This is a genomic window from Streptomyces sp. NPDC014870 (assembly GCF_043081505.1).
GTDB lineage: Bacteria > Actinomycetota > Actinomycetes > Streptomycetales > Streptomycetaceae > Streptomyces.
The window spans coordinates 56,098-111,842 of record NZ_JBIBWQ010000010.1 but is presented as its reverse complement, the minus strand read 5'-3'; the positions used below and the strand labels follow the sequence as shown (position 1 = coordinate 111,842).

The following is a 55,745-nucleotide window of genomic DNA, read 5'->3' as shown; positions in this document are numbered from 1 at the left end:
CCAGAACAGCAACTTCGCCGGCCGCCCGCCGGTGGAGTTCACCCTGCGCGGCACGTTCGACGGTGTCACCCGCGACCTCGTCTTCATCGTCCTGCACGCGAAGGCCGGGTCCACCCAGGACGCGTGGAACCTGCGCCACCCCGCGTCGCAGGCCCTCAAGTCCTACCTCGACACGACCTACCCCACACAGAACGTCTTCGTCATCGGTGACTGGAACGACGACGTCGACACCTCCATCACGCCCGAGAAGGCTTCGCCCTACGCCAACTTCGTGAACGACGCGGCGCGCTACACGTTCCCGACGCGGGCCCTGTCGCTGGCGGGCGTGGCGTCGACGACGAGCTACCCGGACTTCATCGACCACCAGCTCACCACCAACGAGGTGCAGGCGAAGTACGTCGCCGGTTCGGCGACCGCCTTCCAGCCCCAGCCCTACATCCCGAACTACGCGACGACGACCAGCGACCACTACCCGGTGCTGGCCCGCTACAACTTCGTCCCCGGCGGTGGCGGCGGCGCGAACCAGCCGCCCACGGCGTCGTACACGTCCTCCTGCACCGCTCTCACCTGCACCTTCACCGATGGCAGCACCGACTCCGACGGCAGCATCGTGAGCCGCGGCTGGGACTTCGGCAACGGCCAGACCTCGACCGCGACGAATCCGACCGTGACCTACGCATCGGCCGGTACCTACGCGGTCTCGCTGACCGTGACGGACAACGGCGGGGCCACCCACACCACGACCCGGAACGTCACCGTCACGGCCGGCGGTGGCGGCGGACCCGCCAACGTGGTCATCAACGAGGTGCTGGCCAACGAACCGGGGAGCAGCACCGCCGGCGAGGCCGTCGAGATCGTGAACACCGGCGGCACCGCGATCAGCATCGCCGGATGGACCCTCTCGGACGGGTCGGCAGTGCGGCACACCTTCGCGGCCGGTACGACGCTGCAGCCCGGCAAGGCGGTCACCGTGTTCGGCGCGGGCTCCGCGATCCCCGGCGGCGTCGTGGGGGTGGCTGCCGGCACCGGCGGCCTCAACCTGTCCAACAGCGGTGACCAGGTGATCCTGCGGGACGCGGCCGGAGCGACGGTCCAGTCGATGAGCTACACCTCGAGCCAGGCCAACTCCGACGGGGTGTCCATCAACCGAAGCCCCGACGGCTCGGCGACCGGCGGCTGGGTCAAGCACAACACCATCAGCTCGCTGACCGCCTCGCCCGGCCGGCGCGCCGACGGAACCGTGTACTGAGCCCCGATCCACCGGCTCAGCGAGCCCGGCCCGGGCCAGCGCAGATGAGGCGGCGTCGCCGTGCTCGACGATCACGTGACCGCGCACCCACCGTGCGGGCGGTGTTGGTGAAGCGGGCCCGGGTCCGCGCCGCGCTTCTGAAGAGTCCCGGCAACGCGTGTCCGTAAACGGCGCTTCACTCTTGCGGCACCTTCCACACCCTCAGAAACTCGGGCTGACATCCGTCGAGGGGGAGCCATGGAGATTTCCAACGCGCACTTACCCGCATCAGACCGGTTCGAGTTCTGGGCCGACCTGGTGTCGGACCAGCTGGGACGCATGCGGATGACCAGTCCGATCCCCTCGCGGGACTTCGTCGCCCACGCGTCCCTGACGGCGGCCGGTCCGGTGCGGGTGGCCTGGTTCCGCTCTCCCCCGGCACACCTGTCGCGGACCTGGGCGGACGTACGGGCGAACGATCCGGGCGTGTATCAGCTGATGCTGGTCACCGGCGCTCCGCTGTGGATCGAGCAACGCAGACAGGACTCGGGGCTCCTGCAGGGGGCCTTGGCCATGTTCGACCTGTCGGAGCCGTTCCGCGGGAATGTCCCGGACCGGGATCAGGACACCGAGGTGATCATCGCGCAGATACCGCACGATGTGCTGCCGCTCCGGGTGGACCGGGCACGCCGGGCCCTGGCCGTCCCCATGGAGGCGTCCGGTGTGGGCGGGGTCCTGGCGGACCTGTTGACGTCGATACGGGCGCACGGCGCGGACTGCGACCCCCGGGATCTGGAACGCACGGGGTGGATGGCGGCCGACCTGGCGGGGGCGGTCATCGCCCGGCAGCTGGACGCCTACGGGCATCTGCCGGTGCAGACCCGGCAGGACGTCATGAGGGCACGGATTCTCAGCTTCATCGACGTGAACCTTGCCGACCCACGGCTTGGGCCGGCCGCCGTCGCAGGGTTCCACAATCTGTCGCTGCGCGCTCTGCACGCACTGTTCCGCAAGCAGGACGGGGAGACGGTGGCGGCGGTGATCAGGCGCAGGCGGCTGGAACGCTGCCGGGAGGACCTCACCGACCCGCGTTGGGACGCGTTGCCGGTGGCGGCGATCGGCGCGCGCTGGGGCATGGGCCATCCACAGGGGTTCAGCCGGGCGTTCCGGACGATGTTCGGAACGCCCCCGGGTGAGTACCGGCGCGCGGCACGGACCGGTAAGCAAAGGCGCACGGGGAGGTAACCCGCGGTTGAGCCCCGCGCCTACTGTGCGGGACACAGACGCGGCGACCCGGGCCGATGACCAGCCCCGCACGCGCCTGTCGTCCGGGGACGATCCCTCGGTCGTCGTGCCATCCCAAGCGTGCAAGGAGAGCACATGGTCAAGCAGTTCCGTACGCTACTCGCGGTTGCCACCCTCGCAGTGGCAGCCCTGGCGGGGACCAGCCAGGCAGCAGCATCCTCCCTCCGGACCGTCACCGCCGGTACCGTCTCGGCCGCTGAAGCGTTCCGCCAGGTGTCGGCCGACGCCCGGGCAGGAGAGGGCCGACTGGCCTCGGACGGATCCCGGGTTCTCGACTCGGCCGCCTTCACCATGCGGTTGCGCGGCTACACCGCGAGGTACTGCCTCGACAACTTCGCGAGCGGTGGGGGGCGCAACAACTCCCCGGTCGGCTTCTGGGAATGCAACGGAGGCTCCACGCTGTACTGGCGGTGGCGGGTCGTGTCCTCCGGCGGCTACTACAACTACACGCTGGTCAACAACGCCTCCGGCCGTTGCCTCGACTACCCGTCCTCGTTCGGAGAGCGCCCGGGCGCCCAGTTCAACGTCTTCGACTGCAAGGACGGCGCCGCCCCCGGCCAGACCTTCCACGTCTACCAGCTCGGCAACAACGAGCTCGCCCTCACGTCCCCTCTCAGCAGCAACGTCCTCGCCCTGGACGGCTACTCGAGCAGCTGGCGGGGCAACGGCAGCCCGGTAGGCCTCTGGAACGCGAGCACCAGCGCCTTCAACCCCCACCAGCGCTGGTTCTGACCAAGGCGGCCGGCGACGTTTCTGCCCCGGGTTCCGTTCGTTAGAGCCGGTGAGAGACCCGGGCAGACGTAGTCGCCTGAGCAGTGAAGCCATGGACGGCCCCGCCAAGGCCGACAAGCGTGACCGTGAAAGGAACATGATGAAGTCCCTGAAGGCTGCCGCAGTCCTCGCTGGTTTCGTGGCGATCGCGGGTGCCGCCGCGCCCGCTCACGCCGAGGGCCCGATGCCCACCAGTGTGGACGGCGGCCTGAACACGCTGCTGAGCCAGCCGACCCTGGACGTGACGCCGGTGAGCACCAGCATGCTGGACATCGGGGACAACTCGGGTCGGCAACCCGCGTCTTGACCGAGGAGCGCTCTCCATTGACCGCGAGCGCGCCGCCTCTGGGGCCATCCCCGCGCCCACGGGGATGGCCCCGCGTCGTTCACCTCGCCATAGACGCCCCGGCGGCGAATTCCACCCTGTTCCCCCTGCTCAGCGCACCCTCCCTCGCGGCTTCAGCGGCGTCGCCGGGAGTTCCGGGGCCGGGAGTGGAGCGCCGTCGTAGCCCTTGACCTCGCCGAAGCGCGTGCCGTTCGTCCAGGCTTCGCGGGCCTCCTCGATGTCCTGCTGGGACCGCCCGATCCAGTTCCAGAACAAAGCGCGACACAGGAACGTATTCGCAGGTCAAGTGGGTCTCGGATCGCTGACGGTCAGCAAACCGTCAGCATCGGCATCCGAGGAGTCCCAGGCGCATGGCAGCCAAGACACTCGCCCGTGGAATGGGCACCTTCTTCAAGGACTGCGAGCACGCCGCATCCCGCTGGGCGAAGTGCCCACACCTCTACAAGGTCCGCTACAGGGGCCCCGGCGGCAAACAGGTCGAGGAGTCGGGCTTCCTGACGCCAGACGAGGCCATCGACCGACTGACCAGTGTCTACAAAGCGAAGAAGGCCGCCCCCGCGAACCAGGCGAAGAGCGAGCGCATCGCGAAGTACGGCCAGATGCGGTTCCGGGAGTACACGGCCGAGTGGAAGGCCGGCCAGCGGCACCTTGCAGCGGCGTCGCTCAGCCACCTCGACTCACTCCTCCAGCACCACATCTTCCCCGCCCTCGGGACCCGCCGGATGAGCACGTTCGACCACAAGGTGGTGGACGGCTTCATCCGGACCATGGAACGCAACGGCGTGGGTCTCGCAGCCCAGTCGAATGCCTACGACAAGCTGAAGTCGATCCTCCTCGACGCACACCGTCTGGGGCTGTTCGACGACAACCCCCTCTTGGGTGTCAAGCCACCTCAGTACGACCCCAAACGTGCCGTCATCCCCTCCCCTGCCCAGCTCCAGACCCTGCGGAGAGCCGGGGACGACACCTTCCGACTCGTGGTGGACCTGATGAGCGGCTGCGGCCTACGCAATGGCGAGGCGGCCGCGGTCAATGTCAACAACATCGTGGCTGACGACGTCTACCGCGTCACCGAGCAGGTCAACCAGTCGACCAAGACGTACGACCGCCTCAAGCACCGCAAGCGCGGCGAGTACCGCGACGTGCCGCTTCCCCAACGGACCAAGAACGCCATCGAGTGGTATGCCGACAAGCACGGCACCACCGACGGCTACCTACTGCGCCACCCGCAGGACCCCGGCCGGCGGCCCTTCCAGCCGTACCTCCTGCAGAACCAGTGGCAACGGCTCAAGAGGCAGGGCGAACTCGACATTCCCGAAGGCATGGTCATCTACAGCCTCCGCCACTTCTTCGCCTCAAACTGCCTCCGGCACAACATCCCCATCACGGACGTCGCCGAATGGATGGGACACAACAACATCGACATCACCTTCAAGATCTACCGACACCTCATGCCCGGATCGATCGGCACAGCCGCCAAGCTCCTCGATGCCGGTCTGGCCGTGTGACCCGCACCCCACCGTCAAGAGCTCTCGGCACAGTCTCCAGAACTGCCCCGGGGGCAACCAAGACTCCCGCCAACCGCCTGGACGCGCCGTCCAACCCACGCTGCGGCACCGGCGGCGGACGCTTCGTACATAGCCGATGATCGCCGGTTAGCCAAACCGGGGATTCTCCATACCATCGATCTCACGAAGCTTTAGCCACGAAAGGGGCACCATGCCAGCGCAGTTCATGACCGCGAAGGAACTTGCAGCGCACCTCAACATGTCGCTGGTCTGGGTCTACCGAGAGGCCGCGCGATCGGGCCTGACGCCCTACAAGTTCGGCACGGGCCGCAACGCGAAGATCCAATTCAAGGTGTCCGAGGTCCAGGCATGGATCGGACAACAGAAGTTGCCCAGAGCCGCGTAACCCAACCCGCCGCTGGAAACACACCCACGAAGGAGGAATCACAAGGTGGCAACGAGGAACCTGGCTCGCGGGATGGGAACGTTCTTCAAATCATGCGATCACCCACAGGCCAGGTGGTCGAAGTGTCCGCACGACTACAAGATTCGGTTCCGAGGCCCATCGGGACGCCAGATTCAGGAATCTGGATTCGAAACCCAAGAGAAGGCCATCGGAAGGCTCAGCGAAGTCTACGACACAAAAAGAAGAAAGCCCCACAGTCAGGCAAAATCCGAACGCATTGATAAATTCGGACGAATGCCATTCAGCGAGTACGTTGCCGAGTGGCGAGCAGGGCAGCGGCATCTGGCCGAGTCTTCAGCCAGGCACCTCGACTCCTTGCTGGAAAATCACCTGCTACCCGTCCTCAGAAGCCGGCGCATGAACAGCTTCGACCACAAGGTGGTCGAAGACTTCGTCCGCAGCATGGAGACTGCCGGAGTCGGCGCGGCCACACAATCGAACGTCTTCGACAAGCTCGCTTCCATCCTGCTGGATGCACATCATCTGGGCATCTTCGACGAGAACCCTCTACGAGGCGTGAAGCCTCCGCAGTACACACCGAGTCGTAGCGTCATCCCGACTGCGAACCAGCTCGCAGCGATACGTTCCGGCGGTGACGACTCGTTCGAGCTGCTCGTCGGTCTCATGAGTGGTTGCGGGCTGCGCAACGGCGAAGCCGCCGCAGCCAACATTCGCAACATCGTGGCCGATGATGTATACCGGGTCACTGAGCAGGTCAACCAGACCACTAAGACGTACGGCCCACTCAAGCACCGAAAGCCCGGTGAATACCGCGATGTCCCGCTTCCTCTGCGCATCAAGGACGCCATCGAGCGGTACGCCGACAAGCACGGCACTACCGATGGTTACCTCCTCCGGCACCCCAAGGACACCACCCGTCCGTTCCAGCCATATCTCCTGCAAAACCAATGGCAGAGACTCAAGAGGGAGCAGGAACTCTCCATCCCTGAAGGCGTAGTCATCTACAGCCTCCGCCACTTCTTCGCCTCGAACTGCCTCAGCCATGGCATCCCCATCACGGATGTCGCCGAATGGATGGGGCATAAGAGCATCGACATTACGTTCAAGATCTACCGGCACCTCATGCCGGGGACTCTCGGGCAGGCAGCCAGGGTCCTGGACCTCGGTCTGGCCGCCTGAAAAGCATCACGCGGCGGTACCGGAACCACGCGTCGCGATCCCGCGCAATCTCGGACATGCGTGGAGCGCGCTGACGGAGCGGGGTACGCGGGCCGCGACACCCGCGCCGGTGTCGTGCGAGGTCGACCCGTAACGGCGCCGGGGATGCGGATGCTGTCGAGGACCTACCGAAGGCGGTGGCGTCGTTGACGTGCCGGGCGTGAGCACGATGGACAGCGGCAGGCCCCGGCCGTCGACGGCGAGGTGCACCTTGGTGGTCAGCCCGCCCCGGGACCTGCCGAGGGCCTGACGCGCCTGCGAGCGGCCCGGATCTTCCAGTTCGTCCCCGTCTGCGGCCCCTTTTTCCGGGCGTCGGCCGCGTGCTGGCGGGACCCGTTGATCGTGGAGTCGACGCAGACGGTGCACTCCACCCGGCCCACCGCGTCGTCGCGGACCTAGACGTGTTCAAGCAGCTTCGCCCAGGTCCCGTCCGCTTCCCAGCGGGCGAACCGCTCGTAGGCGGTCTGCCAAGCCCCGAAACGCCCTGGCATATCGCGCCCACGGAGCTCCGGTCGGCAGCCACCACAGCACCCCGTTGACCACCTGCCGGTGATCACGCCACGGACGACCACGACCATCATCCCCCGGCAGCAGAGGCGTTATCCCCTCCCACGCCGCATCCGTCAGTTCACCACGCCCCACCACAAGATCAATTATCAGACAGCGTCTAGCGCACCCGGCCGTACAGGTTCGGGTTGTAGAAGCTGAAAGAGGAGATCCGGACGTTCTTGCCCGGGCGCGGGGCCTCCAGGTACTGGCCGTCGCCGAGGTAGATCGCCACGTGGTGGACGCCCGAGGTCCGGCCGTCGCTCGACCAGAACACCAGGTCGCCGCGGCGGAGTTCGGAGCGGGAGATGGGGGTGGTGGCCCGGTACTGGTCGTCGGCGACCCGGGGGAGGGAGATGCCGGCGCTCCGGTACGCGGCCTTGACCAGACCCGAACAGTCCCAGCCGTGCGGGCCGTTGCCGCCCCAGACGTACGGGTCGCCGAGGTGCTGCATGGCGTACGAGATGGCCGCCTCGGTGCCGTACCGCACCGGGCTGCCGGAGCCGGATCCGGTACCGGAACCGGTCGAGCCTGAGCTCGAGCCCGAGGTCGAGCCGTTGGTGGATGCCGAGGAGCCCGTGTAGCGCTCGTACTTGTCCTGGTGGCTCGTCCACCACCACTGGCCGTTCCGCTTGTACCAGTACACCCGGTCGATGGAGTCCCAGCCCTGCTTGCTCCGGAACACCGGCTCCGAGGTCCGCTGCCCCGACGAGCCGCCGGCCTGCTGCTGCCCGGTTTTGGCCAGGTACTTGCTCTGGTGGGAGGTCCAGCGCCACCAGCCGGTCTCGTCCTTGTACCAGTACCGGGAGCCGTCCCAGCCGGCCCGGCTGGGCGCCGGCTCGGCCGAGGCGACGCCGGCCCCGGTGCCCACCAGCACGGCGGCGCCGACCGCTGCGACCACGGCCCCGCGGACCGTGCAGCGGGCGGCACGGGTGGTGCCGGGTGCGTGGCTCGCGGCCGTGCTCCCGCAGCCGGCGCAGTCGCAGCGGTCGGGTATCTCCTCGGTGAACTCGGGCGCGCGCATGCGTGTTTCCTTTCTTCGGGAGGGGGGATTCGCGGGGGGATCTCAGCGGGCTTCGGCGGCGGTGCCGCGTGCCGTGTAGAAGGCCACGGTCAAGTCCTTGACGAGGGCCTTGCGTTCGTAGTCGTCGAGGCTGACCAGACCACGGTCGGACATCCGCTGCACGGTGTCGTCGACCGCGTCGATGACCGAGGTGAGCACGGAATCCCGGTGCCGGGCGTCGATGGCCGCGATCCGGCGGCGCTGCATGGCCCCGGCGACCTCCGGGGCGTACTCGACGCGCACCGGCCGGGCCGAGAACACCTCGATGCCCACGGCCCGGCACTCCGCGGCCAGCAGCCGGGTCAGCGCGTCGCCGACGGCCTCGGCATCGCGCAGGGTCTCCGGGCCGGCCTCCGCCCCGAAGGAGTCGGCCGGCATCCCGGAGAACACGCGGGCGGCCGTGGACTCCACCTGCTCGCGCAGATACGCGGCGTGGTCGTCCACCGAGAGCAGGGCCCGGGCGGTGTCCCGCACCCGCCACACGACCAGTACCACGGCGTGCAGCGCGGTGCCCTCGGCATCCACCACGGCCAGCGGCTCACTGCGCCAGTGCCGCAGCCGTACGTCGACCCGGGCGCGGCGGGGGAAGGGGGCGGACCACACCAGCCCGGTACGCCGGACAGTGCCCCGGTAGCGCCCGAACAGGGTCAGCACTATGGCGTGGCCGGTGCTGCCGCGCCGCAGTCCGGCGAGGGCGAGGGCGACGGCCAGCGCGCAGCCGGCCAGCGCCGCGGCGGGCCAGGCGTCCGGGGTGAGCGCGGGCCGCGGAATCCCGTACCGGGTTACCAGCCCGGCCGCTCCGGCCCCGGCGGTGCCGGCCACGAGCAGGGCCCACCAGCCGGAGCAGGACCGTGCGGGCCGCTCGGCGAACTGCCGGTCGAGTGCGGGCGGCAGGGTGCGGCGCGGTGCACGGGCGTCGGCCGGTGCACGGGGTGCGGCCGGTGCCTGGGCCGCGGGGGCGAGTGCCGGGGGAGGGGCGGGTGTCGCCGGGACCGTGATGGTCTGCGTCTGTTCGTCGCCCTCGTCACGGAACAGCGGGCTCAGGACCACCGGGTCCCGGTAGGGCCGGACCGGCACCACGGGGAAAGCCGTCGCTCCGGTTGGGATTCCGATTGTGATTCCGGTTCCGGTTCGGTCTCCGGTCCGCTTCGGCGTCTCCGCCACGGCCACCCCACAGCTCGCGAAAGATGATCAAGGATGAATCGATCTTCGCGGAACCGGACAAGTCGACCCTGCGGCAAAGGTCCCGAACGGGCGGGACTTGAGTCCTGAATCGGGAGGTCGGGAGGTCAGGACGTCGGGAGGTCAGGCGGTGCGGCGTTCCACCGAAGCCGCGACATCCGCCAGGTCCTTGGCAATGGCCTTCGCCACCGCCCTGGCCCCCAGCCCCCCCAGCAGCCGCGCCAGCAGCGGCGGCTTCTCGCCCTCCTGTGGCTGTGCCGAGAAGGTCATGCGCACCGCCGTCCGCCCCGGCCCCCGCTCCGTCAGCCGGAACTCGGACACGTAGTGCATTCCCGAGTTGTCCGCCTCGGCGACATAGCGTTTCTCGGTCGTCACACGCCGTCACCCACATCTCCTCGGTCGCAGAGAGCAGGAGGCTGCCATGGGCTGGTACGCCGACCAAGTGGTGCCACTCATCGTGAACCTCGCGTGCGGGGCGAAGTCGGCTCCCCCGCTGCGCCGCCGGGTCTGTACGAGCCTGGCCGGCGAGATCGTCGAGATCGGCTTCGGGACTGGCCACAACGTACCCTTCTACCCGCCCGAGGTCACTTCGGTCGACGCCGTCGAGCCCTCGGACACCTGCTGGCGGCTGGCCGCCGACCGCATCGCGACCTCCCCGGTGTCGATACGCAGGAGCGGCCACGACGCCCAGAAGCTCCCGTACGAGGACGCCAGCTTCGCAGCGGCCCTGTGCACCTGGACGCAGTGCACCGTCCCCGACGCCGCGGCCGCGCTGGCCGAGTTGCGGCGTGTGCTGCGGCCCGGGTCCGCCCTTCACTTCGTGGAACACGGCCTGGCCCCCAACGAGAACGTTCGCCGGTGGCAACGCCGTCTCGAACCGCTGAACAAGCGCGTCCTCGGCGGCTGCCACCTGACCCGCCCGGTCGTCCCCCTCCTCAGCGTGGCCGGCTTCACCATCCGGAACGTGGACGTCTTCTACGAGGAGGGCGCTCCGAAGCCCTGGGGCGCCGACACCCTGGGCGTGGCCTTCCCCTGAGAGCGGCGAAACCGGCGGTGGCGAGGACGGCGGCCGGCCGCGCCGAGGACGGGCCGGTCGGGGGAGTTCCCGCGTCGCGCTGCGCCGCCCGGCCCCGGTCCCCGCCGTGACGAGCTCGCGGTCCGCTACGAGGCGACGGTGCTCGTCGCAGTCCTCAACGAATGGCTGTGACTGTGGCCGGCACATCCACTCCGAACCCTGGTCTCAAGGCATGCGAAGAGCATCGACGGCTGCTGGCGACAGCATGGAGTCCTGCAGGTCCGCCATGGGGGTCCAGACCGCCGCGTCGGTGGACCCACCGATCTCGGCCACCGCCGGCGACCCGAGCTTGAGGCCGACGGTGTAAAACAGTGCGGTGAGGTGCCAGCTGACTCCATGGCGCTGAACTGCGTATGTTCGCGCGTCGAGCAATTGAGCAGAAGTGAGTTCGAGTCCTGTCTCCTCCCGAAGCTCACGACCCAGGGCCTCCACGGGCTGCTCGCCGGGGTCGATTCCTCCGCCCGGCAAGTGCCATAGCCCTGGTCTGAAGATCGGTGACGCGTCAGACAAGCGGGCCAAGAGCAGCCGATCTGCATCCATCGCGATGGCGTATGCCGAAACACGGGTCTGCACGCGAGCACCCACTGTTCCCGCCCCTCCCTCCCCACATCAAAGTCAGGAGTCGGGAACTGTAGCCCCACCGAGATCGACTTTCGCAACAGGCCCTAACGGGTTCAGCGGTGGCCCCTCGTCAAGCGGTCCGACGCCTGCGTCGATGAGCAGGGCCCGCGTCGCGTTCCACGAGCCTCGCTGGGCTCCGGCAGTAGCCTCCGGGCATTGAGCGTGGCCTGGCCAGACGCTCAGAACGCGACGAAGAACCGCCTGAGCCTGTCCAAGCCTGCCCGTGAGGGGACGCGTGGGAGCTAGTCAGCCAGCCCACGTATCCGGTGACCCGAGGCGACAGCATGCAGTTCCTCGGACACAGCCCCGATGCCATAGGTCATAAGAGGGTGTACGGCGCTGACGTCGCGCCCGCCCTCCCATATACCCTTCGTCGGCGTACGGAAGGGAATCACGGCTATCCCGTGGGCCTTGAACGGACCCACCTCGAGGTAGCGTGTGCCGCCGGTGCCGCAGAGGTAGCCCCGCGACCCGGTGACCGCCGTGAGATCGGCAAGTCGCTGTGACCGTTCCGAGCGGGCCGGTAGCTGGCTGCTGTACAGGATCCGACCTTCCCACCCCACCAGGTTGAGGAGCATCCGCGTGGACGCCTCGGCCACATCGGCGGTCTTGTCCGATTGCCGGAACTGGGCCAGCGCGGAGTCCAGCTCATGCCTGAGAACCGGCCAGTCAGGGCAGCTGCGGTAGTGCAGCGCGAGCATGTGCATCACTCGTCGACGTGACCGTTCCGGGTCAACCAGGACGGCGTCGCGGATGACGGTCGACCGGCCATGAGGGAGGTGAGTAGGGATCGAGAGCCATCGGCGCCGGGTTGGGTGGGACGTGCTGGCCAGCCGGGCTCGGTGCTGGTAGTCGCGGCGGGTGAACTGGACGTCGTCGAGCACGATCCAGTAGTCCGCCGCGAACAACTTGGCCAGCGTGCTGAGTCGAGGCAAGAAGTTCGGCTGGTGGATCGCGCACAGACCGCCGGGCAGGGGGCAGGTCACGAAGCGATGAGTCTGCTGGTGAAGCCGGCACGGATGAGGGACGCGTAGGCGGCATGTACGTCCTCCGGGACATGCTGCTCGATGGCGAACCCGAGCTTCGGGTACTCGATGACGCGCTGGAGGTCGCCGACGAGCATGTCGATGACGAGCCTCTCGTCGCCGATGCTCTTGAGATAGTCGTCGAACTCCATAGACTCCGAGGCGCAGGTCACCTCGGCCTCAGGCCAGAGTTTACGGGCGGTGGCGAAGGAGCGGCGCTCCATGTAGGGCTTGGAGACGAGGAGCACGGACTTCGGCGTGATGCCGGCAGACGCGAGGACCTCACGGGAGAGGGTGATGTTCTGGCCGGTGTTGCCGGCGTTCGGCTCCACGAGGATCGCGCTGTCCGGCACGCCGAGGGCGAGTGCGTGCTCGCGGAAGTGGACGGCTTCCCCCCGGGGGAACACCTTGGCGGTGGTCGGGCTGTTGCCGCCGGTGAACACGAGCGTTGGGAACAGGCCGGCACGGTACAACTCGGCACTGAAGGCGGCCACGCCGAGGTCGTGGCTGCCGAGTCCGATCGCGGCGTCGACGGGGCGCACGTCGTGATGCATCTGGTGGAAGTCCCAGACCAGCTTGGCGTTGCTGATCTGCTCCTCGGTGATCGCCGGCTGGTTGTCGGTCACTCGCTTGTCTCCCTGGTCACCGTCGTGTGGGGCGGGCTGCCCGGTCGGCCGTCCTCCGGATGTCCGTGATGCTGCGGAGCTGGTGGCTCAGCCCGTACTGGGCCGCCTCCTTGGCAGCGTCATCGAGGACGTGTAGCCCATCATCCAGGGTGGCGGGATCGGAGAGCAGGATGTGGCCATACGCGGTGTCCAGGCGCACCCGCTGCATCGGTGATTCCGTGACGCCCGTAATGCGAGCAAGATCGATCAGGCGCAGGGCGGCATCGAGGTTCCCGGTACCGCGGTGGGCGAGGGCGAGCTTCTGTTGCGCGACCGACCAGTCCTCCTGCTCGGAGAGGTCCTCGAAGGCGCGGACCGCCGCTTCCATCACGCTGACCGCATAGTCGTGATTGCCGTCCTTGCTCAGGGCGGTGCCCACCCACAGACGGGCACGGGCGCGGTCACGAGGGGACAGTCGGTCGTCGGCAGCCAGATCATCGTACTGGCGCGCCGCTGTCTCAAGTTCGCCAACCATCTCCGTGACGACGGCGAGGGAGAGATCGAGCTGAGCTACGCGCCGCGGAATTTCCAACTGCGTATAGAGCGAGCGAGCGTTGGCGTACGAGCGCTGTGCCGAGAGAGGGCCGATGACGGCCCCTTGGTCTCGCATCAAATCTCCCTGTAACGCCGTGGATCGCGCCAGCAGGGACAAGCCCCGTTCATCCAGTTCCGAGGCTTGGTAGCGAGAAGTCCAACGGTGCAGCAGAGATTCTGCGAAGGGGAAGTTCTGACGGGAGACGGCCACGACTGCGCGTTCGATGTCGTCGGCCCAGGTCTCGTAGTCCCAGGCTCGCGGGCGGGGAATGATCACACGCCCAGCCGCTTCCAAGGAGATACTCCCCTCGGCGAGTTTGACGACCTCTGTCTCGAAACGCAGGTGGGTCACCGCATTGGCCTGGGCGAGCGCTGTGTCCAGGATGGCCTGGCTCTCCGTGTTGGGCCGCCTCTTGGCCAGGAACTTCTCCCAGTTGCTGACCGTGTTTACCGAGACGCCCAGCCTTTCGGCGAAGGCGCGCACGCTCAGGCGGAGAGCCTTCCGGAGGGCGAGCGCCTCCAGGCCGGTCCATTCATGAACGGTCGCCACGTACCACTCCTTTCCGTCGCCATCGAAGCACGCTGTGTCGCGCCAGGTGGACGAAAGTGGGACAGAAGTAGGACGGCCGTGGCTTCCCCGTCGGCCAGGCCGCCATCAGGCTCGAAGTGCCCCTCCGACGACGGCCCGATGGACGGTCATAATCATGGAACCTCTCACGGAACAGCGGAACGTCACCGGTCCGCTCGTGTTCGGCTTCCTGCATCTGGTGCGTGTGTCGCACGCTCGGCAGTTGGCCCTGACGACAGCGATCACCGAGTATTGCCGTCGTCACGAGCTGACGCTGGCCGGCGTCTACACGGAGCGTTGTTCGGCCACGCCGTCCGCGTTCATCGGCATGCTCGATGCCCTCACGGCCACTCGGTCCTATGGGGTCGTACTTCCCACCCCGTCGCACCTCGGGCCCAAGGCCATAGCTGATGAACGGCGCAGCCAGCTGACCGAAGCCGGCGCTCACCTGCTGCTGATTCGCGGTAAGCAGACGGTTCCACCAGGTGGAGCCTCGCCGAACCTCGCAGCCGGAGGCACCGAGTGATGAGTGCCTGCCGCTGCGGAGGACGCCCCGACTCAGCGTTCGGCTGCGTCCCTCCAGTAGCCCTTCAGCATCTCGCTGGGCCACGACGGCTGCGTGACGGGGCCGCGCGGGAGCATCTCCTCGAACACGGCCACGACGTCGACCACCAGGGTGCCGTCGTCGGCATCGAGGTCTGTGACGTGCAGGTCCCGTCCGTCGACACGGAGCAGCCGAGGGAACGAGGTCGCGAGCCGAGCCGGGCGACGGTGGTTGTGGTGCACGAAGGTGCCCGTGGCCGGCCACTCCGGATTGTTGCGCGGGCTGCGCGCGTGGAGGGCGACGTCGTCGGGCGAGCCGAAGTTGAAGAACCAGGTGACCTGGAGGTGGGAGAACTCCTCGATCCCCTGGAGCGTTTCCTCCGGGTACTCCGGGCGCAGTCGGATGATCGACTCCACACCGCCCTTGAAGTCGTCGAGCTGCCCCTTGTGGCCTCCGACCACGTCGGCGATCACCGGCACCTGGATGAACTCGGTGGACACGGGTTCCCCCTTCTCCGCTCGCGGCTCGGCGAGGCGGCCGATCGCAGTGTGCCCGCCTTCGCCACCATGGATTCGTCAGGCTACTCGTTCAAGTACGGCCTTGGCTCGCTCGTCGATCTCCGCCGCCGCGCTGATTCCCCGATTTCGGAAGGGGGACAGCACCCTGCGCATGTTCACCGCGGCCTCGCGTGCCCTCCCCGACTGCACGCCTTCCATGGCGTCCAGTGCCTGGGTCCACGTCTGGCACGCGGCCTCTACGTTCCCCTTGCGCGCCTGCACCGTGCCCATGTACCCGAGGGTCACCGCGTGGGTCCGGCTGAAGGTCGCGGCCTTCCTGGTCAGCACGCTGTTGTTGAACTCTCGGAGCGCTCCGTCGAGATCGCCGAGCGTCCACAGGGTGCGGGCGGTCTCGTGGGCCAGGGACGCACGCTGGAAGAACCACACCCGACTCGGATCTGCGTCGCCGGTGTCCGCCGCAGCAAGGTCGTCCTCGGCCTGGAGAAGTGCTGCGATCGCGGCGCGCTTCTGCCCGTCGGCGGCAAGGCTGCGTGCCTGCACCACTCCGAGCAGTGCCCGCTCGCGGGGGGTGGCGAGGGTGTACCGCTTGCGCTCCACGGAGGCTGTGGCGAGTTCGACGGCAGCCCGTGGGTGGCCGAGATCCGTGGCCTGGTGGGCCATTGCCCGCAGGATATGGCCGGCGAGCGGGGCGTCGTTCGCTTCCGCCGCGAGTTTCAAGGCCAGGGTGAAGTAGCGTCGCGCAGCCTCGTGTTGGGAGGCGTCGAAGCTCATCCAGCCGGCGACGTACACCGCCTCGGAGGCGGCGGCAAGAAGAGCACGACGGGTGTCGTCGCTGACGAACACCCCGCCGATGTACCGGGCAACGTCGTCGACGAGGTACTGGTAGAGGGCCGTGCGGCCGTCCATGCCGCCGTGGCGCTGGTCTCGCTGAGAGAAGAACTCGGTCATCTCACGGACAGCGCTGACTTCCGTGGCCCCGACCCTGCGGCTCGTCGCGGCCGGGCGAGACTTCGCCCGCTGGGGAGCCTCTTCCCACCATTGCTGTCCAGGCAGGACCAGGCCACCCACCGAGTAGGCGGCACCAGCCAGCAGTCGGCGGCGTTCGACGTCCACGTCGCTTCTCCCAAGGTCTACCAGCGCATCCAGCGTATCGACGTTCCACTCCGATACCGCGGCTGCACCCGTGGCCGGCACGGAGAGCCCGATCTGAGCTGGAGTGATGGGGCGTTGGAGCCGCCGGGACAACGTCTCGCACAAGATAAGGGGCGCTCTGCCCGAGGGCTGTGTTCCCGCCACCCACATGGCGATGTGCGAGCGGCTTGTACCCAGCAGTTCCTTCGCTCCCACCTCGGCCGCGGCCCTCACGAAGGCAGCCGCCGCTTTCTCCTGCGACCAGCCTGTTTCCGCGATCGCGTCGGCCAGCTTCACGTTCCGCTCGCGCGCCATCGTCTACCTCGGTTCACCAAAACGATCTTTGACGGGTTTGACGGCCCCGGCAACCGCCCGGAGATACCGCCGCGGTGTGATCCACGGTTCGCTCGTGGTCAACGAAACCACCAACTGCCCTTGTCCGGGAGGAAACCGGTGAAGACCAGCCACACGACTGGGGCCGCCGCCCGACTGCTTCGGCCGACGGGCGCGGTCCCGCCGCGATGTCCGAAGCGAGCATCTCGACCACACCCCGCCGGTGGCCGTGCTCGTGCAAAACCTCCGCAGCTTCGACCGCACCGACCAAACCGCCGATCGAGTCCTCCGCGGGCTCAAGCACCAGTTGTGAGAAGGCGAGCATGGACCGAATCGAAAGCCTGGGCAGCGTGATCAACGCCCCCGAACACCAGAAGAGCCTGACGCTTGCCGCCAACGACAGGGCGCCGGGCCGGGCACGGTCCTTCACCCGGGATGTGCTGACGGCGTGGGAGGTGGAAGACCTCCTGGACCAAGCCGTGCTGATCGTCAGCGAGCTCACCACCAACGCCGAGCGGCACGGGCGAACTCCTGACGCCGGTCCGGGACTTCCGTCCAGGACCGACGGCGCACCCGCCGAGGAGATCACGCTGACCCTTGCCCTGCAGGCCGGTGTTGTGGGGATCGAGGTCGAAGACAACTCCCCGGAGGCCCCGTTGCCTCAGAATCCCTCGCTCTACGCCACGGGCGGACGTGGCCTGTACCTCGTGTCCGCAACGGCCGACGCCTGGGCTGCCTGCCCCAAGGAAGACGGACGCGGCAAGAGGGTGATCGCCCTCGTGAGGCGCCCCGAGGCGCCCATCACCTCCTGACCACCTCCCCTTGGAGAACTCTGATGTCATCCCGGCTTACGCCCTCGCCCACGCCGTTCTCTGGCGGAACGAGACTGGATCGCGACGCTGAAGCCGTACGTGTCCTGCTGCTCGACTTGGACGGCGTGCTCGTCGACACCCGCCCCGTCATGGAGAGCGCGTGGCACCAGGTCCGTGAGGAGCACGACCTCGACGTCCCGTTCGAGGAGTACGAGCGCCACCTGGGCCGGCCCTTCGCCGACATCATGGAGCAGCTCGGGCTGGTTGACGTCCACGACGCGATCCACCAGACGTATGCGAAGGCGTCGACGGTCGCGTCGCACCTGGCAAGGCAGTTCGACGGCATCGCCGAGGTCCTGCACGCCTTCGGCCTTGCCGACTGGCGGCTGGGAATCGTCACGTCCAGGCCGCTGGACCGAGCCACTCCGCTCCTGGCCCAGCGGGGCGTCCCGTTCGCCACGGTGCGCACCCCGAACGGCATAGGCAGGGGCAAGCCGACGCCGGACCCGATCCTGCTGGCCCTGATCGACCTCGGCGCTGACCCGGGCGATGCGGTGTACGTCGGGGACATGGCAGTCGACCAGGAGGCGGCCCTCCGTGCCGGTGTCTCGTACGTGCACGCGGCCTGGGGCTACGGCGCCCCGATCGCACCAGCCCCCGTCGTCGCCGGATCGCCGAAGGACCTGCTGCGACTCATGGACACCGGGCCCATCCTCGAAGGGAGCCTGGTGTGACGCGGACCAGTTGCAGCGCCCTCGGCATCGCCCGTGCCGAGTCCGACGGCAAGTCCCTGTGGGCGCTGGTCGGCGGGGGCGCGCTCGCAACCATGGAATCCGACCGGATCACCACGTCCGAACTGGAGGCCCTGCCGTTCGACCCGGAGGAAGCGGAAGCACGGGTCGAGCAGGTGATGGAGGCCCTCGAAGAGTATGCCGCTGACCTCGTGAGGACGCCGGGTGGCGCGGGGTGGTTGTACGTCCAGCACGTGCCGGCGCGGCGCCTGGTGGCACAGGTCGTACGCAAGCTGGTTGCGCTCAGCGCCTGGGAGCCGTTCGCGAAGGCGCCGGGCCCTCTGAGGATCGCGCCGTATGAAGGGCTCGTCGGGCTGCGGTCGAGCAGCTCGCGCGAGTACCGGGCGTACACCGTCACCTGGTCGGGCATTGCGTACCTACTCGGGGCGTCGGCCCACCACAACCCTCTCCGTTCCGCGCAGTTACGCAATCTCCCTCCTCTCCCCGTGGCCGTAGAGGTGCCGAGCCCGACTCCTTCGGGGCTGCCGCAGCGCGAGGTGGTGGCGCTGTCGTGGTCCTCCCGACACGCGGCCACTCTGCTGCCGGTGTTGGAGGAGTTGGCCCGAAACGGATGCACCAGTTTGGTGCTGGACCTGGCCACCGACCCGACGGAGCGGTGCCCGGCCCCGGGAGATCCGGGGGTGAAGCTGTGCTCGCCGCCATCCTGTCTCTTCGGCCTCTCCGGCGCCGTGGACGGCCTGCGGCTGCCGGACGACGGCCGCTTCATTCGCGTCGACGAGCACGAGGTTCAACTGGCCCGGCTGGCTCGCCTCGTGTCCGTGGTACTGGAGACCAGCGGCGGGTGCACCCAGCCCTCGTGGCGTTCCGTGGTCCGGGCGGAGACGTGGCTGGACGGCGTACTGGGCACCGTCCAGCCGCACACCGTCCTGGTCAGTAACGACACCAGCCCGCTGGGTGCGCTGGCCGTACATGCGGCAGGGCGCCATCGCGCGAACACGGTCCACGTCCAGCACGGGGCCTGGACCGCGGAGTCCGTCGCATGGCCCGCGCTGCACAGCCGCGACGTCGTCGTCATGGGGGAACAGGACCTGCCCCTCGCGAGGGCGTGGGCGCGCCACCCGCACGCCGAGGTTCACGTCCTGGGCCAGCCCCGCTTCGACGCACTCGCCGGTCTCGACCGCGAGGCCCAGCGGCGATACCTGGAGAACCTGCTGACATCCGCCCAACGCCGAGGCCCGGCACGTATCGCGGTGTGGGCCTGCCAGCCCTTCGGAACCGACCGGCTCAAGGCCCACGCCGACCTCCTCCTGGACGGTCTGTGGAAGGCCGGCGGCGACTGGGGACTCGTCATCGCGCCCCACCCGGCACAGAGCGTCAACGCCTTCGCCCACGTGCTCCAGCGGGACGGGCGGCCGCTCGTGGCCGTGGCCGATCCTCGGGTCGGTGCTCGCGGCTCCCTCGCCGGCGCTGACGCCCTGGCGAGCGCCTATTCGACGTGCGGCATCGAAGCCGCGCTGCTCGGGGTCCCGGTACTCGAACTCGCCCTGCCCGGCGAGCGCACGCTCGGACTCTCCGACCACGGCCTCGCACGGCGGTGCAGCACCGCCGACGAGGTGGTCGGCGCCCTGGTCGCACTGAGCGATCCCCGCCCGCCTGCGGACCGGGGGGCGACGGACGCGGTGTGCCGGTGGCGCGGCGACAGCGCCGCCCAGGTCGCGCGCCTCATCGCCCGGCGCGCCGACGGCGATGTCCCGCATTCCCACCATGTTCACCACGATGCCCGCGGAGCCGACTTCGGACGGCCGCAGGGCGAAGGAGTACCTGCCCGATGACACACCTGAACGCCGACAGCGTCGCCGAACTCTTCGTCGGCGCGGTCGCCCTGGCCAAGGGCGGCGAGAAGGTCAGCCCCCGGGGCATGACGACCCGTGAGGTCCTCGACGTTCACATGCGGCTGACCCAGCCGCGGGCCCGCCTGTTGTACGCGCCGCCGGCGCGTCTCATCAACCCCGCGTTCGCCGTGGCGGAGGCCGTCTGGCACCTCTCCGGCTCGGACGCCCCGTGGATCTTCGACTACAACGCACGCCTGCGGCAGTACGCCGACGACGGCGTCCTGCGCGGTGCGTACGGGCCGCGGATGCGGAAGTGGGGCGGCACCGTGGACCAACTGCGCCGCGTCGTGGAGATCCTCAAGGAGGATCCCGACTCGCGCCGGGCCCTGATCCAGCTCTACGACCCGGTTCAGGACGCCGCCGGGCACAAGGACGTGCCGTGCACGCTGGGCTTCCGCTTCTACCTGCGCGCCGGCCGCCTGCACATGTCGACCACGATGCGCGGTCAGGACGTGTGGATCGGCATGCCGTACGACCTGTTCTTCTACACCGTGCTGCACGAGCTGGTCGCCGGGTGGCTCGGCGCCGAGCTGGGCGAGTTCCACCACCATGTGGGATCGCTGCACATCTACGAGAACCACCTCACCCAGGCCGAAGAGCTCACCTCGGTCACCGCGAGCGCGGTCATGCCGGACCTCACCACACCGTGGCGGGGCTTCGACGACCTCCTCGACCAGGTGGAGGCCCAGGACGTCACCGGCCACCCGGGCTGGGACGCGATGGCCGAGACACTGCGCAGCTACCGCCTGTGGAAGGACGGCTCCCGCGAGCAGGCGTGGCGGGTCGCCGACAAGGTCGACGGTCCGCTGGGCGTGGCGCTGACCGCCTGGTACGGCGAGCTGAACCACCGCGGCCGCATCTCCACCGCGCGTGACACGGCGGGGACGCGGTGATGGCCGCCACGGACCGCACGCCCTCGGTCATCCTCGGCCTGTGCTCCTACACGCACGACTCCGCCGCCGCCCTGATGGTGGACGGGGAGCTGATCGGCTTCGTCGAGGAAGAGCGGCTCTCCCAGCAGAAGCACACTAAGGACTACCCCCGCCACGCCGTCGAGTGGCTGCTGGGCGAGGCCGGGCTCACCGCAGCCGACGTCAACACCGTCGCCTACAACTTCCAGCCCGCCCACTACCTCGCCGAGTCCCCGGCCGCCCTGCGCTTGGCCCTGTCGGCGACGACGCGCGACCGGGCTCTGCCGAGGGCGCAGGGCTTCGCCAAGGTGGCGCTGCGCACTCAACTGCGCGCCCGCGCCCTCGGCCGACGGTTCCCCTCCGCCCGTGTCTCCCCCGTCCTGCACCACCGCGCCCACCAGCTGGCGGCCTTCGCCGCCTCCGGGTGGAACGAGTCCGCCGTGCTCGTCGTCGACAGCCTCGGCGAGCGGCAGACCACGACCATCGCCTGCGGCCATGACGCGCTCCACCCCTCCACCCGCACCCTGGAGGCGATCAACGACCCTGCCTCGCTCGGATACGTGTACGGCGCGGTCACCGAGCACCTGGGGTGGCGACGCGGTGACGAGGAAGGCACCGTGATGGCGCTCGCCGCCCTCGGCGATCCGGAGCGGTTCCGGCACCTCTTCGCCCGGGCCGTGCGCCCCACACCCACCGGCTTCGCGGTCGACCCCGCCTACTTCCCGCCGCGCGTGCTGGCCTCGGGCTATCCGAGGACCTCTCGCCGCTTCATCGCCGAGACGTGCCCCGAGCGTCACCCGAGCGAGCCGCTCCAAGACGTCCACCGGGATCTGGCCGCTTCGCTCCAGGAGCGCACCGAGCAGGTGATGCTGCACCTGGCCCGTCGGGCACGCATGATCACCGGGTCGCGCCGTCTGTGCGTCGGTGGCGGAGTCGCCACGAACTGCGTGAGCATCGGCCGGATCATCGAGGACGAAATCTTCGACGCGGTCTTCGTCCCGCCCGCGCCGGGCGACGCCGGCACCGCGATCGGGGCCGCCATCGCCGTACACACCGGCAGCCACAGCCGACAGCCCGTGTCCGGCGTCGCCCGGGCCTGTTACCTCGGCCCGTCGTACCAGGACCAGGCCCTCGACCTCACGGCGTGGCCCGGTCTCCAGCAGAAGACGCTGGGCGTCGAGACAACCGAGTTCCTCGCCGACCAACTCGCCCACGGCATGATCATCGGCCTCTTCCGCGGCCGGGTCGAGGCCGGCCCCCGCGCGCTGGGGAGCCGCTCGATCCTCGCCTCCCCACTGGAGCCCGGCGTCGTCGAGCGGCTGAACGCCACCGTGAAGTTCCGGGAACCCTTCCGCCCGTTCGCCCCCATGGTCCTGGCCGAACGTGCCGAGGAGTTCTTCACGCTCGGCCAGGAGGCGCCGTACATGTCGATGGCGTCCGGCGTGACCGATAAGGCGCGTGAGCGCGTGCCGGCCATCGTGCACGCCAACGGCACCTCGCGTCTTCAGACCGTCACCCGGTCGCAGAACCCGTTCATACACGCCGTACTCAGCGCATTCGCCCGCCGCACCGGGGTGCCGGTCCTGATCAACACCTCGCTCAACGTCAAGGGCAAGCCGATCTGCGGGACACCGGAGATGGCCCTGGACTGCCTGGCCAACTCCGGACTGGACGCCCTGCTGCTGGAAGGCCGGTGGATCACCAAGTGAAGATCGGATACAGCTTCTGGGGATTCCTCGGCAACGGGATCACCGACACCCCGGACGGCGGCCGCAGCCACCGCCGCCCTCTGGTCGACGCCCTCCTCGGCCGCAGCCACGAGATCGTCTTCCTGCAGGCCAACCGCGACCTGATCGAGGCCGACGACGACCTGGGCAACGACTACACCTTCCACAGCGGCACGCCAGACATCGACGTGCTGTTCCTGGAGTGGCGATGGGCGATCGACGGGCGCAACACCACCCCCTGCAGAACCACGGGTCACACCTGCGACCTGCACCGCCAGGCCGAACTGGTCACCCGGTACACCGTGCGGCGGAAGACGCCGACCGTGATCTGGGACAAGGACCGCCAGCTCCGGACCGACAGTGTGTGGCGGCGTGTCCCCCAGGCCGCCGTGTGCGAGGCCGCCCTCGAACCGACGCCCGGCGCACACCGGCTGCTCTTCCCCGTCGACGACCGTCTGCTCGCCGAGGCAGACCCGGTCGCGCTCGCCAGCAAGCCCCGAGACCTCGCCCTCGGCTACATCGGCAACCAGTACAACCGCGACGAGCACTTCGACCGCTTCTTCGCGCCGGCCGCCGCCCGCTTCGAGCACCTGGTCGGGGGCAAGTGGACCAAGACCAGCCGCTGGCCGCACGTACGGTTCCTCGGCAGGCTGCCCTTCGAGGCGGTCCACGCCGTCTACAGCAGGTCCCTGGCGACCATCCTCATGCTCCCCGAGAGGTACGCCGCCGTCGGGCAGATGACGCAGCGGATCTTCGAGGCCGTGCTTGCCGGCTGCCTGCCGCTCGCCCCGGCGGACATCCGCCACGTCGATCAGTTCGTGCCCGCGGATCTGATCGTGCGCTCAGGCCAGGAGGTCATCGAGCGGCTCTCGTATCTCCGGCAGATCGCCGGCACCCAGGAGCACGCGGACCTGATCGGGGCCTGCCTGGACCGCCTGGACCTGTTCCGCCTGAGCCGGCAGGTCACTGCTCTGGAGGCGGTCCTCAACACCGCCGTCGACCCCGTCGCGGCAGAGCGGGGAGCGGCGTGATGCAGCTGACCACCCAGGCCGTGGGGTCTGGATCATCCGAACGTGTCGGGACCGCCGGTCTGACCGGGCATCCGAGCGCCTCTACTCTGGAGCATCATGAAGAAGGTCGCCATCGTCGGCTGCGGAGGCAGCGGCAAGTCGTACGTGGCTCGCGAGCTGGGCAGGATTCTCGATGCCCCGGTGACGCACCTGGACGCCGCGTTCTACGACGACGAGTGGAACGAACTGCCCATGGAGAAGTTCGCCGCGCTGCAGCGGGAGCTGGTCGCGCGGCCGACGTGGGTGATCGACGGGAACTACAACTCGACGCTGCAGATCCGGCTCGAAGCCTGCGACACCGTGGTCCTGATGGACGTCTCGACCGTGGCAGCGCTGTACGGGATCTTCTCCCGGCAGTTCCGGCATGGCGCCGGGCACAAGGGCAACGGGGTGCACAACCGCATCCACTGGGGCGTGGTCAAGTACGTGGCGACGTACCGCCGCAAGATGCGCCCGCGCGTGATGGCCAAGATCGAGGAGTACGCCTCGGGCCGGGGCGACGTGGTGCTGCTGGCCAATCGGCGGCAGACGCGCCGCTGGTTGCGGAAGGCCGCCGCCGAGCGCAGCTGAGCGCTCCGCGCCCCCGAGGGGAGGGCGCGGCATGAGCGGCACCAACCCCTTCCTGGATCCCGCACGGCAGGCGGAGCTGTACGGGCACGCCTCTCGGCTGGCCGGTCGGTCCAATGCCCTGATGCGGGCGAAGACCGCCGGGCACCCCGTACCGGACACGATCGTCGGACTGGTGCGAAGCCAACACGGGCGGCCCGACCGTCTCGGCCTGGTCCTGGACGTCGGCTGCGGTCGCGGCACGAGCAGCCTGGCCCTCGCCCAGGAGCTCCGGCCCCGGCGGGTCGTCGGCCTCGACGCCGCGCCGGCCCTGATCAAGCAGGCGCTCCAGCGTGCCCGGCGGCTGCCCGGCCTCCCAGTGAGCTTCCTTCAGGGCGACTTCCACCATCTCCCGGTGCCCGCCCGCTCGTACGACGTCGTCGTCGCCTCGTTCTGCCTCTACCACTCGCCGCGCCCGCAGACCGTGGTGGCGGAGATCGACCGGGTGCTCGCCCCTGGAGGGCTGGCCGTGCTCGTGACGAAGGGGCTCGACAGCTACCGGGACATGGACCAGCTGGTCGCTGCCGCCGGCCTCGATCCCAGGGCCGAGGAGCACGAGAGTCTGTATGTCTCGGCGCACAGCGGAAATCTCGCCGAGCTGGCCGCCGTGTCGCTCGACGTACTCGCCGTAAAGGACGAGGAGCACAGCTTCACCTTCGACGGTCACGACCACGTGGCCGAGTACCTGGCCACCAACCCCAAGTACGACCTCGCCCCCGGCCTGTACGGGAATCCGGGCGCGCTCGCGGCGACGCTGCACGAGTTCGTGCCGGACCGGCCCCTCACCACCCAGTCCCTCGTCACCTTCGTCGTGGCCCGGTCACGGGGAGGACGGCCGTGACCATCCGCCGGTTCACCAAGCGCTACGAGACCCCCGGCAGGGTGGCCTCGGCCGCCCGTCACCACGCCTGGCTCGCCGAGCACGCACGGCCGCTGCGTCTGCCGGTGCTGACGGTAGTCGGGCAGAGCGGCCTGACGTACGAGTGGGTCGACGGCCGCCCGGCACGGCCCGAGGACCTGCTGACCCTGGCCGGGCTGCTGGGAGACGCCCACGGCGCCGCCTGGACCAGCGATCTCCGGCCGACCGGGCTGAACACGCCGCACCGCTTCCAGGACGGCACCGCGTTCGGCGACTACATCGGTCCCCGGCAGACCGCCCTCCGAAGAAGACTGCAGCAGGGCTACCTGCCCGACCGGGTCGCCCTCCACGCGATGCTGACGCTACTGGAGAAGACCGCCGAGGGGCCGACCGCGTTCTACAAGGACAGCAACCCCCGGAACTTCATCATCACCGAGGCCGGCGACATCTACACCGTCGACACCGACGACCTCACGCTCGCGCCGATGGGGTACGACCTGGCGAAACTGATCGCGACGCTGATCCTGACGTACGGGCCTCTGCCGACCGACTCCGTCGACGCGAGCATGCACGCGTACAACGAGGCCGCCGCACGGCACGACACCCAGCTCGGCACCACAGATCGCGAGCGGCTCGACGACTTCCTCGCCCTGCACGCCGTCCTGACCGCCCCGTACGCCGGGCGCAACGGCTACCGCCACAGCGGCGCATCCCGCCCCTGTCCCGGAGGTTCCACGTGATCAACACCGAACTCGTCTTCGTCCGCCACGGCGAAGCCCAGTGCAACGTCGACGGCCTGGTCGGAGGCTCGCGCACCTGCACCGGGCTGACCAACCGTGGATACGCACAGGTCGAGCAGGTCACACTCCGACTCGCCACCGAGCACCGCGACAAGCCGTTCGACGCGCTGTACGCCGGCCCGCGCATCCGCCTGCGCCAGACCGGCGAGATCATCAGCCAGGCCCTCAGAATCCCTATGTCCGTAGACGACCGTCTCGACGGCCCCATCCACGGCGCCGCTGACGGGCAGCCCTGGGCCGAGGTGAAGGCCGCTGCCAATGGCGGGCCGCACGCCCACCCCGACAGGCCCTGGGCGGCTGGATCCGACAACTGGAACGGCTACCTCGAACGGGCCGGTCGCTTCCTGCAGGAACTCATCGACCAACACGAGGGCGAACGCGTCCTGTTTGCGGCGCACGGCGAAACCGTGATCGTCGCCCACACCCTGCTCCTGGGGATCCCGCTCGGCGCTCCGGCCGGATTCACGATCTCCCACTGCTCCATCACCCGCTGGCAGCACCACCTCAACCGCCTCGGACAGAGACGGTGGGTGCTCGACCGCCACAACGACACCGAGCACCTGGCCGCCTTAGCACGGGAGGCCGCCTCGTGATCACGCTGTCCGACGACCCGCGCCTGAGCCTGGCCCGAGGTGCGCTGGGAGCGGTCCGGATCGTGCACGATCCGAGGCTCCCGCCGCGCGTCCTGCGGCTGGTCAGCCGCGACGGCAAAGAGTTCTTCGCCAAGCAGCACGGCGAACGCGACCGATACGTCCGTGAGCTCCACGCCTATCTCGCCTGGGGGTCCCACCTGATCGGCCATGTCCCTCGCGTGGTGGGCCAACAGGACAGGACGTGCACGCTGCTGCTCACCGCTGTTCCCGGCGTGCGGGCGGACACGGTCGCCCCGGGGTCCCCAGAGGAGGAGCAGGCGCACTACGAGGCCGGGTGCGTGCTGGGCAAGCTGCACCACGCCACCTCGGTATCGCGTACCGGTGCCGTCGGCACGGAACTCGCCCAGCGGCTGCGTGACTGGACCGCCCGCGCGGACCGGGCCGGCCTCATCTCCACAGTCGAACGCGACCGCCTGAGCCACCACGCGGACGTCCTGGCGAACACACTCATGGACAGCACCGTGTGCCACCTCGACTACCAGCCGCGGAACTGGCTCCTCGGCGACGCCTTCGGGCTGTGCGACTTCGAGCACATGCGCCGCGACGCCCGCATCCGCGACTTCGCCCGGCTCGAGTTCCGCCGCTGGCAGGCCGCCCCGAACCTCCGCACCGCCTTCTTCGCCGGATACGGAAAGCCACTGAACGACACCGAACAGCGGCTGCTGGAGTCCTTCGGTGCCATCGAGGCCGTCACCGCACTCGTCCGCGGGCACGAGCGGGACGACCTCGCGCTCAGCACCCACGGCCGCACTGTTCTGGCCCGACTCGTCTGAACCACCCCTCCCCCGATTCTGGAGACCTCCGTGTCACAGCTCTCGCCCCAGCTGACCACCGCCGTACCCCGTCGAGCGGTGGTGACCGGCGCCGCCGGCTTCATCGGCTCCCACCTCGCGCACGCCCTCGTCCAGGCCGGCACCGTCGTCATCGGCGTCGACCGGCGCGACCCGGCCACCGACCCCACGGCTGCGGCCAACCTCGCCGTCCTGCGGGGTCTCCCCGGCTACATGCACGTCACTGGGGACCTCCTGAGCTGCGCGATCGAGCCGATGCTCGTCGACGCGAACGCCGTCTTCCACCTGGCCGGCATCCCCGGGGTACGCCCCTCCTGGGGACCGAGGTTCAGCGAGTACGTCGCCTCCAACGTGCTCGCCACCCACCGCGTCATGGAAGCCGCCACCCGGATGGGCGTTCCCCGGCTCGTGGTGGCCTCGTCCTCCAGTGTCTACGGCCCCACCGAGGGCGGTGCGAGCGTCGAGACGGACCGGCCCCAGCCGGCCTCCCCGTACGCGGTCACGAAACTCGCCGAGGAGCAGCTCTGCCTCGCCCACTCGATCCAGGCCCACTCCCCCACCAGCGTCGTCGCCCTGCGGTACTTCACGGTCTACGGCCCCCGGCAGCGCCCCGACATGTTCACGCACCGCGCCCTCAAGGCCGCCCTTACCGGCCGGCCACTGCGCCTGTACGGGGACGGCCACCAGCGCCGGGACTTCACCTACATCAACGACGCCGTCGCCGCGACCATCGCCGCGGCCACCATCCCGACGGCCAGTGGGGTCATCAACGTGGGAGGCGGTTCGAGCGCCTCCCTGCTCGAAGTGATCAACATCGCGAACAGCCTCGCGGGGCGCGAGATCCAGGTTCATCAGGAGAACCCGCGCAGCGGCGACGTCCTCACCACCCGCGCCAACCCCGGTCGCGCCCACGAGGTCCTGGGCTGGCAGCCCCAGGTCGACCTCCACAACGGCATGCGGGCCCAGATGCAGGCGCTGGCCGCCGAGTCCGCCGCGTACGGCCGCGCGGCATAACCAGCGAGACGCGAGGAGGAGTTGCAGTGGAGAGTCCTGAGAAGGCGCGGCTGGACGCCTTAGTCCAACGCCGTCGCCCCCCTCCCGGGGTTCGAGACGGTGCCCCTGGACATCGACGTGCACGACAGCGCCGCCAACGCCGCGTAGGGCGAGCCTGCGCACCAGCACGTGGACTTCCGCTGGGTCTTCCTCCTCCGGACCCAACCCGCAGTGACGCTCCGAAGAGGTCAGCGGCTTCGAGTGGCGGTCGTTCGAGGACTCCGCCTCGCCGACCGTCCGCGCCAAGCTGGCTCTCCTCCCCCGCCCCGCTCATTCCTGACATTCACCGACGGGAGTCGCCGTGGCCGCCACCACAGCCGCACCACCGAGCACCACACCCCGCCGCCACATAGCCGTCATCCCCTGCCGCTGGGGAGCCTCCCGGTTTCCGGGGAAGCCCCTGGCACAGCTCGGGGACAAGCCACTGTTGTGGCACGTCCACCAGCGCTGCCTGGAGGCGAAGCGCCTCGACGGCGTCGTCGTCGCCACCGACGACGAACGCATCGAGGCGACGTGCCAGGAACTGGGCATCGAGTGGGTGCGCACCGGAGAACACCTCACCGGCACGGACCGCGTCGCGGAGTGCGCGGAGCGCCTGCCCGCTGGCGCATACATCAACGTCCAGGGCGACGAGCCGTTCATCTCGCCCGCCGCGATCGACGCCGTCTCTGAAGCCCTGGAACACCTGACGCCCGGAACGCTCGCGGTGAACGCGTACGCGGAGCTCGGCGACGTCGGTGCCGTCCTGGACCACAACGTCGTCAAGGTCGTCGTCGATGTCGAGCACAACGCCCTGATGTTCTCCAGGCAGCCGATCCCCTACCCGCGCGGTGACCGGCCGAGCTACCTGCGTCAGCTTGGCCTCTACGGCTTCACCGGAACGGCGCTCAGCCTGTTCCGGCGCCTCCCGCAGGGTCCGCTGGAGCGTACGGAAGGCGTGGAGATGCTGCGCCTCGTCGAACACGGCCACGGCGTACGGATGCTCGGCGTCGTGGACGAAGGGATGGCGGTCGATACACCGGAGGACCTGGCGAGAGCCAGCATGCTCCTTCGTTCCAAGCCCTCTCCGGTGACGATCCAGGCCCCCGCAGCTCGGTGAAGCCGATCGCGAGAACGGCGTCGCCGCGACGGGCCGCGGGCCGAAGACCCAAGCAGCAATCATCGCCACCATGCTGTGAACGAACCCTCCGCCGAATTGGATACGCCCCCACCGCGAGGAACGGCCGTGTGGCTGTGGCCCGGACGAGGTGCTAACTCAGTTGTTCTGCTCAGCGTGGGGCCGCATCGCCCGCTGCACAGCTTCCGTCGGCGGAAGGAGCACATCGAGGATGCGCTGGTAGTCAGCACGCGCCAGCGGCTCCGATGCCCAGGTCGGGGCGGCTCGCTGGCTGATGAGGTCGAGGCACTGGCCAGGTGTTGTTGTCTCCACCGTCCACGCTTCCCCCTCGGGCACGACCCACCAGACCTCCTTGTGTTCTGGGTCGAGGGCGAGTCGGGAGGGGGCAAGGTGGGCGCCGAGCCCGTCGAGGTTGTGGAGGCTGGCACCTGCAAGGTCGGCGATCAGGGCGTGGGCATCGTCCACCGCTGGGACGTGGGCAATGAAGGTCACGATGTGTCTGTGCTTTCTCGTGGTCAGGCGACGAGCTGGGGGTTCCGGCCGCCCTGGGTGGCCGCCAGGCTGATCAGCTGGGCGGCGCCGAGGACCTGGTCGATGTAGTCGGTGATGTCGTTGGGGATGTCGCTCAGGGGTTTAAGGAGCAGGACGACGCCGAGTGTCGTGTCGCCCCAGAGAGCCGGTGCCGCCACTGAGTCCCAGCCCGGTAGGCACTCCTGGCGTCCAATGGCGTAGCCCAGGGTCCGGATCTCCTCCAAGGTGGCGAGGAGGTCGTCGTTGCTGAGTGCGCCAGGGCCGGCGGTCTCGGGGATGGGCTCAGCAAGTGCGATCTCCCGGAGGCTCTCGGGCACGTAGGCGAGCAGGGTTCGTCCGGATGCACCTGTGCGGAGCGAGCAGCCGGCGGTGAAGATGTCGTACGCGGTCATGCCGAAGTCGTCCGGGCAGTAGTTGCCGATCGCGTAGTCGGTGCAGACGCGGCGCGCGCCGACGGAGGCGAGGCTGTAGAAGAGAACGAGGCCGCCGCAGTCCGCCTGCAGATCGACGAGGATCTCGTGCTGGTCCAGGTGGTCGTACATGCCGGCCATCGCCTGCATTCCGGCTCGGGCAGTGTGGCTTCCCAATCGGTACTTGCCGCGACCAACGCGTTCAGCCCATTTCGCGGCGACCTGAACCGCGAGAATCCGGTGAACCACCGCAGGGTCCAGGTTTGTGTGATCGGAAATGTTTTTCAGAGAATGCGTGTCTCCCGAGAGCTCGGCGAATGCCTGCATCACCCGGATCACCCGCTCGGCGTGACTGCTCCCCTTGGGGCGCCCGGATACCATGTTGAATCCAGAACTAATAGCGGGGCTGCTCGTGCCCGATGAGTAAATTCAGGGCCAGAAAATCCTGCCTCCGTCCCCGGCCCGCACACAGTCTCAGGGGCGAACCGGAACTGGAGTACCGGAACACGACTACCGGTCCTTGCCCGAGGCCAGCAGCACGCATATGGAAGAGACTCGAGCGAGACCCCACCGGGCCGATTCAAGTTGTCGCCTCCTCTGGGCTGCCTCAAGCTGGCGGCATGTGAGGGGAGCTGGTGCCGCATGAGTCTCGGCGAAAAGGACGAGGGAGAACTCGGTCCGGAAGAGCTGATGGGACTGGCCGGCCTGCTGAGAGCCTGGCGCCTTGCCGCCGGACTGAAGGAGGGGCGCGGCCGAGCAATCCCGCAGGCCGAGGTGGCGCACGCGATCGGCATGTCCGAGAAGTGGTATCGGCAGCTGGAACGGGGCGCCGTTCCCCGTATCCCTCATGACGCGGTCGAGAAGCTGGTCAAGCGGCTCCACCTGGGTCCGGACGAACGCCAGACCCTCCTCTATTACACCCCCGGCGGCGCTCTGATTGGCCGCCCCCGCCCCAGGGATGAGCCGCCAGCTCTGCGCACACTCCAGTTTCTGCTGGACCAGCAGATGCCTCACCCGGCCTACGTGAGTGATGCGGACTGGTCCATGATCGGCTTCAACAGGGCCATGGCCGACTGGTTCCCCTGGGTTCTTGAGCCAGGAGCCAACCTGATGCGCTGGGCTCTGCTTCACCCGGACGCCCGTAAGCAGTACGTGGGCTGGGAGGATCACGCCCGCGTGTACCTGGCCATGATCCGGATGGCCCTGGCACGCCACCCGGCCGACCGTTTCATGACCTCCCTGCTGCGCGAGGTCTACGAGGACCCGGTGTGCCGCCGGCTCTGGGATGAGAGCCCTCACGTGGTTGCCCACCGCGACGGCAACCGGTTCCGCATGCGGCTGCCACGGTTCGACTTCCAGGAGATCGAAGTCGTCTCCCACGTCCTGTTCCCCGCCAGCCACCCGAACTTGCGGGCGGTGGTCATCGCCTGGCTCGGCAGCGAGCACGAGCTGCAGCCCGGATTCGTACAGCCGTCGGGCGCGTTCGGATCAGAGGGGACAGACAACCCTGACGTGATCGGGGACGCCTCTTGGGCACGAGCCGGATGGGCCGATTCCCCACAGGACGCCGCAGCGCTCGCGGCCACCGAGGCCATCGACTTGCCGGAGCTGAGCGCGCTGGTCGGCCCCGGATGCCGTCTCACGCTCAACCCGCAGGACCGAACCGTTGTGTGGGCGTACGAGCAGGCTGACATCGGGGCGCGCGAAAACACGCTCTCTGTGGAGGCGACGCTCAGCCGCCTTGTGCCGCTGTCGCCCCGCCCTGGCGTCATGCGTGAATACCAGCAGCTCCTCCGTACGACACTGCCGGCCTCCGCGGGAGAGGCCGGCAGTGAGCTGGACACGATGATCAACGAACTGTCAGAGCGGCTTGTGATTCTGCGTGACCTGCGCCAGCAACTGGACGAGCCGGTCGGCTGACTGCAGCCGACTCGACTTCGGGCCTCGCCCCTCTCCTCGCGGGGCGGAACACCAGGTCGAGCCGCGGCGACAACCAGGCAGAGTCAGGCGGCAGGGTCAAGGACGACCTTGCCGGTGGTACGGCGGGCAGCTATGTCCTCGTGGGCCCGAGCCGCCTCGCTCAGCGGGTACACAGTGGGCGCAGGGACGTCGAGCTCCCCATCGCGTACTGCCTGGAAGAGGTCGTTCATGGAGTCGCGCAGCGCGGTTCGGTGCCCGAACAGCAGGGGAAGCCAGAATCCGCTGACCGTCTTGCCGGTGGCCATGAGGTCGCGGGTGGCGACAGTGGACTCGATGCCGCTTGCGCTCCCGTAGATCGCCATCCGGCCCATGGGCGCCAGGGCATCCAGGGTCGCGTGGAGGGTGTCGCCGCCGGTCATCTCCAGCGCTGCGGCGGCTCCCCCATCGGTCGCCTCCTTCAGGTCCGCGGCCAGACTTGTCGAGGTGCTGTCCAGGACAGCATCTGCCCCCAGACCAAGGGCCAGAGCTCGCTTGGCGTCCGTGCTGGCCAGGGCCACCACGCGAGCTCCCGCCCGCTTGGCGAGCTGCACTGCCAGAGACCCGACACCGCCGGCAGCTGCGGGCACGATCACGGTTTCCCCCGGGCTGATGCGCACGACTGTATGCAACAGGTGCCAGGCCGAGTTGCCCTGGAGCGTCAACGAGATCGCCGTGACATCGTCGATGTCGTCCGGGACCGGGATCGTCGTCCGACGGTGGGCCAACGCCGCCTGCGCGTATCCGCCACCACGGGTCAGGGCCACAACCCGCCGCCCGTCGCAGTAGCCCATCACTTCGTTGCCGGGGACGTACGGGAGCGTCACACCGGCAAGGTAGTTCCCCTCTCGCACGTGCAGATCCGCGTAGTTCACCCCCGACCAAAGAACCTCAATCCGGTGGTGCCCGACCGCCAGCTCTGGCTCGGGGACCTCCGCGAGCCGGAGGACCTCTGGTCCCCCGTAGCTGGACATGGTGACAGCTCGCACTTCTCGCCTCTCAACGTTCGAGATCACTTGACGAAATTGCGCCACGCGCAATTTTGAAGTAATTGCGTCACGCGCAATTCTTGAAGGGATTGCGTCACACGCAATCGCGAAGCCATTAAATCACCCCTTGACGAACGGAGTCCGGCGGGCATAAATTCCACCTCAATTCTTAGAGCCCTACGGACAGGAAACCACGCACACAGTGAGCCGCATCACTTCCGCCAAATTGCGCGTGGCGCAATTTGTGGCGGCCCACACATCTGGAAGCCCGCGCTGCACAACCCGTCAGGGTGCTAACCCCAGGCAAGAGGAAATGGCGACGGGGAGCGGCAACTCCCCGGGGCGAACGCAGGTCGTCAGCCCTGCCCCTGCCGGCGGGCGATATCTCCGTAACGGGACACCATCCGCTCCTGTGCCGCAGACGGCACAACGACTTCTACAGAGTTTAAGAACCAAGTCTGGATCTTGGTGCGGAGTCGTGCGTATGTTCTTCGTCCCCGGGCCGCCAGTCCGGCGCGACGAGCGTGAGGAGTAGCGGCATGCGCACACCCAGGGCCTCATAGGGCCTCATACAGCGGCGGCGCCCGAGAGGTACGAACTCCCGGACGCCGGACGCTTAACGGCACAACCCGCCCCGGCAAGGGCGGAGATTGCCCACCATCACCACGCTGATCCCTTCCAACGGGGTGCGTCAGCGTGGCAACACTGCAAAGGGGATTCTTGCATGCCTCCTGCCCTGCGCGAAAGGCCCAACCGCCTGGCCTGCGCGGCAGCCACCTCCGCCTCGGCGCGCTTCCGTCCCGGGCCGGAGCAGCCCACCACAGCCTCACCGCATCGCCCTAACCGCCTCGTTGGCGGGAGCGGCCGATGAGCAGCGAAGCCCGCGAGTGGGTGTGGCAGCACAGCTCCAGCCGGGGAAACGCCCGCCTGGTCCTGCTGTCGATCGCCGACCGGGTGACCGACGAACAGTGCATCGCCTGGGCCTCCTTGACCAGCCTGGAGGAGCGCACGAACGCCTCCCGGTCCACGGTGCGCGAGGCCCTTGACCGGCTTATCGACGATGGCGAGCTGGAGCAGCTCGACGACCTCACCGGCCCGCAGCGCAGCACGGTCTACCGCCTGCCCTTGGCCGCGAAGGGCATGGCGCACGCCGCGAGGGAGCAGGAGGCGGACGAGCACGAGGCCAGCCTCACGCTTCGGATATCGGCCTTGCGGCGGTACGGAATCCGGCCCCGTGAGGTACCGGATTCCCCCGCGACGGACCGGAATCCGGCAGGTCCGGAAACCGGTACCTCACGACGGAAACCGGCACGGCGGCGTACCGGAAACCGGCACGTCGGTGTACCGGAAACCGGCCCCCAGAACCGTAGTGAACCGAAGGTGAACCGTAGGTACAGCAGTAGTGGTGCCGCCGTCACCCCGGCCGCCGAGTGGCAGGTCGACCCAGCCACCCACGTCTGGGCCCGCGAGCAGGGACACCTCGACCGCCTCGGCAAGGAGGGCCTGCAGGCGGCCGACGCGAAGTGGCGTGCGCACCGCGCCGACTTCAAGCCCCGGCCGGCGGGGGCCTGGGCTGCCGACTGGCGCTCCTGGGTCGCCCGGGAGCATGCCCCGGGCCGACCGAACCTCTACGCCGTGCTCGGCAACGGCCCCGCCCCGAAGGGCGGCATGACCCGCGCCGAGGCCCACACCGCAGCCCTTCTCGCCGCCCTCGACGAGCCGACCGGAACGGAGTAGCCACACCATGGATCGCCGCGAAATCGCCGCCCTGCTGGCCTACATCGGCCGACTCGACCCCCGCACCATCCGCACCGACCAGGGCGAGGCCCGCGACCAGCTCGCCCAGTGGCACGAGCTGCTCGGCGACGTGCCGATGGCCACCCCGCACGGCTGGGACGCCCGCGTCGCCGCCCGCCAACACATCCGCACCTCGCCATACCAGATCCTGCCCGCCGACGTGGCCCGTCCCTGGGAGAGCTACCGGCGAGACCGCCTTGCCCGGCACTCCGACCCCACTCCGTCCGTCGACCCGGACGACCAGGCCGCCTGGACCGCCGAGCTGGCCGACGCCCGCCGCGCCGTCGCCACCGGCCTCGCGCAGCCCGCGCCGGCAAGGGCGATCACGAGCGGTCGCGGTGGGGTCGACCTGAAGCTGGAGGCCCGGCTGCGGGAGATCGGCTCCTGCATACCGCCCGCCGCCCGAGCCGCCCTCGCCCCCTACCGGCCCGCCCGAGCCGCACGCGAGGCCGCCGTCGCGCAGGGGCAGCCCGACCCTCTCGGCGTCCGCTGCGGCTGGTGCCTGGCGCAGCCCGGTGAGCCCTGCCGCCGACGCCGGATCGGTCCCGACGACGGGGTACGCGGAACCGCCCCGCGTGCCACCCCGCACCCCGGCCGAATCGACCTCGCCGCCGCCCAGCAGGCCCAGCAGCCGGCCACGGTCTGACCGGCGTACATGGCTGGTGAACCCCGCTCAGTGCACCACCGACCACCACCGTCCCTCCTCGGCTGCGGCGCACGCTCCCGCGTCGCAGCCGGCACCCGACGCCGCGCCCACCGAGCACCGCCCTGGCCCGCCGACGCGGCAGCACATCGGAGAACCCCTTGCGCCACATCACCAGCCACGACGCGCCGGCCACCAGCCTGCGCGGCATCGCGGACACCAGCTGGCACTCCCGCGGAGCGTGCCACGGCATGGACGTCGAGGACGCCGACGCCGTCTTCTTCCCCCTACCCCGGGACCACGAAGCCATCGCCGAGGCGAAGGAGCTGTGCGGCTGGTGCCCGGTGCGCAGCGACTGCCTCAACTACGCGCTGGAGAACGTCCTCAAAGAGGGCATCTGGGGCGGGCTCACCGAAGCCGAGCGCCGCCCGTGGCACGACGGACTGCCCCAGCGCCTCGACTACCGGCGTGTGACCGCGTTCTTCCAGGGCCGCGACGTCCACCTGACCGAGGCCGAGCGACAGGTCGTCATCGATCACGCCTACGTCCGGGGCTGGCGGCCCGCCCGCCTCGCTGCCGGCCTGCAGATCAGCCACAAGCACGCCCGTGATCTGCTCCGGCAGGCGGCCAACAAGGTGCTCGACCGCGACCGCCGCCAGGGTGTGCCCCGGCGCAAGAAGAAGCGGCAGAAAACCGCTTCAGCAGCGGGCCGCCCTGTGACCACCAAGCCCGGCACCCGACAGCCGGTGTCCCGCCAGGCAGCGTCAACCGTGACGCCTGCCTCTTTCGGAAAGGCCGCATGACCCACCCCGTCCTGTCCCTGGGTGCCGCTCCGGACCTCCCTCTCCTCCTCGCCGCCGGCGTCCCTGCCGCCTTCGCCCTGGTGCTGGTCGCCTGGACGATCTGGCGCCGGGGAGCCCGCCCGCAGAAGCGCGTCGGCGGTCCGGCGGTCAAGGTCGCCGCCCTCGCCGCCCTCGGCTGCACCGCCTACAGCGCCGACACCTCTTGGCGCTTCGCGGCCGACTACCTCGACATGGCCGGCACCGCCGAGCGTGCCGGGATGTTCGCCGCCGCCGAACTGGCGCTCTTCGCGACCGCGCTGATGGCGCGACAGAACCTGGCCACGCAGGGTGCCCCGGGCCTGCCCGGCACCCTGGTCTGGGTGATCACCGGAGTGCAGGTGATCCCCGCCTACGCCGAGAGCGGCCCCATCGGTGGCACCGTCCGGGCCTTCGTCGGCCCGGTCATGGCGGCCATGCTGTGGCACCTCGCCATGGGCATCGAGCTGCGGCTTCACACCCCCGGCGCCGCCTCCCACGGGCTGCTCGCCGTCCTGGGGCGGGAGGCGCGTGAGCGGCTGCTGTCCCGCCTCGGCATCGCCGCCCGAGACCGCGACGCCGCGCAGATCACCCGTGACCGGGCCACCGCCCGCGCGGTCGACCTGGCCGCCCGCCTCGCCGAGCGCGCCCCAGAACGGCGGGAGGGCTGGCGAGGCCGGCGGCTCGCCCGACGGCTGTCGAAGGCGGTCGCCAGAGCCTCGGTCGGCACAGACCCCCTCCAGCGCGCGCAGCTGCTCGATCAGCTCGCCGCCCGCCGGCACGCGCTCGCGCTCGCCACGGTCCCGCTCCCCTCTCCCTGGTCTCCGGTGCTTACCACCACAGCGGCTGCCACGGTCCCCGCGCAGCAGACCTCGGCAGCACCGGTCCCCATAGCCGGTCCCCACGGTCCCGGCGAGTCGGAGGACGGGGACCGGGGACCAAGCGTCCCGGGGGGACCGGCGACCGAGAACTGGGACGTCAACGCACCAGCAGTCGTGGGGACCGAAGGCGACGACACGGGGACCAAAACCCCAGACGTGAGCGCCGTCCCGGGGACCGTCCCCGTCGAACCGGACCCCGACGAGGGGACCGCCGACGGCGTGGGGACCGACTGCCCTGCTGTCGAAGTGCCTGCTCAGGCGCGTGATTCGCATCGGGGACCGAGGGGCGCCGAGTCGGGGACCGAGCACACCGGGGACCGGGGACCGACCGACCCCAACACCGGGACCGAGCACACCGGGGACCGGGGACAAAAGGTCGCCCTCCGGCGGAAGCCGAGCTCGAAGACCAGGACCAAGGGCAAGGGGCAGCACGGAAGCCGTCCCCGCACCCCGCAGGCACAGCGCCCGTCGCGCGAGTCGGAGCAGTCGGTGGACCAGCTCGTCCAACGGGTCCTCCCTCACGTCCCCGCCCTGCTCGAACGGGACGGCAACCCGGCCATCACGCGAGTCCAGCTACGGGAGATCCTCCGATGCGAGGGACTGAGGGGTGGCCGGAACGACCGGCTGAGCCTCGTCCTCCAGGAGCTGCGGAGCATCGACACCACGACGTCAAGGAGCAACGCCCGATGAAGACCTGCCACTACTTCACCACCATCCGTACGCAGTACGAGCGGGAGATCGGCTTCATGCTCGCCCACTCAAAGCGGTACGAGGGCAAGCCGGCGGCGAAGTCCAGCGCGAAGCAGGCTGCCTCGACGAAGCAGCGGATGGCTCGCGCGCTCAGCAGCCATGTCGGGCGCTGTCCCGAGTGCGGTTGAGCGTGCAAAGCCCCAGCTCAACGCCCCTATCCACCACGGGTGACCCGGCTTCGTGCCAGGCCACCGCCCCGCTCAAGGAGGTATGCCGTGATTCCGCCTTCTCCTCGGTCATCCGCGCCCACGGTCATCGAGGCCGGCGCCTGGGCGGACGTCCTGGTCCGCCGGCGGCTCGTGCACGCCGCTGTCCTGACGCCCACTGGCCAGTGGCTCGTCCAGGGCCGTCCCGACGGCCCGGTTCGCGTCCTGGCGGGACCGGCCGACGTCGTCGAACTGGCCGCCGCCATCCAGCTCCGCATCCGTTCCACGAGGCCCGAATCCCGATGACGCACCCGACCCAGAACGGCACCACCCCGGAACCTGCTCCCGACTACAACTCGGTCTCGGGGCGAGCAAGTTGGGGCGGAAGCGTAGCTTCCGCCGAACCCGCCCCCGAGGGGGCGGGACAGGACCTGCACCGGGGGGCGCAGGTCCTGGAGGCTTCGACCGAGGGCGGATCGAAGCCGGGGCAGGAGGAGAAGCAGACCGACCGCCGCGCACGTCGAGAGCACGCCGCTCGCGCCCGTCAGCGCCCACGTCAGCCGCCCGAGAAGAAGCGACTGCACCAGCCCAACACCCGTTTCAACGACGAAGAGTTCGCCCTGATCAAGTCCGCCGCCGCCCGGTGCAGCCTGTCCGTCGCCGGGTTCCTCGCTCGTTCCGCACTCGCCGCCGCCCGCGACCTCGACCGCACCAGCGCCGAGATCGCAGACGAGCGCGAAGTGATCACAGCCCTATTCGACAGCCGGCGTCGGCTCGGCTGGGCCGGCAGCAACCTCAACCAGGCGGTCAAAGCGCTCAACTCCGGTGCGGATGCGCCCCAGCTCGAGGCGGCCATCGCCGCCGTACGGCGGGCCGCCGACACCGCGCACGAAGCCGCCACGCGACTGATCGAACGCCGCAGCTCATGATCCCCAGCGTCAACTCCTCAGGCTCCCGGACCATCGGGCTCCTGGCCTACCTCTACGGCCCGGGCAAGCACGAGGAACACACCGACCCCCATCTCGTGGCCTCCTTCGACGGCATGTCCCCCGACCCCGGCCGCGACCCGAACGCCACCCTCAAGGACCTCCAGCAGCTCCTGGACCAGCCCGTGATGGCCCTCGCCGAGCACGCCCGTCCGGCCAAGCACGTGTGGCACACCTCCGTCCGCGCAGACCCGCGCGACCGAATCCTGTCCGACGAGGAGTGGGCCGACATCGCCCGCCGCATCGTCGCCGCCACCGGCATCGACCCAGGCGACGGACAGCCCGGCTGCCGCTGGGCCGCCGTACGGCACGCGGACGACCACATCCACATCGTCGCCACCCTCGTGACCGAGGACGGCCATCGCCCCGACGACTACCGCTCCGGCGCCCGCGCCCAGGCCGAGGCCCGTCTCATCGAGAAGGAACTCGGCCTCCACCAGGTCGCACCCGGCGACGGCACCGCCGCTCAGCGACCCACCAGCGCCGAACGCCACAAGGCCGAACGGCAAGGCCGTGAACGCACCGCCCGCGAGGAACTGCGCGAGACGGTACGGCGAGCGGTGGCCGGCGCGACCAGCGACGAGGAGTTCTTCGACCGGCTTGCCGGTGACGGCCTCCTGATCCGTAAGCGCGTCGCGCCCTCCGGGGACCTCCTCGGATACAAGGTCGCCCTGCCCGACGACCGGAACAAGGACGGCGAGCCGGTGTTCTACCCCGGCGCGCGCCTCGCTCCCGACCTCTCGCTGCCCCGCATCCGTGAGCGCTGGTCCGGCGATACCCAGGGGAACCCGGCGGCTCGGCAGGAGGATGCACTCCGCACGGGGCCGGGCACCCCGGCCGCTGCTCGCCGCAAGACGGCATCGGCAGCGTGGCAGGCCATGCTCGTGATCGAGCACGGCGACGACGGGGTCGCCGCCGCACACATCGCCGCGGCCGGCGAAATCCTGGACGCCCTCGCGAAGACCTCCGCCGCTCACACCCGTCGGGAACTACGCGAAGCCGCAACGGCCTTCGAACGGGCCTCGCGCTCTCACGTCCGCGCCGTACGCGGACACGACCGCACCCTGCGCCAAGCCGCCCGCGACCTCGTCCACGGCGGGACGGCCCTCGGCCGCGGCGAGGACAGCGCGAGCACCGCGATGGCGATCGACATGCTGTTCTTCCTCATCACCGCCGCCGCGCACTGGCACGCAAGAAAGGGCCACGCACAGCAGGCCGCCGCCGCCGCGCGGGCCGCCGAGCACCTGCGCTCCGCCTACCAGGAGGCCGCAGCCCACCCCCTCGGCGTGCTCTACCAGCAAGGCCGGCGCCTGAATCGGCCCCTGCTCCAGCGACAGACGGTGGTGCTGCGAGAGGCGCTGCCCGGACTGGCCGAGCAGATCCTCGCCGAGCCCGGCTGGTATGCCCTGGCGGCCACCATCGCGGACGCCGAAGCCGCCGGCCACGACCCCGCCGCCCTCCTGTCCGACGCGGTCGAACGCCGCGAACTCGACACCGCGGAGTCGGTCAGCGACGTGCTCGTGTGGCGGATACGGCGGATGGCCGACCTGCCCGCCGACGCCTCGGAACTGCCCACGTACGGCACACCGGGCGGCCCCTCCACTCGCCGCAATGCAGCAGCGCCCTCGGCGCCTGGGCGACGTCGCGGCTGGGAGGGCGCTGCCGGAAACGCCCGGTAGGCCCTCCGGCGAGGGCCGTGCCACAGTGTCGGCACACCGCGGCCAGGAACAGGGACACCGCTATTCGTCCTGATGTTCGGTGCGGTTGGGGCCTGCACCCATCGGTGAGCGTGGCCGGCGACATGAAGGAACACCCTGCGCAACCAGTCCAGAGGTTGTGCCCACCCTGCGTCTTCGACGGCTGGGCGTCGGGCGCTCTCCTTTGCCGTCCCATGCGCCCTTGCGCCCGTGCAGTGCGGTTGGCTGGCTTTGCCCCGGCACCTGGGGTCAGTTGCCCTCGCTGGCCGGTGTAGCGCAGGAAGGGCCTTCTGGACCGTCGAACTGAACCGAGCTGAAGAAGTCCTGGTAGTCCGGGAAGAAGTTTCCCTTGCCGGTCGGGCCGGAAGGAGTAGCCATCGTGCAGCCGGTGTAGTTCTCGTCGGACCAGAGGTGGACGGTCGACTCCGTCCGGTTCCAGTCCGATTTGGCCCGGTCGGCCATGCCGGCCATTGCAAGGTCCGGTGTATTCCCCCTCAGCTTGATCATGTCGCCGGTACCGTCCAGGCCCGAGAACATGCAGTAGTAGCCGACAGGGCACCGGTCGTACCCGTCGGCCGCATGAGCCGGAGAGACCGGCAGCGCGACGGTAGCCGCAGCGGCCACCGGCACGAGCAACGACCGCAAGGTGTTCTTCATCTGCTGGGGCTCCTTGTTCCGGATCCGAAGATCTCACCAGTGATCGTTTTCGCCAACGAGATCCGCCCGTCGGCGTTACGGCACAGCCAAGCAACCACCCCACCACGAGGAGATCACTGCTGCTTGAGATCGGAGCCCCAGCAGGATCCAACTGCCTCCTCGAAGGTGACTGTGGACTTTGTGAATTGAAGCTCCCGGGGGCGTGGGGCACGATCATGACGCGAGCAGGACGAGGCAATGGAGGACGTCAGGGTGTTTCACCGGATACGCCGCCGGGCGGCGGAGCCCAGCGAGGCTCAGCGCCGGTTCTTCGAGCTGTCGGCGCGGCTGCGGGACCAGGCGCCGCCAGGCTTCGGGGGGCAGCCGGCCGAGGCCGAGCGCGGTGAACCGGCCGTCGTGGTGGACGACTTCCTTCCGCCGGAACTGCGGGTGCCCAGCCACGATCAGCTCGACGGCAGGATGATGCCCTGGAAGCAGCCGCTGGTCCTCGACGACGAGATGGTCACCTGCGCCGAGTGCGGCGCGTACCGGGACTGGCTCGTCCTCTCCACCCGCGACCAGATCTGGCTACGCTGCCAGGCGGGCCACCAGCAGCAGGAGACGCGTCTAGACACCGCCTGGTACAACCGGAGCGCCGGGCCCGCGGACGCGACGCACGCCACGTTCGAGGACTGCCTGCGCCACCTCGGCCACTGACCCCCACCCCTACAACCCCACCGGGCCCGCGGGCCCGCACTGACCACCCGCCGCCTAGCACCAAGGGGTCAGTTCCGCCATGCGCGTTCGCGTCGCCACCACCGCCCTCGGCATCACCGCCGCTCTTCTCGTCGTACCCGCGTGCTCCAGCGCCGCCGCCGGGACGAAGTCCGACACCGCCTCCTCCGCCCCTGCCGGGAAGCCGGCCCGCTCCGACCGGAACGCCGCTCTACTGTCTTCGGCCGTCCTGAAGACACGTCTGCTCGACGAGAGCGACCTCGGCGGCGACTACGTGCGCAAGCCGGAGCGCCCCGCGCAGCACGACGACGTCACCGTCGTCGGCTGCCCGGCCCTGAGCGAGCTGGGCGGCGACGCCGCGACCGGCGGCACACTGTCCTTCCCGCACAAGGCCAAGGCCACCTTCACCTACGCCAGCAGCACCTCCGAAGTCTCCGAGGAGCTGTACAGCGACAGCGCGAACAAGCTGTCCGACGGCATAGGCCGGATCTTCGACGCCATGACGGGCTGCCCGAGCTATCAGGTCGTCGCGGGTGGGACCCCGATCGACATGGCCTCGCAAAAGCTGCCCGTGCCCCACGGGCTCGGTGACGAGCAATGGAGCCAGCTCCTGACGTTCTCCGCCGGAGGCCGCAGCACCGTGGTGAAGCAGACCGCGATCCGCGACGGCAGTCTGCTGCTGATCGTCTCCGGCTCGCCGGCCCTGGTCGACCGCCACCTCGACAAGGCCCTCGCCAAGGCCACGGCGACGGACTGACCGGCGCCGATACTCGGATGCCCCCGACTGACGGTCGGGGGCATCCGCGCCTCTACCCGACCGTCAGTGCGTGCCGCTCGGGCCGACACCAACCTGCTGCGTCGGCCTCGACGCCGGGGGACAGCATCGGGTGCAGGTGGATTTCGGCCCGAACAGCAGGGAGCCCGGCTCTCCCAGAGGGAGGCTGGGCTACGTGCGTCGGGCGAGAGGGGGCCGGCAGGCGTTAGACCGCCGGTGCGCGGAGGAGCCGCTCCTGGGTGGCCTTGGGCAGGACCCGTCGCAGGACCGGGGCGGTCGAGCTGAGGGAGGCGGCGAACGCGGCGACGAGGTCGTGCGGAACGCTGCTGCCGAACGACGCCACCCATAGGCACGGTGCGCCGAGCGTTGGCTCGGCCCACGCCTGCCACCCAGGCGGTCCAGCCTCGTCGGCCTTGGTGGTCAGGGCCCGCGGGTCACCGTCCTGGATGAGGGGCGGCACCTCGCCGAGGCTGAGATGCGAGGTGAACGTCGGGTCCGTAGCTGCTGCGGCGGGCTGGTCGATGTCGCGGAGCCAGCCGTGTGCGGCGACGGCGTCAAGGACCACGTCCGGGCCGGCGAGGGGCACGACGGGCTGGTCGCGGGCGTCGAGCGCGACGAGGAAGTCGGCCACGGCCTCGCCGGGGACGTCGGGGGTGAAGTAGGCCGACCACCCAGCGAGCGGACTGCTCGTGTCCGCGCGGGCGGAGACCTGCCAGGCGACCGGTAGTTCCCCCAGGTAGAACGGCTCGTCGGCCAGGCTCCACTGGGCCCACCGGAGGGTGTCGGGGCTAATGTGCAGGACGGTGCTGCGCAGGACCTGGCGGTCCTCGTCTGCTTCGTCCGGCTCGTGGCGACCGCGGACGATCGTCAGGCTCGACCAGCCCAGGCCGGAGAGCGTGTCGGCGACGGTGTCGTAGAGGCGCCTGTCGTCGCCGGCCAGGTGCCGGGGGCCGACCCAGAACGCGGGCTGTCCGCCGGGCGGTGTGGACGGGTCGGGCGGGAATTCGGGGTACAGCGGCGCCTCCAAGGGCTCGATGCGGATCTACTTGCCGCCTGCACTGCGGCGAGGGCGGCGTGGGGGTGCCTGAACGGGTTCCTGCCAGGCCAGGGCGACGGCGACCTCCGAGGGCAGGTGGCCGAGCTGGGTGTTCTCGTCACGTCCCTCGGCGAGGTAGACGACGGTCTGGCCGGTCTCGTCCACAGACTGCACGACCTGCGCCAGCCGGTGGGCCATCGGGAAGAACGGGTTCATGGCCTGGCGGACCGGCGCATCCCGGTCGCAGCGGGACAGCAGGTCGATGAGGTCGCCGACGGTCATCTCCGGGGACGTCACGAAAAGCCTCCTGGGGTGCGGAAAACGATGAGCGATGGAACCGGCCGGCAGTCAGCCGACCGCCTCGGAGTGAGGGCTGCTGGGAACGGCAGCGCTGTCACACGCGACGCGAGGTATCCAGCACGCGCGCGACGGCGGCGGCCACGATCTCGGCCGGCGTCTCGGTGTCGAACGACAGGTGATAGCCGCGCACCTTGGCCGTGCCGGTGACGGCGATCTTCCATCCCTCTCCGTTGGTGCCGGGACGGCCGAGCGGGAACCAGCCGAGATAGAACCGGCCGTCCTTCGAGCTGACGTGCACGTCCGCGCGGTCGTCCACGATGAGGTGGAAGTCCTCTGCGGAGAACTGGTCCATGACGAGCGTGGGCTGGCCGGGGCCCAGCTGCCAATCGCGCAGCCGCAGGGCCTCGACGGTCGTGGAGAATCCAGGGCTCACGGGAGCCACGGTCACGGGCAATCACCTCTCTGACCTGGGGTTTCTTGCAAGGTCGTCTACGTTGACATGCCCTCCCCGCGTTGGCCAGTCTTTCGAGGATCTTTCCTGTCTGCCCCCGGCGAACTGCGCCGACCGTCTCGTGTAGGGTCCAGGATTTCGCGGCACAGTCTCAGCTGCAATGGCACCAGATCGGCACTTGGGCCATCTACCTCGGGTCCGCGGTCCTGACAGCATCACCGACGCCCAGCTCCACCAGGCCGTGCCCGGCGGCGACTTCTCCATCACACACCTGCGCGCGCCCTGAACACCACCACGGCCCACGTCATCTGCCTCCGTTCCAGCGCCCGTCGGCAGGAGCCGGCCCCGGCGACGCCGTTCCAAGCACGGTCAGATACGCGTTAGAAGCCGCCGCCTTCCCTCCGCAGTGCCGCGACGAGTGGTGCCCAGAGACCATGCATCCGGTTCGGCACGACGAGGTGTGCCCTCTTTCTGGCCCGGGTCATCACGACGTACAGAAGTTTGGAGCCGGTCGGATAGGGCTCCCCTTCGGAGCCGTGAAACTCATTTTCTCCAAGGAGCAGGGTCGTAACGTCCGCTTCCCGGCCCTTGGTCTGGTGGAGGTTCATGACCTGGATTGGGGCCCGCCGTGCCGCCCCTGCCCCCACCAGCGCTTCATCCCGTACGCGGAGGAGCTCCTGCTCAACCACGGCAGTGTCGAAGGAGCCACGGTCCGCGTGACGCAGGGCGATCCGCGTCTGACGGGCTGCCTGCATCCAGGTCTCCTGGCCTCGGCCGGCACCGACCGCGGTGTAAGCGTTCGTGACCACCTCGGTGAGACGCGCGACGTTGGGCTGCCCGCCCTCGCCAATGGAGGCACGAAGGTCCCGTGCCAGTCGCTCCAGGGCGTTCTGCAAGGGCGGGTTGGTCGCCGGGTTGAGCATCTGCTGGGCGAGCGGCACCACCCTGTTGCCTTTGCGCTCCGTGGCCTGGACGTAGATGGCCAGCGAACGGAGCACCTCAGAGTCGGGGATACCCATCGCGTATTTCACCAGGGCGAGTTGCGCGGCAAGCGCCTCACCATGTGCCTCGGTGAGTCCGACCTGCTCGTGTACGAGGCCGTCGGCGAGCAGGGCGTCCGACAGGCTGGAGGTCGCCACGTTGGTGTGGGTGAAGATGCTGACGGTGCTGCCGTCCTTCCGGGCTCGGCGCGCGAGGTCAATGACCTCGGCATGGCCGTGGCCGTCGGCGTAGTCGGTGACCGAGATGCGGCCCGCCGTGGCGGCGGTGCGGAGGGCGTCGTGGGTGAAGTCGCGTCGTAGGGCGGCTTCGGCGGCGGCTGGCAGAGTACCGCTTGGGTCGCGGTAGCTGAGCGGCGACAACATGATCTTGTCGGCGCCGGGCAGCTGCATCGCTGTGGCGATCCGTGTGTCCGCGTTGATGTGCTTGAAACCCGCGTAGATGCACTGGTTGGTATCGCCTAGCAAGATGCGGCGCGCGGTCGGGGCGATCTGCTGGAGGAACTGCCATTCCTGATCGTCGGTGTCCTGGAACTCATCGCAGATGACGAGGCCGTACCGCGTGTCGTAGTGGTTACGCACCTTGTCCAGGCTGAACAACTCCATCGCTGCCGGGACCAGTTGGCTGTAGGTGAGGCCCGGCCCCGCTCCGCCGACGAGGCGCTGTGCTTCACTCAGGACGGCGAGGGGCTGGGGGTATCCGTGGTGCGGGCCGTAGCTGTTGATGACGCGCCAGGCGAAGCCGTGGAAAGTGGCCACTTCGAGTCGGGTGGCCAGCGGTCCGATCACGTGGGATGAGCGGTCAATGATCTGGGCCACCGCGGTGCGGGAGAAGGAGAGGAAAAGGACCCGCTCCGGGGCGGGCACCCTCGTCCTTCGGCCGGCCCGGTGGGCGGCTCGGCGTCGGAGCATCAGTCGTTCGTCGGCGTCTTCGAGGTGGCGGCGGGCGGCTGCGACAGCAGTCGTAGTCTTGCCTGTGCCAGCCCCTCCGAGCACGACGAGAACCGGCGCGGTGCTCTTGATAACGTCCTCTTGCTCTCCTCTGGCCTCGTACGTCACGCGGCGTCCTCGTTGGGGCGGCCGACGCCCTCAAGGGCGATCATCGTGGGGCCGCTGTAGCTGGAGCTGGCCGCTGTTGAGATGGCGTTGAGAACGGCTGCCAGGAGCGGCGGGTGCACCACGGGCGCCGCCTCTTCCGGCTCCTCCTCATCCTGCTCTGCCGTGTCCGCAGGTTCCAGTTGAAGCTCACGGTAGAGGGCATCGAGGAAGGGCTCGTGCAAGCCCTTCTTGTGGAGCGTCATGCAGAGGTTCGTGACGGTCTGCTCGGTGGCTTCCACGGCCAGGGGATCCGGCTGGCCAAAGACGGTGAGGACCGAGCTGGCGGCGGCGAGCTGATGCAGCCCGACGCCAGCGGTGATCGCGCGTTCGATCGCGGTCTTCTCCGGCAGCTGGATGACGACGTCGCACGACTGCTTGACCTTGTCGAGCTGAGCAGCCGACTGCTGCGAGGGCTTGTCTGCGTCCACGACGCCGATCACGCGGAAGCCGAGCTGCTTGGCGAGTTCGGCGATCTGAGGGACCTGGTCGATGCCGCCGTCGGGTCCCATCCCGGCAGCGACGAGCCGGACACCGTAAGCGGACAAGGGCAACTTGCTGGGAGGGTAGCGCCGATTGGCCATGCCAAGGACCGCGACATCGTGCGGCCCCTCGGTGACCGCGACGACGGGCGCGGTGAGCGCGGGCAGCAGCTGCGTATGGAGCTGGCGGTGCGCGACGAGCTGCTTGCGGTCGCTTACCTGCGGAAGCTGGTGCGGGGTACGTAGACCGCCATGGCGGACGAGACGGATCACCTCGCCAGGTTCGAATGCGCGCGCGACTTCGGGCCGACGGGTGGACAACCAAGCTTGGCCGGACCGGTTGCGGATCAGCGAGGCCAGATGCTCGGCAGTGGCGGCGTCGAGCTGGTCTCCGAAGTCATCAGCGAGTACGACCGCACCGGGGATGTCCGCGAGCAGCATCGCCTCGGCCATGGACAGGACGGCGGTCACGGTGCTGCCGTGGTTCGTCAAGGCCAACGGTCCGGCGGTGTCCAGCCGCAGCGCGGCCCGCAGCGTCCGCAGAAGTGCGCTGACGGACCCATCTTCAGCGAGAAAGACCACGTCCACCGCGGCGATCGGGGTATCTCCAAGCCGATTCCCGGTGCCACCCACGGCCAGTACAGCGTCCACGGCTGCGGTGATGGCCGGGTCCTGGGATAGAGCGGCTACGGCCTCACCGACAGCGTCGCGCAGGACTTCGAAGGCCGCGACGGCAGCCTTGGGATCCCGCTCTTCGACGTACTGCCGCAGGCTCCCTCCCGCTCGAAGCTGCAGGGGGACTCCCGCGTTGAGTGTGATGACCGGTAGAGCCCGGCGCACGGAAGCCGGCACTCGTGCAAATTGGTTGGTCTCAGGATTGCTGCGCGCCGGGTAGTATACGAGGGACTCTAGTGCCTCGGTCCCGTGGTCGTAGCTGAGCCGATAGGTGAGACGGACACATTGGGGAGCAGACGGGTCCGACTCGTCGTCCTCGGAGGCCATACCCGTCGCATCGAGCGGCTGAAGGTAGCCGTCGACCAGTTGCTCGACCTCCGGGTCGAGATCGGAGAGGGTGACCTCCACCTCTGCCGTGGACGCCCGGAGCGGCTCTGCCGGCCCACGCGGTACGGCCTCCGCGGTGACCACGGGCTGGGCACTGTGGCCCTCGTCTTCCCCTTCCACCGGCACGCTCTGGTGTAGATCCGACAGGGAGGGGGCATGTGCAGCTTCCTGGTCGAGTACGCGGGCCAACGCCTCGATTACGTCGCTGCGGCCGGCGCGGGGGACGCCAGCCACGACCGCGTGATCGCGGGGGCGCAGGTCGAGGGACTTGAAGCCCCGGAAGTCCGTGATCAAGAGTCGGGTCACTCGCACCACGTCATCATCACGGACACCTCACCCGAACCGCACGGTATTTGCCACACGAGGGCTACAGGGAGCTGCGACGTAGATCGGAAGCGCCGGCGAACAGCAACTGTCTACGGAGCGGCTCCAGCTGCCGCTGGCCTCGGATGCCAGGTGGCTCATCCACGTCGGCGTCTACGGGGAGCTCGATCCCAACGAGCGGGTCGAAGGATCTAGTTGCAGGCGGCCTGGAGCGGGCCGGTGTCGGATGCGCCGCGTACGGTGGGTGCCCGATGCAGGGCGGCTAAGAGGTCATCTCATTTGGCCAGCTCGGTAGGCTGCGGGCTGTGGTGGGGGTTGTCGAGCGGCTGGTGCCGGACGAGCTCCAGCATCAGATACGGGCTCGGCGTCGCCGCGAGCAACGCCCTGTAGTCAATGATCACGGGATACCGGCTCCTCATCCCGGGCGCACCCCAGCCGTCAACCTACGCATTCACCCAGCCATCCACGCTCGAGCCATCCGGGCTGCTGCCCGAGACCGGAAGACAACGAGTGGCGAACGCCCCGGACCGGCCATGGAGGCACGCCTTGCTGCGCTGGAGGTCATGGGTTTGCGGGCCCCTCGCATAGCTGCTGGTCGGTGCGGATCGTTACCCAGCCGCTCTGGTTTCCCTGATCGTCGGTGGCGCGGAGGGCGAAGTCATGGATGCCCGACGCGAGGTTCGTCACGCCGATTGTGCTGGTCACTATGGTGTCTGGGTGGACGTTGTACGGGGTCCAGGTGCCATCCGCATTCAGGTGGTACAGCTCGTACTGGGTGATCGGGTTCGCCCCGGCCGCCGTCCATCTCAGGGTGGCCTGCTCGGGAGTGGCGCCGCAGGCCCACGTGGGGTTGACGAGGAACGGCGGTAGCTGTGCAAGCTCCTGATTGAAGACCAGGAAGTCGTTCAGCCGTCCGGCCACCACCTCCGTCTGCACCGGTGACAAGGGGCACCGTTTCCGGGTCAGGGACACGAGAGTCTTGGCGGCATCGTGCGCGCGCAGGTCAGCCCGGCCGAGGTAGGCGCGAAGATCGGTTTTCGCTTCCCCGAGCTTTGTGTCAATGCACATCGCCAGAGACAAGTTGAGAACTCGCTGCCCGGTCATGCCGGTGGCTCCGCTGATGTTGAAGTCCTCAGCCGCCTGCTGCGCGGAGATGTTGTCAGCCGTGGGAGCCGGGAAAATCGTGTTGTAGTCCTGGGGGTCGGTGGTCGGTTGCTGCTGCGGCCGGTCGGGGGACAGATACTGCAGGGACTGTGCGGCGGGAACCAGTGTTTCGCGCGGGCAGGACGCCTTCGCGAATCCGAGAATCAGAGTCGATCCGGCACCGTAGGTGAACGGCGGCAACCTCAAGTTCCCAAGCCCATGGGACCGCCCCCAGGGAGTCTTACCGATCCCCCACACCAGCCCTCTCAAAACGGCCTTCGTGGCAGTCTTATCGACCTTCTCCTCAGTCCAGCTGTACTGCTCGAAGCGTCTGCATAGGTCGATGTCGGCTAGCTGCGAGGGCGCACGGACTGGCTGGGCGACAGCGGCGTTCGCCATACCGACTGGGGCAGACAAGGCGAGAACGAGTCCCGCCGCGAGAATGCTCCGATGCACGAAGTGCCGGTGCAGGCGGAGAGTGACAGACATGGCCTCAGTACCCTTCGGACCACGCGATAAGCGGGTGCAGGGGACGCGTCCATCTTGATTTTACCGTTCCACGTCTGTGCCCGCGCCATTGGAGCCGGACCCCGCAGGATCCGACTCGGGCATCCTCAGTTCTACCCCGGCCCGCCGGCCCAGCACTGCCTCGGGAGCTGACCTGCAGTCGGTTCGTCCCAATGGCCGCTGAACAGCACCTTCGATGAAATCTGGTCGACCTGGACGCACCGTGAAGGGATCACAGGCGAGTGACATCGACCGAAGCAGCAGCAATCGCTCTGCAGGACCATGCCGCTCTCTGGAGGATGGGGGAAATCCGCGCGAGCGACGTGGTGAATGCCGCCGGTGATGCGCTCGTCGCCGGACTCGACACCCCCGGCCTTCGATGCTCGCCGCCTGCACGCGCGCCGAGGCGGACTACGACGTCCACGACCTGCTTCCCGCAGCACTCGACGAACTCGGCCTCGCCTTCTATCCGGTGGGCAGCGTGGCCGGTCAGGAAGCCGCCGCCCGAGCCCTCGCACGCCGCATGCTCGCCGGAGAGCTCACGCATCTGGAGTTCACCTTCCGGATTCATCAGCGCCACGGACATGAGCTGCCCCTTACCGAGCGCCTCGCTGAGCTCGACGACGAGTACGACATCCTCGAATACGGCGACAGAACCGTGGACCAGGTCAATGCCGAGGTCACCGCCGAAGCCCGCCACTTCGCAGCCCGCCCCACGGTTCCCGTCAAACCCACGGATTCGGCCAGCTGATACACACGGAACGACCCGCGAGTTGCCGCTGAACAGACTTCGGTTTTCCTGAACCCACGGACTTCGCGCGGCAGCTTTCCCGCCAGCGTCGACGCGTCGGTGCAGCCGGAGACTTCGAAACCGATAACCCCCAGGCTGAAGGAGGCGCGCTTGAAGGTTTCGGCCCCGATGGCAGCCAGCCATTCGTCCATCACGTCAGACCTGAAGAACGGCCGACCGGCCCAGAAGGCAAGGCCCGCCTGATCCAGCGCACTGACGGGGACGTAAGAGTCCAGCCAGTCGCTGCTTTCATCGCCGCCCCGGATCGCCACACAACCGCAGACGACCAGTTGGCCCGTCGGCAGGCGGACCTGACCGTGCAGGTGTCCGAACTCGGTGAGTGATCCCACTGTGCACGGCACGGGATCCTGCTCCTCGGGTTCGATGTCTCTCCGCCCGAAGCACCCGTGAACGTCTGCGGCAAACCACAGCGCACTCAGGACGGCTTGAATCTGGGCATCTTCACTCGACCCAACCTCGATGGCCAGCTCGTAGTAACCGATGGACCAGTTGGTCTGGTCCCGGAAGGCGGCAGGACTCGTCATGGCGTGATCATGGGGCAGAGCCGTCCCTCAACGCCCCCCGCATTCAAACGCGCGGCCGGACCAATTGAGATGACCTCTAAGAACGGCGGCGGCAAATCCGCAACAGCCGCAGCAGCGGCCCGCCAACGGGCCCGCACACGATGGCTGGGGAGAAACACAACGGCGACAACGCGGCGCCGGTCCGCGCGCAGCCTTGCTACCGAGGAGGCATTCCGGGCACGCCTGCAGGAGCTGAACGCCACGCTCCTGGAACCGCAGTGGCTCCCTGGAACTGCTCGACTGGCTCGACCAGCACGGCATCCCTCTCGGGGAGCTCACACAGCCAGGACTCGAGACGTGGCTTGAGGAGGGGCCTGAGAAGCGTCGTGCGGTGCGTGCCTTCATCGCCTGGGCGACAGGCCGGGGCCTTGCCGGCGAACTCGTAGTCCCGCGGGCCCCCATTGCCGCACCCAGCGTCTTCAGCACGGACGAGGACCAGGCCGAACAACTGCACCGGTGTCTCGGCGACGATGCGCTGCCTCTCGATGTCCGCACGGCCGGCGCCCTGACACTCCTCTTCGGGCTTCAGCACACCAGACTGCTCGAACTCACCCTGCACGACATCATCGACGACGGCACGGTGGTGGCACTCAACCTCAACGGTCATCGCCTTCCGCTGCCGCCCGAAGTCGCCGAGCTGGTCCGCGCACTGCGCGACCAGCGCCAGAAAAGCTGGCACCTCGACCAGACGGCCAGCACAACACCGTGGTTGTTCCCCGGGCAGGAGCCCGCCCGTGCGCTCGGAGCCACCTACCTCTACTTGAAGCTCCGTCGACACGGCATCGCACTCCTCGCCAGCCGAAACAGTGCTCGTCTCGCGCTTGCCACCGACCTGCCCGCATCCGTCCTCGCCGACTTCACCGCCACCAGCATCAGCAACTCCACCCGCTGGACCGGATACGCCAAGCGGGACTGGCTCGACTACATCGCCAGCCGCAAACAGCGCTGATCATCTCCGCCGCATCCAGCAACACCACACGCTGAGTCTGAGCTAGCACTCCGCCAACAGAGGCCGCCAGATTTTGAGTCTGATTTACACCATGTCTACATTCCGTCGTACTGGCGGTCGCGCTGTCACTGGCACAGCCCGGCGATAAGGGAGATTGCCCGGCGGTCGCCCGCTATTTCGAGGTATTAGCTTGCCGCCTCTTTCGCGTCATGGATGAGCTTTCGCAAGACCCAGGCCTGGCTTTCTTCGTCCTTGAGGATCTCCTGCCACGTGTCTTTCAGATAGCGCTCCATCGAGGCAACTGCCGCCACGCCCTGCCCTACAGCCTGGCCGACGCGGCCATGCGCTTTGATCCGCACATCGCCTGCGGCGAACACTCCTGGGGCGCTGGTGGCGAACATCAGTTCACCTTTGGGGTCGAGGTAGGCGTCCGTTCGAATGAAACCTCTATCGAGCTGGATATTGACGAAATTGTCGCCTGGGTCGTTCTCACCTTCCGTATTCAGCCAGCCCGTGGCGGGTTTGCCGCCAGCCAGTACGAAAACTTTGGCGGCCGGAATTTTCTCCCCGCTGGAGAGCTCGACGTGTGTGAGGTGGTCGTCGTTTCCGATAAATTTGTTGACTGTTAGTGGAGGGCTCTTGAACTCGATTCCTCCATTTCTATGGAGAGCGGCCTGCAAATGGTAAGACATGATCACTTCTTTAGGTGCAACGGTTACGAGCTCCGCCCCGCAGGCATTGAGAAGCAATGCTGCTTGGCCCGCAGAATCTCCCCCGCCGACAATGACGATGTTCTTCCCTACCGCCGTGACCGCGTCGCACTTTTCCATCCCATATTGGACTTCTCCGCTTGCGGTAAACCGCTGCTCGCTTAAGGCTTCCGGGGAGTCGGGGTTGTTGAAAATGGACTCAGGCTGCCGTCCGCAGGCCAGGAGCACCATGGCTGCCGACGCTACCGCACCTCCGTTGCCAGTTTTCACATCAATCAGGTAGCGGCGGCTATGCGTAGGGTCCTTTCTGAGCCGCGCAGCTGTCCAGTTGGGCCTGATGTCAACCTTCAGTAGGGCCGCCTGCGCAACGGCGAGCTTGAGTAGCTTCGTCCCGGTGACTCCACCAGGAAATCCCAGATAGTTCTCGATCAGGTTGATCGACATGACCGCGTTGCCGCCCGGATACTCCCCTCCGATGACTAGCGTGCTTAGGCCGGCGTTAGCGCTGGCGCTGATCGCTGCGGACAGGCCTGCAGGGCCAGCGCCCACGATGACCAGGTCATATTTGCGGTCAGATCTAGGTGGGGTTTTGATGAGTCCCAGTTCGATGTATAGGTTACTGGCGGTTGGGTTAAATTCCTTCCCTAGTCCGACCTTGGCTGCAATGTCGGGCCCGTCTTCTTTAGTGGTCCACTGGTATGGAATCCCATGACGCAACAGAAACCATCGCAGGCGGATCGCCCTCACGGTTTCATGAGGTCCTTCAAGTCGCAGCCTCACGCGTGCTGGAGTCCAATCGAAGAACGACTGTTCTACCTGTTGTTCAAACTTCCCCTCCGACTCGAGAGAGTGGAAGATTCCTTCATCCAAGTTTTGATGAAATTCGTGCTTCTCGGGCAACGGCTCCACTCCCGCTCGGCCGTTGCACCCTTGAACCTTGGCCTTGATGCGTGCCTGATTAAAGTCGGGCTGGAAGAATACGCATACGAGCCGCTGGAACCACGGTTGTCGGCAGGCAGTATCGAGCTCGTTGAGTTGGATCCCGATGACCTCGATACTGCCGGCACACCATTCTTCAACCTGTTCAACGAGGCGCTTCCGAAGCCTTGGGCGAGAATGGATGACAAGGATGACCGGCTTTTCAGTGACCGTGGCAAGTCCCGATTTCTCTTCCCTCACCAGCCGCCTCCCAGTTGGTAGAGCTTGCCGACTCGGACGGAGTCGGCGCCGGCCGCGCAGGGTCTGAGCGTAGTGACGCAGACGTGGTCGTTGGCGCCGTTAGGAACCCACCTCTGCGTACCGAGAAACGTCGACGTCCCGGCCACTATCCAGACGAACCCGAACGTCATTCTGTAATAGCCGGTGCCGGATGTCGGCTGGAAATAGATCGCGGGGATCTTCACTTCAGCCTGGTTCGCTGCGAGTTGGACCACGTACTGCTTCTGAGTAATGGTCACCCAGGCCTGTCCGTTCCACCGCTCGAGGAAGTAAGTTGCGACGATCACCTGGGCGCCGGAATGAGCGGGGCTGCGTTGCGCCGTCGCACCAACAGAGCTGTTGAACGTGAGGGTCGTCGGCTGCCACGCGTACGCAAGATCGGACACGCTCACCTGCGGCAGATCCACAATCCCGGGCTGGCCGTCCGAATCCCCGGGGGCCCATGCGCTGGCGGGCGTGGCCGCGCAGGCCATACCGATGAGGAGAACCAGTATGAGGCCTAGCAGGCCGAGAGTGACGGGGCCAGCGCGAGGCGAACATGCGGCGTCAGCTCGACAATCGAGGGGGGGATTCCTTCGGAGGATCATGAGATCTCTCCCCGTTGTGTCGTCCCGGGACGGGCGTTCCCACCGTTAGCGTGGTGGAAGCCTGCTAGTCACCGACCGCTGGGCAGTATGCGGAAGCGCTCGAAGCCA

General features: G+C 68.6%; 58 protein-coding genes and 3 pseudogenes (1 of these 61 running past the window's edge). 34 read left to right on the top strand and 27 right to left on the bottom strand.

Going from position 1 to position 55,745, the window contains the following annotated elements; translation table 11 throughout:
* The 4 genes from ACF09C_RS27325 to ACF09C_RS27310 all read left to right on the top strand — a co-directional run.
* Positions 1-1,249, top strand: the 3' portion of a protein-coding gene (locus ACF09C_RS27325; RefSeq protein WP_392095178.1) for a lamin tail domain-containing protein. The gene continues 476 nt to the left of window position 1, outside the view; the window shows 1,249 of its 1,725 coding nt (coding positions 477-1,725); the start codon falls outside the window, past its left edge; its stop codon occupies positions 1,247-1,249.
* Positions 1,250-1,486: 237 nt separating this feature from the next.
* Entirely contained in the window at positions 1,487-2,473 is a 987-nt protein-coding gene (locus ACF09C_RS27320; RefSeq protein ID WP_392095177.1) for a helix-turn-helix domain-containing protein, read from the top strand.
* 135 nt (positions 2,474-2,608) lie between these two features.
* Positions 2,609-3,265 (top strand): RICIN domain-containing protein, encoded by a 657-nt coding sequence (locus tag ACF09C_RS27315; RefSeq protein WP_392095175.1) that lies wholly within the window; start codon positions 2,609-2,611, stop codon positions 3,263-3,265.
* Positions 3,266-3,356: 91 nt separating this feature from the next.
* Positions 3,357-3,611 (top strand): hypothetical protein, encoded by a 255-nt coding sequence (locus tag ACF09C_RS27310; protein ID WP_392095173.1) that lies wholly within the window; start codon positions 3,357-3,359, stop codon positions 3,609-3,611.
* A 129-nt stretch (positions 3,612-3,740) separates the two neighbouring features.
* Here the strand turns inward: ACF09C_RS27310 and ACF09C_RS27305 are convergent.
* Positions 3,741-3,905 (bottom strand): annotated as a pseudogene (locus ACF09C_RS27305) (pirin family protein); the annotation flags it as partial.
* Between the two features lie 95 nt (positions 3,906-4,000).
* Here ACF09C_RS27305 and ACF09C_RS27300 point away from each other — a divergent pair.
* The 3 genes from ACF09C_RS27300 (at position 4,001) to ACF09C_RS27290 (ending at position 6,764) form a co-directional block, all read left to right on the top strand.
* A complete protein-coding gene (locus tag ACF09C_RS27300) occupies positions 4,001-5,158 on the top strand; it encodes a tyrosine-type recombinase/integrase (protein WP_392095172.1) in 1,158 nt (385 codons plus the stop codon).
* Positions 5,159-5,384: 226 nt separating this feature from the next.
* Positions 5,385-5,564, top strand: coding sequence for a helix-turn-helix domain-containing protein (locus ACF09C_RS27295; RefSeq protein WP_392095170.1), 180 nt, complete (start codon positions 5,385-5,387; stop codon positions 5,562-5,564).
* A gap of 417 nt (positions 5,565-5,981) precedes the next feature.
* The gene (locus tag ACF09C_RS27290; RefSeq protein WP_392095558.1) at positions 5,982-6,764 is read left to right on the top strand and encodes a tyrosine-type recombinase/integrase; all 783 of its coding nucleotides are present in this window, start codon (positions 5,982-5,984) and stop codon (positions 6,762-6,764) included.
* Positions 6,765-6,784: 20 nt separating this feature from the next.
* Here the strand turns inward: ACF09C_RS27290 and ACF09C_RS27285 are convergent.
* The 4 genes and pseudogenes from ACF09C_RS27285 to ACF09C_RS27270 form a co-directional block, all read right to left on the bottom strand.
* Positions 6,785-7,448, bottom strand: a pseudogene (locus tag ACF09C_RS27285) (IS5 family transposase); the annotation flags it as partial.
* A gap of 22 nt (positions 7,449-7,470) precedes the next feature.
* Positions 7,471-8,373, bottom strand: coding sequence for a C40 family peptidase (locus ACF09C_RS27280; protein WP_392095169.1), 903 nt, complete (start codon positions 8,371-8,373; stop codon positions 7,471-7,473).
* A gap of 42 nt (positions 8,374-8,415) precedes the next feature.
* Positions 8,416-9,492, bottom strand: a complete 1,077-nt coding sequence (locus tag ACF09C_RS27275) for an SPFH domain-containing protein (RefSeq protein WP_392095167.1) — start codon at positions 9,490-9,492, stop codon at positions 8,416-8,418.
* A gap of 225 nt (positions 9,493-9,717) precedes the next feature.
* Positions 9,718-9,969 carry a hypothetical protein gene (locus ACF09C_RS27270; RefSeq protein WP_392095166.1) on the bottom strand — a complete coding sequence of 84 codons (252 nt, stop codon included), beginning with the start codon at positions 9,967-9,969 and terminating at the stop codon, positions 9,718-9,720.
* Positions 9,970-10,015: 46 nt separating this feature from the next.
* Between ACF09C_RS27270 and ACF09C_RS27265 the strand changes: the two genes are divergently transcribed.
* A complete protein-coding gene (locus ACF09C_RS27265; protein WP_392095164.1) occupies positions 10,016-10,630 on the top strand; it encodes a class I SAM-dependent methyltransferase in 615 nt (204 codons plus the stop codon).
* A gap of 204 nt (positions 10,631-10,834) precedes the next feature.
* Here the strand turns inward: ACF09C_RS27265 and ACF09C_RS27260 are convergent, their stop codons facing one another.
* The 4 genes from ACF09C_RS27260 to ACF09C_RS27245 all read right to left on the bottom strand — a co-directional run bounded on the left by ACF09C_RS27260 (position 10,835) and on the right by ACF09C_RS27245 (position 14,064).
* A complete protein-coding gene (locus ACF09C_RS27260; RefSeq protein WP_392095162.1) occupies positions 10,835-11,242 on the bottom strand; it encodes an NUDIX hydrolase in 408 nt (135 codons plus the stop codon).
* A 290-nt stretch (positions 11,243-11,532) separates the two neighbouring features.
* Complete coding sequence (locus ACF09C_RS27255) at positions 11,533-12,276, bottom strand: WbqC family protein (protein WP_392095160.1); 744 nt, start codon at positions 12,274-12,276, stop codon at positions 11,533-11,535.
* Positions 12,273-12,941 carry a YdcF family protein gene (locus ACF09C_RS27250; protein WP_392095158.1) on the bottom strand — a complete coding sequence of 223 codons (669 nt, stop codon included), beginning with the start codon at positions 12,939-12,941 and terminating at the stop codon, positions 12,273-12,275. The genes ACF09C_RS27255 and ACF09C_RS27250 overlap by 4 nt, the downstream gene beginning before the upstream one ends.
* Positions 12,942-12,957: 16 nt before the next feature.
* Entirely contained in the window at positions 12,958-14,064 is a 1,107-nt protein-coding gene (locus tag ACF09C_RS27245; RefSeq protein ID WP_392095156.1) for a helix-turn-helix domain-containing protein, read from the bottom strand.
* A gap of 154 nt (positions 14,065-14,218) precedes the next feature.
* Here ACF09C_RS27245 and ACF09C_RS27240 point away from each other — a divergent pair, with 154 nt between their 5' ends.
* On the top strand, positions 14,219-14,608 hold the full coding sequence (locus ACF09C_RS27240) for a hypothetical protein (protein WP_392095154.1): 390 nt from the start codon (positions 14,219-14,221) through the stop codon (positions 14,606-14,608).
* Between the two features lie 32 nt (positions 14,609-14,640).
* Here the strand turns inward: ACF09C_RS27240 and ACF09C_RS27235 are convergent, their stop codons facing one another.
* Together ACF09C_RS27235 and ACF09C_RS27230 are read right to left on the bottom strand one after the other, a co-directional pair.
* Positions 14,641-15,126, bottom strand: coding sequence for a TrmO family methyltransferase (locus ACF09C_RS27235; RefSeq protein ID WP_392095152.1), 486 nt, complete (start codon positions 15,124-15,126; stop codon positions 14,641-14,643).
* Positions 15,127-15,201: 75 nt separating this feature from the next.
* Entirely contained in the window at positions 15,202-16,590 is a 1,389-nt protein-coding gene (locus ACF09C_RS27230; RefSeq protein WP_392095150.1) for a Tat pathway signal protein, read from the bottom strand.
* 341 nt (positions 16,591-16,931) lie between these two features.
* On the opposite strand from ACF09C_RS27230, the gene ACF09C_RS27225 reads away from it, so the two are divergent.
* The 13 genes from ACF09C_RS27225 to ACF09C_RS27165 all read left to right on the top strand — a co-directional run bounded on the left by ACF09C_RS27225 (position 16,932) and on the right by ACF09C_RS27165 (position 29,633).
* Complete coding sequence (locus ACF09C_RS27225; RefSeq protein WP_392095148.1) at positions 16,932-17,420, top strand: ATP-binding protein; 489 nt, start codon at positions 16,932-16,934, stop codon at positions 17,418-17,420.
* A 23-nt stretch (positions 17,421-17,443) separates the two neighbouring features.
* Positions 17,444-18,154: an HAD family hydrolase gene (locus tag ACF09C_RS27220; RefSeq protein WP_392095146.1), complete on the top strand. Its 711-nt coding sequence runs from the start codon at positions 17,444-17,446 to the stop codon at positions 18,152-18,154.
* Positions 18,151-20,004 (top strand): hypothetical protein, encoded by a 1,854-nt coding sequence (locus tag ACF09C_RS27215; protein WP_392095145.1) that lies wholly within the window; start codon positions 18,151-18,153, stop codon positions 20,002-20,004. Before ACF09C_RS27220 ends, ACF09C_RS27215 begins: the two co-directional genes overlap by 4 nt.
* Positions 20,001-20,957, top strand: coding sequence for a thymidylate synthase (locus ACF09C_RS27210; RefSeq protein WP_392095143.1), 957 nt, complete (start codon positions 20,001-20,003; stop codon positions 20,955-20,957). The genes ACF09C_RS27215 and ACF09C_RS27210 overlap by 4 nt, the downstream gene beginning before the upstream one ends.
* Positions 20,957-22,684, top strand: a complete 1,728-nt coding sequence (locus ACF09C_RS27205) for a carbamoyltransferase (protein ID WP_392095141.1) — start codon at positions 20,957-20,959, stop codon at positions 22,682-22,684. Before ACF09C_RS27210 ends, ACF09C_RS27205 begins: the two co-directional genes overlap by 1 nt.
* Positions 22,681-23,733 carry a hypothetical protein gene (locus tag ACF09C_RS27200; RefSeq protein WP_392095139.1) on the top strand — a complete coding sequence of 351 codons (1,053 nt, stop codon included), beginning with the start codon at positions 22,681-22,683 and terminating at the stop codon, positions 23,731-23,733. Before ACF09C_RS27205 ends, ACF09C_RS27200 begins: the two co-directional genes overlap by 4 nt.
* 96 nt (positions 23,734-23,829) lie before the next feature.
* Positions 23,830-24,342, top strand: a complete 513-nt coding sequence (locus tag ACF09C_RS27195) for a topology modulation protein (RefSeq protein ID WP_392095138.1) — start codon at positions 23,830-23,832, stop codon at positions 24,340-24,342.
* Positions 24,343-24,373: 31 nt separating this feature from the next.
* On the top strand, positions 24,374-25,219 hold the full coding sequence (locus ACF09C_RS27190; RefSeq protein WP_392095136.1) for a class I SAM-dependent methyltransferase: 846 nt from the start codon (positions 24,374-24,376) through the stop codon (positions 25,217-25,219).
* Complete coding sequence (locus ACF09C_RS27185; protein WP_392095134.1) at positions 25,216-25,977, top strand: phosphotransferase; 762 nt, start codon at positions 25,216-25,218, stop codon at positions 25,975-25,977. Before ACF09C_RS27190 ends, ACF09C_RS27185 begins: the two co-directional genes overlap by 4 nt.
* Positions 25,974-26,630 (top strand): histidine phosphatase family protein, encoded by a 657-nt coding sequence (locus tag ACF09C_RS27180; RefSeq protein WP_392095133.1) that lies wholly within the window; start codon positions 25,974-25,976, stop codon positions 26,628-26,630. The genes ACF09C_RS27185 and ACF09C_RS27180 overlap by 4 nt, the downstream gene beginning before the upstream one ends.
* Positions 26,627-27,463, top strand: a complete 837-nt coding sequence (locus ACF09C_RS27175) for an aminoglycoside phosphotransferase (protein ID WP_392095131.1) — start codon at positions 26,627-26,629, stop codon at positions 27,461-27,463. Before ACF09C_RS27180 ends, ACF09C_RS27175 begins: the two co-directional genes overlap by 4 nt.
* A 30-nt stretch (positions 27,464-27,493) precedes the next feature.
* On the top strand, positions 27,494-28,495 hold the full coding sequence (locus ACF09C_RS27170) for an NAD-dependent epimerase/dehydratase family protein (protein WP_392095129.1): 1,002 nt from the start codon (positions 27,494-27,496) through the stop codon (positions 28,493-28,495).
* 340 nt (positions 28,496-28,835) lie between these two features.
* Complete coding sequence (locus tag ACF09C_RS27165) at positions 28,836-29,633, top strand: 3-deoxy-manno-octulosonate cytidylyltransferase (RefSeq protein ID WP_392095127.1); 798 nt, start codon at positions 28,836-28,838, stop codon at positions 29,631-29,633.
* 156 nt (positions 29,634-29,789) lie between these two features.
* On the opposite strand, the gene ACF09C_RS27160 is transcribed toward ACF09C_RS27165, so the two are convergent.
* The 3 genes and pseudogenes from ACF09C_RS27160 to ACF09C_RS27150 all read right to left on the bottom strand — a co-directional run.
* Positions 29,790-30,143, bottom strand: coding sequence for a hypothetical protein (locus ACF09C_RS27160; RefSeq protein ID WP_392095126.1), 354 nt, complete (start codon positions 30,141-30,143; stop codon positions 29,790-29,792).
* A 23-nt stretch (positions 30,144-30,166) separates the two neighbouring features.
* Positions 30,167-30,742, bottom strand: coding sequence for an IclR family transcriptional regulator C-terminal domain-containing protein (locus tag ACF09C_RS27155; protein ID WP_392095556.1), 576 nt, complete (start codon positions 30,740-30,742; stop codon positions 30,167-30,169).
* A gap of 63 nt (positions 30,743-30,805) precedes the next feature.
* Positions 30,806-30,973 (bottom strand): annotated as a pseudogene (locus ACF09C_RS27150) (helix-turn-helix domain-containing protein); the annotation flags it as partial.
* 261 nt (positions 30,974-31,234) lie between these two features.
* Between ACF09C_RS27150 and ACF09C_RS27145 the strand changes: the two are divergent.
* Complete coding sequence (locus ACF09C_RS27145; RefSeq protein WP_392095124.1) at positions 31,235-32,512, top strand: helix-turn-helix transcriptional regulator; 1,278 nt, start codon at positions 31,235-31,237, stop codon at positions 32,510-32,512.
* Positions 32,513-32,595: 83 nt separating this feature from the next.
* Here ACF09C_RS27145 and ACF09C_RS27140 read toward each other — a convergent pair whose 3' ends face one another.
* On the bottom strand, positions 32,596-33,423 hold the full coding sequence (locus tag ACF09C_RS27140; protein ID WP_392095122.1) for a zinc-binding alcohol dehydrogenase family protein: 828 nt from the start codon (positions 33,421-33,423) through the stop codon (positions 32,596-32,598).
* Between the two features lie 981 nt (positions 33,424-34,404).
* On the opposite strand from ACF09C_RS27140, the gene ACF09C_RS27135 reads away from it, so the two are divergent.
* The 8 genes from ACF09C_RS27135 to ACF09C_RS27100 all read left to right on the top strand — a co-directional run bounded on the left by ACF09C_RS27135 (position 34,405) and on the right by ACF09C_RS27100 (position 41,237).
* Entirely contained in the window at positions 34,405-35,274 is an 870-nt protein-coding gene (locus ACF09C_RS27135; RefSeq protein WP_392095120.1) for a helix-turn-helix domain-containing protein, read from the top strand.
* 7 nt (positions 35,275-35,281) lie between these two features.
* Positions 35,282-35,980 (top strand): hypothetical protein, encoded by a 699-nt coding sequence (locus ACF09C_RS27130; protein WP_392095118.1) that lies wholly within the window; start codon positions 35,282-35,284, stop codon positions 35,978-35,980.
* A gap of 158 nt (positions 35,981-36,138) precedes the next feature.
* Positions 36,139-36,780: a WhiB family transcriptional regulator gene (locus ACF09C_RS27125; protein ID WP_392095116.1), complete on the top strand. Its 642-nt coding sequence runs from the start codon at positions 36,139-36,141 to the stop codon at positions 36,778-36,780.
* Positions 36,777-38,366, top strand: coding sequence for a hypothetical protein (locus ACF09C_RS27120; RefSeq protein ID WP_392095114.1), 1,590 nt, complete (start codon positions 36,777-36,779; stop codon positions 38,364-38,366). The genes ACF09C_RS27125 and ACF09C_RS27120 overlap by 4 nt, the downstream gene beginning before the upstream one ends.
* The gene (locus tag ACF09C_RS27115) at positions 38,363-38,554 is read left to right on the top strand and encodes a hypothetical protein (protein WP_392095112.1); all 192 of its coding nucleotides are present in this window, start codon (positions 38,363-38,365) and stop codon (positions 38,552-38,554) included. Before ACF09C_RS27120 ends, ACF09C_RS27115 begins: the two co-directional genes overlap by 4 nt.
* Before the next feature lie 87 nt (positions 38,555-38,641).
* On the top strand, positions 38,642-38,878 hold the full coding sequence (locus tag ACF09C_RS27110) for a hypothetical protein (RefSeq protein ID WP_392095111.1): 237 nt from the start codon (positions 38,642-38,644) through the stop codon (positions 38,876-38,878).
* Positions 38,875-39,501, top strand: coding sequence for a hypothetical protein (locus tag ACF09C_RS27105; protein WP_392095109.1), 627 nt, complete (start codon positions 38,875-38,877; stop codon positions 39,499-39,501). Before ACF09C_RS27110 ends, ACF09C_RS27105 begins: the two co-directional genes overlap by 4 nt.
* Positions 39,498-41,237: a relaxase/mobilization nuclease domain-containing protein gene (locus ACF09C_RS27100; protein ID WP_392095107.1), complete on the top strand. Its 1,740-nt coding sequence runs from the start codon at positions 39,498-39,500 to the stop codon at positions 41,235-41,237. Before ACF09C_RS27105 ends, ACF09C_RS27100 begins: the two co-directional genes overlap by 4 nt.
* 267 nt (positions 41,238-41,504) lie before the next feature.
* Here the strand turns inward: ACF09C_RS27100 and ACF09C_RS27095 are convergent, their stop codons facing one another.
* Entirely contained in the window at positions 41,505-41,912 is a 408-nt protein-coding gene (locus ACF09C_RS27095) for a peptidase inhibitor family I36 protein (RefSeq protein WP_392095105.1), read from the bottom strand.
* A gap of 252 nt (positions 41,913-42,164) precedes the next feature.
* Here ACF09C_RS27095 and ACF09C_RS27090 point away from each other — a divergent pair, with 252 nt between their 5' ends.
* Both ACF09C_RS27090 and ACF09C_RS27085 read left to right on the top strand, forming a co-directional pair.
* Positions 42,165-42,608 (top strand): hypothetical protein, encoded by a 444-nt coding sequence (locus ACF09C_RS27090; RefSeq protein WP_392095554.1) that lies wholly within the window; start codon positions 42,165-42,167, stop codon positions 42,606-42,608.
* Between the two features lie 79 nt (positions 42,609-42,687).
* On the top strand, positions 42,688-43,383 hold the full coding sequence (locus ACF09C_RS27085; protein ID WP_392095104.1) for a hypothetical protein: 696 nt from the start codon (positions 42,688-42,690) through the stop codon (positions 43,381-43,383).
* 223 nt (positions 43,384-43,606) lie between these two features.
* Here ACF09C_RS27085 and ACF09C_RS27080 read toward each other — a convergent pair whose 3' ends face one another.
* The 9 genes from ACF09C_RS27080 to ACF09C_RS27040 all read right to left on the bottom strand — a co-directional run bounded on the left by ACF09C_RS27080 (position 43,607) and on the right by ACF09C_RS27040 (position 52,134).
* On the bottom strand, positions 43,607-44,428 hold the full coding sequence (locus ACF09C_RS27080; RefSeq protein ID WP_392095102.1) for a DUF317 domain-containing protein: 822 nt from the start codon (positions 44,426-44,428) through the stop codon (positions 43,607-43,609).
* Positions 44,429-44,443: 15 nt separating this feature from the next.
* Entirely contained in the window at positions 44,444-44,734 is a 291-nt protein-coding gene (locus ACF09C_RS27075) for a hypothetical protein (RefSeq protein WP_392095101.1), read from the bottom strand.
* 97 nt (positions 44,735-44,831) lie between these two features.
* Positions 44,832-45,185: a DUF317 domain-containing protein gene (locus tag ACF09C_RS27070; protein ID WP_392095100.1), complete on the bottom strand. Its 354-nt coding sequence runs from the start codon at positions 45,183-45,185 to the stop codon at positions 44,832-44,834.
* 383 nt (positions 45,186-45,568) lie between these two features.
* Entirely contained in the window at positions 45,569-47,245 is a 1,677-nt protein-coding gene (locus ACF09C_RS27065; protein WP_392095098.1) for a UvrD-helicase domain-containing protein, read from the bottom strand.
* Entirely contained in the window at positions 47,242-49,119 is a 1,878-nt protein-coding gene (locus tag ACF09C_RS27060) for a hypothetical protein (protein WP_392095096.1), read from the bottom strand. The genes ACF09C_RS27065 and ACF09C_RS27060 overlap by 4 nt, the downstream gene beginning before the upstream one ends.
* Positions 49,120-49,424: 305 nt before the next feature.
* Positions 49,425-49,550 carry a hypothetical protein gene (locus ACF09C_RS27055; protein WP_392095094.1) on the bottom strand — a complete coding sequence of 42 codons (126 nt, stop codon included), beginning with the start codon at positions 49,548-49,550 and terminating at the stop codon, positions 49,425-49,427.
* Positions 49,551-49,710: 160 nt separating this feature from the next.
* Positions 49,711-50,781: a hypothetical protein gene (locus ACF09C_RS27050; RefSeq protein WP_392095092.1), complete on the bottom strand. Its 1,071-nt coding sequence runs from the start codon at positions 50,779-50,781 to the stop codon at positions 49,711-49,713.
* Between the two features lie 250 nt (positions 50,782-51,031).
* Complete coding sequence (locus ACF09C_RS27045) at positions 51,032-51,385, bottom strand: hypothetical protein (RefSeq protein WP_392095090.1); 354 nt, start codon at positions 51,383-51,385, stop codon at positions 51,032-51,034.
* The gene (locus tag ACF09C_RS27040; protein WP_392095088.1) at positions 51,370-52,134 is read right to left on the bottom strand and encodes a hypothetical protein; all 765 of its coding nucleotides are present in this window, start codon (positions 52,132-52,134) and stop codon (positions 51,370-51,372) included. Before ACF09C_RS27040 ends, ACF09C_RS27045 begins: the two co-directional genes overlap by 16 nt.
* 370 nt (positions 52,135-52,504) lie before the next feature.
* On the opposite strand from ACF09C_RS27040, the gene ACF09C_RS27035 reads away from it, so the two are divergent.
* Positions 52,505-53,122 (top strand): hypothetical protein, encoded by a 618-nt coding sequence (locus ACF09C_RS27035; protein WP_392095087.1) that lies wholly within the window; start codon positions 52,505-52,507, stop codon positions 53,120-53,122.
* 185 nt (positions 53,123-53,307) lie between these two features.
* Here ACF09C_RS27035 and ACF09C_RS27030 read toward each other — a convergent pair whose 3' ends face one another.
* Together ACF09C_RS27030 and ACF09C_RS27025 are read right to left on the bottom strand one after the other, a co-directional pair.
* On the bottom strand, positions 53,308-55,011 hold the full coding sequence (locus tag ACF09C_RS27030; RefSeq protein ID WP_392095086.1) for an NAD(P)/FAD-dependent oxidoreductase: 1,704 nt from the start codon (positions 55,009-55,011) through the stop codon (positions 53,308-53,310).
* The gene (locus ACF09C_RS27025) at positions 55,008-55,523 is read right to left on the bottom strand and encodes a hypothetical protein (protein WP_392095084.1); all 516 of its coding nucleotides are present in this window, start codon (positions 55,521-55,523) and stop codon (positions 55,008-55,010) included. Before ACF09C_RS27025 ends, ACF09C_RS27030 begins: the two co-directional genes overlap by 4 nt.
* Positions 55,524-55,745: the final 222 nt, after the last annotated feature.

What these genes read in the sequence shown, in the direction of transcription:
- ACF09C_RS27320 (WP_392095177.1), top strand. Translation starts at nt 1,487, where the DNA reads ATGGAGATTTCCAACGCGCACTTACCCGCATCAGACCGGTTCGAGTTC.
- ACF09C_RS27315 (WP_392095175.1), top strand. Translation starts at nt 2,609, where the DNA reads ATGGTCAAGCAGTTCCGTACGCTACTCGCGGTTGCCACCCTCGCAGTG.
- ACF09C_RS27310 (WP_392095173.1), top strand. Translation starts at nt 3,357, where the DNA reads ATGGACGGCCCCGCCAAGGCCGACAAGCGTGACCGTGAAAGGAACATG.
- ACF09C_RS27300 (WP_392095172.1), top strand. Translation starts at nt 4,001, where the DNA reads ATGGCAGCCAAGACACTCGCCCGTGGAATGGGCACCTTCTTCAAGGAC.
- ACF09C_RS27295 (WP_392095170.1), top strand. Translation starts at nt 5,385, where the DNA reads ATGACCGCGAAGGAACTTGCAGCGCACCTCAACATGTCGCTGGTCTGG.
- ACF09C_RS27290 (WP_392095558.1), top strand. Translation starts at nt 5,982, where the DNA reads ATGAACAGCTTCGACCACAAGGTGGTCGAAGACTTCGTCCGCAGCATG.
- ACF09C_RS27280 (WP_392095169.1), bottom strand. Translation starts at nt 8,373, where the DNA reads ATGCGCGCGCCCGAGTTCACCGAGGAGATACCCGACCGCTGCGACTGC.
- ACF09C_RS27265 (WP_392095164.1), top strand. Translation starts at nt 10,016, where the DNA reads ATGGGCTGGTACGCCGACCAAGTGGTGCCACTCATCGTGAACCTCGCG.
- ACF09C_RS27240 (WP_392095154.1), top strand. Translation starts at nt 14,219, where the DNA reads ATGGAACCTCTCACGGAACAGCGGAACGTCACCGGTCCGCTCGTGTTC.
- ACF09C_RS27230 (WP_392095150.1), bottom strand. Translation starts at nt 16,590, where the DNA reads ATGGCGCGCGAGCGGAACGTGAAGCTGGCCGACGCGATCGCGGAAACA.
- ACF09C_RS27225 (WP_392095148.1), top strand. Translation starts at nt 16,932, where the DNA reads ATGGACCGAATCGAAAGCCTGGGCAGCGTGATCAACGCCCCCGAACAC.
- ACF09C_RS27220 (WP_392095146.1), top strand. Translation starts at nt 17,444, where the DNA reads ATGTCATCCCGGCTTACGCCCTCGCCCACGCCGTTCTCTGGCGGAACG.
- ACF09C_RS27210 (WP_392095143.1), top strand. Translation starts at nt 20,001, where the DNA reads ATGACACACCTGAACGCCGACAGCGTCGCCGAACTCTTCGTCGGCGCG.
- ACF09C_RS27205 (WP_392095141.1), top strand. Translation starts at nt 20,957, where the DNA reads ATGGCCGCCACGGACCGCACGCCCTCGGTCATCCTCGGCCTGTGCTCC.
- ACF09C_RS27195 (WP_392095138.1), top strand. Translation starts at nt 23,830, where the DNA reads ATGAAGAAGGTCGCCATCGTCGGCTGCGGAGGCAGCGGCAAGTCGTAC.
- ACF09C_RS27190 (WP_392095136.1), top strand. Translation starts at nt 24,374, where the DNA reads ATGAGCGGCACCAACCCCTTCCTGGATCCCGCACGGCAGGCGGAGCTG.
- ACF09C_RS27155 (WP_392095556.1), bottom strand. Translation starts at nt 30,742, where the DNA reads ATGCAGGCGATGGCCGGCATGTACGACCACCTGGACCAGCACGAGATC.
- ACF09C_RS27145 (WP_392095124.1), top strand. Translation starts at nt 31,235, where the DNA reads ATGAGTCTCGGCGAAAAGGACGAGGGAGAACTCGGTCCGGAAGAGCTG.
- ACF09C_RS27135 (WP_392095120.1), top strand. Translation starts at nt 34,405, where the DNA reads ATGAGCAGCGAAGCCCGCGAGTGGGTGTGGCAGCACAGCTCCAGCCGG.
- ACF09C_RS27130 (WP_392095118.1), top strand. Translation starts at nt 35,282, where the DNA reads ATGGATCGCCGCGAAATCGCCGCCCTGCTGGCCTACATCGGCCGACTC.
- ACF09C_RS27120 (WP_392095114.1), top strand. Translation starts at nt 36,777, where the DNA reads ATGACCCACCCCGTCCTGTCCCTGGGTGCCGCTCCGGACCTCCCTCTC.
- ACF09C_RS27115 (WP_392095112.1), top strand. Translation starts at nt 38,363, where the DNA reads ATGAAGACCTGCCACTACTTCACCACCATCCGTACGCAGTACGAGCGG.
- ACF09C_RS27105 (WP_392095109.1), top strand. Translation starts at nt 38,875, where the DNA reads ATGACGCACCCGACCCAGAACGGCACCACCCCGGAACCTGCTCCCGAC.
- ACF09C_RS27100 (WP_392095107.1), top strand. Translation starts at nt 39,498, where the DNA reads ATGATCCCCAGCGTCAACTCCTCAGGCTCCCGGACCATCGGGCTCCTG.
- ACF09C_RS27095 (WP_392095105.1), bottom strand. Translation starts at nt 41,912, where the DNA reads ATGAAGAACACCTTGCGGTCGTTGCTCGTGCCGGTGGCCGCTGCGGCT.
- ACF09C_RS27085 (WP_392095104.1), top strand. Translation starts at nt 42,688, where the DNA reads ATGCGCGTTCGCGTCGCCACCACCGCCCTCGGCATCACCGCCGCTCTT.
- ACF09C_RS27050 (WP_392095092.1), bottom strand. Translation starts at nt 50,781, where the DNA reads ATGTCTGTCACTCTCCGCCTGCACCGGCACTTCGTGCATCGGAGCATT.
- ACF09C_RS27045 (WP_392095090.1), bottom strand. Translation starts at nt 51,385, where the DNA reads ATGTCCGTGGCGCTGATGAATCCGGAAGGTGAACTCCAGATGCGTGAG.
- ACF09C_RS27040 (WP_392095088.1), bottom strand. Translation starts at nt 52,134, where the DNA reads ATGACGAGTCCTGCCGCCTTCCGGGACCAGACCAACTGGTCCATCGGT.
- ACF09C_RS27025 (WP_392095084.1), bottom strand. Translation starts at nt 55,523, where the DNA reads ATGGCCTGCGCGGCCACGCCCGCCAGCGCATGGGCCCCCGGGGATTCG.